The organism is Salinivibrio siamensis, assembly GCF_001996005.1.
Classification (GTDB): Bacteria; Pseudomonadota; Gammaproteobacteria; order Enterobacterales; family Vibrionaceae; genus Salinivibrio; species Salinivibrio siamensis.
The window spans coordinates 1-56,917 of record NZ_MUFB01000035.1 but is presented as its reverse complement, the minus strand read 5'-3'; the positions used below and the strand labels follow the sequence as shown (position 1 = coordinate 56,917).

General features: G+C 49.3%; 51 protein-coding genes, 13 tRNA genes and 1 pseudogene. 19 read left to right on the top strand and 46 right to left on the bottom strand.

Going from position 1 to position 56,917, the window contains the following annotated elements; all coding sequences use genetic code 11:
- Positions 1-307: 307 nt before the first annotated feature.
- Positions 308-1,186: a DUF2726 domain-containing protein gene (locus BZG73_RS14465; protein ID WP_077668666.1), complete on the bottom strand. Its 879-nt coding sequence runs from the start codon at positions 1,184-1,186 to the stop codon at positions 308-310.
- Between the two features lie 323 nt (positions 1,187-1,509).
- Here BZG73_RS14465 and BZG73_RS16295 point away from each other — a divergent pair.
- The 3 genes and pseudogenes from BZG73_RS16295 to BZG73_RS16285 form a co-directional block, all read left to right on the top strand.
- Positions 1,510-1,715, top strand: a pseudogene (locus BZG73_RS16295) (site-specific integrase); the annotation flags it as partial.
- Between the two features lie 105 nt (positions 1,716-1,820).
- Positions 1,821-2,102 (top strand): tyrosine-type recombinase/integrase, encoded by a 282-nt coding sequence (locus BZG73_RS16290; RefSeq protein WP_407690289.1) that lies wholly within the window; start codon positions 1,821-1,823, stop codon positions 2,100-2,102.
- Positions 2,087-2,314: a tyrosine-type recombinase/integrase gene (locus BZG73_RS16285; RefSeq protein WP_046073465.1), complete on the top strand. Its 228-nt coding sequence runs from the start codon at positions 2,087-2,089 to the stop codon at positions 2,312-2,314. The genes BZG73_RS16290 and BZG73_RS16285 overlap by 16 nt, the downstream gene beginning before the upstream one ends.
- A gap of 195 nt (positions 2,315-2,509) precedes the next feature.
- Here the strand turns inward: BZG73_RS16285 and BZG73_RS14455 are convergent.
- The 5 genes from BZG73_RS14455 to BZG73_RS14435 form a co-directional block, all read right to left on the bottom strand.
- Positions 2,510-2,600: transfer RNA gene (locus BZG73_RS14455), tRNA-Ser, on the bottom strand.
- A 133-nt stretch (positions 2,601-2,733) separates the two neighbouring features.
- Positions 2,734-3,486: a phosphate ABC transporter ATP-binding protein PstB gene (gene pstB / locus BZG73_RS14450; RefSeq protein WP_235606085.1), complete on the bottom strand. Its 753-nt coding sequence runs from the start codon at positions 3,484-3,486 to the stop codon at positions 2,734-2,736.
- Positions 3,487-3,619: 133 nt separating this feature from the next.
- Positions 3,620-4,924, bottom strand: coding sequence for a phosphate ABC transporter permease PstA (gene pstA, locus BZG73_RS14445; RefSeq protein WP_077600397.1), 1,305 nt, complete (start codon positions 4,922-4,924; stop codon positions 3,620-3,622).
- Complete coding sequence (gene pstC, locus BZG73_RS14440) at positions 4,917-6,299, bottom strand: phosphate ABC transporter permease subunit PstC (protein ID WP_046075216.1); 1,383 nt, start codon at positions 6,297-6,299, stop codon at positions 4,917-4,919. Before pstC ends, pstA begins: the two co-directional genes overlap by 8 nt.
- A 66-nt stretch (positions 6,300-6,365) precedes the next feature.
- Positions 6,366-7,406, bottom strand: a complete 1,041-nt coding sequence (locus tag BZG73_RS14435; protein ID WP_046075217.1) for a substrate-binding domain-containing protein — start codon at positions 7,404-7,406, stop codon at positions 6,366-6,368.
- A 293-nt stretch (positions 7,407-7,699) separates the two neighbouring features.
- On the opposite strand from BZG73_RS14435, the gene BZG73_RS14430 reads away from it, so the two are divergent.
- Entirely contained in the window at positions 7,700-8,170 is a 471-nt protein-coding gene (locus BZG73_RS14430) for a hypothetical protein (RefSeq protein WP_077668664.1), read from the top strand.
- Between the two features lie 83 nt (positions 8,171-8,253).
- Here the strand turns inward: BZG73_RS14430 and BZG73_RS14425 are convergent, their stop codons facing one another.
- On the bottom strand, positions 8,254-9,873 hold the full coding sequence (locus BZG73_RS14425) for a methyl-accepting chemotaxis protein (protein ID WP_077668663.1): 1,620 nt from the start codon (positions 9,871-9,873) through the stop codon (positions 8,254-8,256).
- Positions 9,874-10,001: 128 nt separating this feature from the next.
- Positions 10,002-10,463: a DUF3429 domain-containing protein gene (locus tag BZG73_RS14420; RefSeq protein WP_235606083.1), complete on the bottom strand. Its 462-nt coding sequence runs from the start codon at positions 10,461-10,463 to the stop codon at positions 10,002-10,004.
- A 203-nt stretch (positions 10,464-10,666) separates the two neighbouring features.
- Here BZG73_RS14420 and BZG73_RS14415 point away from each other — a divergent pair, with 203 nt between their 5' ends.
- Positions 10,667-12,340, top strand: coding sequence for a BCCT family transporter (locus BZG73_RS14415; RefSeq protein WP_077668662.1), 1,674 nt, complete (start codon positions 10,667-10,669; stop codon positions 12,338-12,340).
- A 63-nt stretch (positions 12,341-12,403) separates the two neighbouring features.
- Here the strand turns inward: BZG73_RS14415 and glpC are convergent, their stop codons facing one another.
- The 9 genes from glpC to BZG73_RS16205 all read right to left on the bottom strand — a co-directional run bounded on the left by glpC (position 12,404) and on the right by BZG73_RS16205 (position 20,891).
- Entirely contained in the window at positions 12,404-13,660 is a 1,257-nt protein-coding gene (gene glpC, locus BZG73_RS14410; protein ID WP_077668661.1) for an anaerobic glycerol-3-phosphate dehydrogenase subunit GlpC, read from the bottom strand.
- Positions 13,650-14,963, bottom strand: coding sequence for a glycerol-3-phosphate dehydrogenase subunit GlpB (glpB, locus tag BZG73_RS14405; protein WP_077668660.1), 1,314 nt, complete (start codon positions 14,961-14,963; stop codon positions 13,650-13,652). Before glpB ends, glpC begins: the two co-directional genes overlap by 11 nt.
- Positions 14,960-16,654 carry an anaerobic glycerol-3-phosphate dehydrogenase subunit A gene (gene glpA / locus BZG73_RS14400; RefSeq protein WP_077668659.1) on the bottom strand — a complete coding sequence of 565 codons (1,695 nt, stop codon included), beginning with the start codon at positions 16,652-16,654 and terminating at the stop codon, positions 14,960-14,962. The genes glpB and glpA overlap by 4 nt, the downstream gene beginning before the upstream one ends.
- Positions 16,655-16,945: 291 nt before the next feature.
- The gene (locus tag BZG73_RS14395) at positions 16,946-17,629 is read right to left on the bottom strand and encodes a YoaK family protein (RefSeq protein WP_077639001.1); all 684 of its coding nucleotides are present in this window, start codon (positions 17,627-17,629) and stop codon (positions 16,946-16,948) included.
- Positions 17,630-17,637: 8 nt separating this feature from the next.
- Entirely contained in the window at positions 17,638-18,405 is a 768-nt protein-coding gene (locus BZG73_RS14390) for a glucosaminidase domain-containing protein (protein WP_101494521.1), read from the bottom strand.
- Positions 18,406-18,514: 109 nt separating this feature from the next.
- The gene (locus tag BZG73_RS14385) at positions 18,515-19,369 is read right to left on the bottom strand and encodes a sterol desaturase family protein (RefSeq protein WP_235606082.1); all 855 of its coding nucleotides are present in this window, start codon (positions 19,367-19,369) and stop codon (positions 18,515-18,517) included.
- Positions 19,370-19,515: 146 nt separating this feature from the next.
- Positions 19,516-19,899: a hypothetical protein gene (locus BZG73_RS14380; protein WP_131826207.1), complete on the bottom strand. Its 384-nt coding sequence runs from the start codon at positions 19,897-19,899 to the stop codon at positions 19,516-19,518.
- 96 nt (positions 19,900-19,995) lie between these two features.
- Positions 19,996-20,583, bottom strand: a complete 588-nt coding sequence (locus BZG73_RS14375; RefSeq protein WP_235606081.1) for a substrate binding domain-containing protein — start codon at positions 20,581-20,583, stop codon at positions 19,996-19,998.
- Positions 20,580-20,891 (bottom strand): LysR family transcriptional regulator, encoded by a 312-nt coding sequence (locus tag BZG73_RS16205; protein WP_235606080.1) that lies wholly within the window; start codon positions 20,889-20,891, stop codon positions 20,580-20,582. The genes BZG73_RS14375 and BZG73_RS16205 overlap by 4 nt, the downstream gene beginning before the upstream one ends.
- A 119-nt stretch (positions 20,892-21,010) precedes the next feature.
- On the opposite strand from BZG73_RS16205, the gene BZG73_RS14370 reads away from it, so the two are divergent.
- The 3 genes from BZG73_RS14370 to BZG73_RS14360 are packed head-to-tail and all read left to right on the top strand — an operon-like array spanning position 21,011 to position 22,200.
- Complete coding sequence (locus BZG73_RS14370; protein ID WP_077668657.1) at positions 21,011-21,613, top strand: glutathione S-transferase family protein; 603 nt, start codon at positions 21,011-21,013, stop codon at positions 21,611-21,613.
- Between the two features lie 12 nt (positions 21,614-21,625).
- Positions 21,626-21,991, top strand: a complete 366-nt coding sequence (locus BZG73_RS14365; RefSeq protein WP_077668656.1) for a nuclear transport factor 2 family protein — start codon at positions 21,626-21,628, stop codon at positions 21,989-21,991.
- Positions 21,992-22,005: 14 nt separating this feature from the next.
- Positions 22,006-22,200 (top strand): 2-hydroxymuconate tautomerase family protein, encoded by a 195-nt coding sequence (locus BZG73_RS14360; protein ID WP_077668655.1) that lies wholly within the window; start codon positions 22,006-22,008, stop codon positions 22,198-22,200.
- A 62-nt stretch (positions 22,201-22,262) separates the two neighbouring features.
- On the opposite strand, the gene BZG73_RS14355 is transcribed toward BZG73_RS14360, so the two are convergent.
- Both BZG73_RS14355 and BZG73_RS14350 read right to left on the bottom strand, forming a co-directional pair.
- Complete coding sequence (locus tag BZG73_RS14355; RefSeq protein WP_077668654.1) at positions 22,263-22,886, bottom strand: SagB/ThcOx family dehydrogenase; 624 nt, start codon at positions 22,884-22,886, stop codon at positions 22,263-22,265.
- 189 nt (positions 22,887-23,075) lie between these two features.
- Positions 23,076-23,166: transfer RNA gene (locus BZG73_RS14350), tRNA-Ser, on the bottom strand.
- 182 nt (positions 23,167-23,348) lie between these two features.
- Here BZG73_RS14350 and BZG73_RS14345 point away from each other — a divergent pair.
- A complete protein-coding gene (locus BZG73_RS14345; RefSeq protein WP_046075234.1) occupies positions 23,349-23,708 on the top strand; it encodes a HopJ type III effector protein in 360 nt (119 codons plus the stop codon).
- A 73-nt stretch (positions 23,709-23,781) separates the two neighbouring features.
- Here the strand turns inward: BZG73_RS14345 and BZG73_RS14340 are convergent, their stop codons facing one another.
- Positions 23,782-24,768: an arginine deiminase-related protein gene (locus tag BZG73_RS14340; protein WP_077607426.1), complete on the bottom strand. Its 987-nt coding sequence runs from the start codon at positions 24,766-24,768 to the stop codon at positions 23,782-23,784.
- A 331-nt stretch (positions 24,769-25,099) separates the two neighbouring features.
- On the opposite strand from BZG73_RS14340, the gene BZG73_RS14335 reads away from it, so the two are divergent.
- Positions 25,100-26,071: a sensor domain-containing diguanylate cyclase gene (locus tag BZG73_RS14335; protein ID WP_046075236.1), complete on the top strand. Its 972-nt coding sequence runs from the start codon at positions 25,100-25,102 to the stop codon at positions 26,069-26,071.
- A 25-nt stretch (positions 26,072-26,096) separates the two neighbouring features.
- Here the strand turns inward: BZG73_RS14335 and BZG73_RS14330 are convergent.
- The 10 genes from BZG73_RS14330 to BZG73_RS14285 form a co-directional block, all read right to left on the bottom strand.
- Positions 26,097-26,172, bottom strand: a tRNA-Gly gene (locus BZG73_RS14330).
- Between the two features lie 135 nt (positions 26,173-26,307).
- Positions 26,308-26,384 (bottom strand) — tRNA-Met (locus BZG73_RS14325).
- Positions 26,385-26,421: 37 nt separating this feature from the next.
- A tRNA-Gly gene (locus BZG73_RS14320) sits at positions 26,422-26,497 on the bottom strand.
- 113 nt (positions 26,498-26,610) lie between these two features.
- Positions 26,611-26,686: transfer RNA gene (locus BZG73_RS14315), tRNA-Gly, on the bottom strand.
- 37 nt (positions 26,687-26,723) lie between these two features.
- Positions 26,724-26,800 (bottom strand) — tRNA-Met (locus BZG73_RS14310).
- Between the two features lie 37 nt (positions 26,801-26,837).
- Positions 26,838-26,913 (bottom strand) — tRNA-Gly (locus tag BZG73_RS14305).
- Positions 26,914-27,157: 244 nt separating this feature from the next.
- Positions 27,158-27,234, bottom strand: a tRNA-Met gene (locus BZG73_RS14300).
- Positions 27,235-27,271: 37 nt separating this feature from the next.
- Positions 27,272-27,347: transfer RNA gene (locus BZG73_RS14295), tRNA-Gly, on the bottom strand.
- A gap of 137 nt (positions 27,348-27,484) precedes the next feature.
- A tRNA-Met gene (locus tag BZG73_RS14290) sits at positions 27,485-27,561 on the bottom strand.
- A gap of 28 nt (positions 27,562-27,589) precedes the next feature.
- Positions 27,590-27,663: transfer RNA gene (locus BZG73_RS14285), tRNA-Cys, on the bottom strand.
- A 324-nt stretch (positions 27,664-27,987) separates the two neighbouring features.
- Between BZG73_RS14285 and BZG73_RS14280 the strand changes: the two genes are divergently transcribed.
- A complete protein-coding gene (locus BZG73_RS14280) occupies positions 27,988-29,496 on the top strand; it encodes a M20/M25/M40 family metallo-hydrolase (protein ID WP_077668653.1) in 1,509 nt (502 codons plus the stop codon).
- A 97-nt stretch (positions 29,497-29,593) separates the two neighbouring features.
- Here BZG73_RS14280 and BZG73_RS14275 read toward each other — a convergent pair whose 3' ends face one another.
- From BZG73_RS14275 to BZG73_RS14265, 3 genes are all read right to left on the bottom strand, one after another.
- Positions 29,594-30,229 carry an alpha-ketoglutarate-dependent dioxygenase AlkB family protein gene (locus BZG73_RS14275; RefSeq protein WP_407690288.1) on the bottom strand — a complete coding sequence of 212 codons (636 nt, stop codon included), beginning with the start codon at positions 30,227-30,229 and terminating at the stop codon, positions 29,594-29,596.
- A 47-nt stretch (positions 30,230-30,276) separates the two neighbouring features.
- Positions 30,277-30,885 carry a 2OG-Fe(II) oxygenase gene (locus tag BZG73_RS14270; RefSeq protein WP_046075459.1) on the bottom strand — a complete coding sequence of 203 codons (609 nt, stop codon included), beginning with the start codon at positions 30,883-30,885 and terminating at the stop codon, positions 30,277-30,279.
- A gap of 121 nt (positions 30,886-31,006) precedes the next feature.
- Positions 31,007-32,302 carry an NAD(P)/FAD-dependent oxidoreductase gene (locus BZG73_RS14265; RefSeq protein ID WP_077668652.1) on the bottom strand — a complete coding sequence of 432 codons (1,296 nt, stop codon included), beginning with the start codon at positions 32,300-32,302 and terminating at the stop codon, positions 31,007-31,009.
- Between the two features lie 298 nt (positions 32,303-32,600).
- On the opposite strand from BZG73_RS14265, the gene BZG73_RS14260 reads away from it, so the two are divergent.
- The 7 genes from BZG73_RS14260 to BZG73_RS14230 all read left to right on the top strand — a co-directional run bounded on the left by BZG73_RS14260 (position 32,601) and on the right by BZG73_RS14230 (position 41,135).
- Positions 32,601-33,644, top strand: a complete 1,044-nt coding sequence (locus BZG73_RS14260; protein WP_046075456.1) for an ABC transporter substrate-binding protein — start codon at positions 32,601-32,603, stop codon at positions 33,642-33,644.
- Between the two features lie 169 nt (positions 33,645-33,813).
- Positions 33,814-34,824 carry a low-specificity L-threonine aldolase gene (gene ltaE, locus BZG73_RS14255; RefSeq protein ID WP_046075455.1) on the top strand — a complete coding sequence of 337 codons (1,011 nt, stop codon included), beginning with the start codon at positions 33,814-33,816 and terminating at the stop codon, positions 34,822-34,824.
- Positions 34,825-34,998: 174 nt separating this feature from the next.
- Entirely contained in the window at positions 34,999-37,371 is a 2,373-nt protein-coding gene (locus BZG73_RS14250; protein ID WP_046075454.1) for a Lon protease family protein, read from the top strand.
- Positions 37,372-37,594: 223 nt separating this feature from the next.
- A complete protein-coding gene (locus BZG73_RS14245) occupies positions 37,595-37,822 on the top strand; it encodes a FeoA family protein (protein WP_077600411.1) in 228 nt (75 codons plus the stop codon).
- Entirely contained in the window at positions 37,822-40,149 is a 2,328-nt protein-coding gene (feoB, locus tag BZG73_RS14240) for a ferrous iron transport protein B (protein ID WP_077668651.1), read from the top strand. The genes BZG73_RS14245 and feoB overlap by 1 nt, the downstream gene beginning before the upstream one ends.
- On the top strand, positions 40,100-40,321 hold the full coding sequence (locus tag BZG73_RS14235; protein ID WP_046075451.1) for a FeoC-like transcriptional regulator: 222 nt from the start codon (positions 40,100-40,102) through the stop codon (positions 40,319-40,321). Before feoB ends, BZG73_RS14235 begins: the two co-directional genes overlap by 50 nt.
- A gap of 169 nt (positions 40,322-40,490) precedes the next feature.
- Positions 40,491-41,135, top strand: coding sequence for a Fic/DOC family protein (locus tag BZG73_RS14230; RefSeq protein WP_077578974.1), 645 nt, complete (start codon positions 40,491-40,493; stop codon positions 41,133-41,135).
- A gap of 313 nt (positions 41,136-41,448) precedes the next feature.
- Here the strand turns inward: BZG73_RS14230 and BZG73_RS14225 are convergent.
- From BZG73_RS14225 to BZG73_RS14180, 11 genes are all read right to left on the bottom strand, one after another.
- Positions 41,449-41,535 (bottom strand) — tRNA-Leu (locus tag BZG73_RS14225).
- A gap of 160 nt (positions 41,536-41,695) precedes the next feature.
- Positions 41,696-42,334, bottom strand: coding sequence for an HD domain-containing protein (locus BZG73_RS14220; protein ID WP_197075723.1), 639 nt, complete (start codon positions 42,332-42,334; stop codon positions 41,696-41,698).
- 153 nt (positions 42,335-42,487) lie between these two features.
- Entirely contained in the window at positions 42,488-43,417 is a 930-nt protein-coding gene (locus BZG73_RS14215) for a sensor domain-containing diguanylate cyclase (protein WP_077668650.1), read from the bottom strand.
- A 16-nt stretch (positions 43,418-43,433) separates the two neighbouring features.
- Positions 43,434-45,686, bottom strand: a complete 2,253-nt coding sequence (locus BZG73_RS16200) for an ATP-binding protein (RefSeq protein ID WP_235606079.1) — start codon at positions 45,684-45,686, stop codon at positions 43,434-43,436.
- Positions 45,677-48,217, bottom strand: coding sequence for a PAS domain S-box protein (locus tag BZG73_RS16195; protein ID WP_235606078.1), 2,541 nt, complete (start codon positions 48,215-48,217; stop codon positions 45,677-45,679). Before BZG73_RS16195 ends, BZG73_RS16200 begins: the two co-directional genes overlap by 10 nt.
- On the bottom strand, positions 48,214-49,419 hold the full coding sequence (locus BZG73_RS14205) for an EAL domain-containing response regulator (protein WP_268794218.1): 1,206 nt from the start codon (positions 49,417-49,419) through the stop codon (positions 48,214-48,216). The genes BZG73_RS16195 and BZG73_RS14205 overlap by 4 nt, the downstream gene beginning before the upstream one ends.
- 172 nt (positions 49,420-49,591) lie before the next feature.
- Positions 49,592-50,116 carry a GrpB family protein gene (locus tag BZG73_RS14200; protein ID WP_046073415.1) on the bottom strand — a complete coding sequence of 175 codons (525 nt, stop codon included), beginning with the start codon at positions 50,114-50,116 and terminating at the stop codon, positions 49,592-49,594.
- Positions 50,117-50,238: 122 nt separating this feature from the next.
- Entirely contained in the window at positions 50,239-50,592 is a 354-nt protein-coding gene (locus tag BZG73_RS14195; protein ID WP_046073416.1) for a DUF805 domain-containing protein, read from the bottom strand.
- A 154-nt stretch (positions 50,593-50,746) separates the two neighbouring features.
- Positions 50,747-50,872 carry a DUF2474 domain-containing protein gene (locus tag BZG73_RS14190; RefSeq protein ID WP_077668667.1) on the bottom strand — a complete coding sequence of 42 codons (126 nt, stop codon included), beginning with the start codon at positions 50,870-50,872 and terminating at the stop codon, positions 50,747-50,749.
- Positions 50,873-50,880: 8 nt separating this feature from the next.
- Complete coding sequence (cydB, locus tag BZG73_RS14185) at positions 50,881-51,882, bottom strand: cytochrome d ubiquinol oxidase subunit II (protein ID WP_069590157.1); 1,002 nt, start codon at positions 51,880-51,882, stop codon at positions 50,881-50,883.
- Between the two features lie 9 nt (positions 51,883-51,891).
- A complete protein-coding gene (locus BZG73_RS14180) occupies positions 51,892-53,256 on the bottom strand; it encodes a cytochrome ubiquinol oxidase subunit I (RefSeq protein WP_077668649.1) in 1,365 nt (454 codons plus the stop codon).
- A 150-nt stretch (positions 53,257-53,406) separates the two neighbouring features.
- Here BZG73_RS14180 and BZG73_RS14175 point away from each other — a divergent pair, with 150 nt between their 5' ends.
- The gene (locus tag BZG73_RS14175) at positions 53,407-54,831 is read left to right on the top strand and encodes an aminotransferase-like domain-containing protein (RefSeq protein WP_077668648.1); all 1,425 of its coding nucleotides are present in this window, start codon (positions 53,407-53,409) and stop codon (positions 54,829-54,831) included.
- On the opposite strand, the gene BZG73_RS14170 is transcribed toward BZG73_RS14175, so the two are convergent.
- Complete coding sequence (locus BZG73_RS14170; protein WP_077667203.1) at positions 54,828-55,646, bottom strand: DUF2057 family protein; 819 nt, start codon at positions 55,644-55,646, stop codon at positions 54,828-54,830. The genes BZG73_RS14175 and BZG73_RS14170 overlap by 4 nt on opposite strands.
- A gap of 76 nt (positions 55,647-55,722) precedes the next feature.
- Positions 55,723-56,736: a porin gene (locus BZG73_RS14165; protein WP_046073421.1), complete on the bottom strand. Its 1,014-nt coding sequence runs from the start codon at positions 56,734-56,736 to the stop codon at positions 55,723-55,725.
- Positions 56,737-56,917: the final 181 nt, after the last annotated feature.

Genomic DNA, 56,917 nt, shown 5'->3' with positions numbered 1-56,917 from the left:
TATCGGTGAAGACCATTTGCAGAGAGCCTGTTAATGCGGCGGGCACCTTGATGCCTTCTAACGAATTAGGCACTGCAACCGCGCAATGTCATCAGGGCCATGACGTGAGTCAGTAAAAGGCCGAATGTAGAGCGGCAGTCCAAACCAAACTCAATACGCTTCGCGGATGCTTGACGAACGGGGGAATCCATGTAGCCCAATTAAGATGTGAGCCACGCTACCACGACACTCAACTTGGACGCCGTAAACACTAAATTTGACCCAAACCAAAAATGCCAAGCGTGGGGAATCACTCTTAAATTGCTTGTTATAAAACTTTTGCCACAATACTTCCTGCTATAGTAGAACCTCTCGGCTCATAACGAGATGTAAATTGTTCAAGCAATATTTTAAACTGCTCCGTTGATACTGCTTTTATTTTTTTGTCTAGAAAATCGTTAAGCGCTTGATGTAATTCAACAATATTTATCATTTCTATCGTTTCTGAAATACTTACACAGTTAAATTGTTGATCATGCATACCTGTCGTCAAGTGGAGAACTTCGTGATCAGACACCTCAAGCCACGTAATACACCTATAGTTTCCTTTGTTATCTAGACCAACCCAATCTGATGGAACTCGTTGTTTTATATGACCTTGCTTATAAAGCTTTTCTATTGCTAGTTGTGCCTCCAACGATATCCAATACGGAAATTTAGAATTCGTATCTGAGGAGGTAGATATAAGAAAACAAGGGTCAAAATCTTCCTCATAAGGAATGTTACCCATAAGCTGAGCTTGTTGAAAATCTTCGCACAGAAACCAACATTCAATAAAATAAGTCAGTAAATCAAGACCTTTAAACTCTTTCGATACATAATTAAAGTTTGCTCGTAGAATCGGGAGTTCAAACCTCTTACAAAGACTATTTTTAAGGAGATCATTTTTTATTTGACGTGATTCAGTCCTATGTTGACGACCATCATACTCAACTGCAAATATTGGGTGATAGTCATCGTTTACAATAACAAAATCAAAATGAGACTTTAAACAATAGCTAAACTCATCTTTTGATATCCCGCTGTTGTTTATAGGGAATACATCAGCCAACCTTACTTTAGTAAAAACTTTGGCTCGTTCCTTACAAACATGAGCTAACTTATCGTAAGTTACCTCTTCATATTTATTTAGTAATCGTAAATTCATATAGTTTTATAACATTGTATTAATGCGCGCGCTCGATTTTCCAAAACCGTCATACGCGCCTTTTTTCATCTAAATACTTATAATGAAACACATTTTTAACGCTTGAAGCAATCACCTTGTCTGCGAAAGTGTGCACGCCGCCTATCTCGGACAAGGCGTTCACACTATCCTCAAAGACGAGTTTATAACTCATTGGTTATATTTAACTAATATTTTGTCTTTCGGCGATAATGTGAATGTGTCTCGAAAAAGTGTGCACACTATTTGGCTTTCTCTACCAATAAGCTGTACGAGTAAACAGTCTTAGATTGAGGGAAAGGATCATGACCAAAAGCCCGTTTATGGCAAGCCCTCAGCACGAGATCAGGCGGCGAGGCTATGCGATCAAAACCGAGAAGAGTTACTTATACTGGGTTCGTCGATTTATCTTTTTCCATCATAAGCAGCATCCTACAGAGCTCAGTGATGAGGATGTAAAACGTTTCTGTCTTATTTGGCGAATGCGCAGCAAGTTTCACCGAATACGCAAAAGGTTGCCCTTAATGCACTGGCCTTTCTATACAACCAGTTTTTAGACCAGCCGCTAGGTAAGATTGCGTTTAGTCCGTCCAAAAAATCGCCGCGAATTCCAATTGTGCTCAGTAAAGAAGAAGTTGCCAGAATTTTTGCCTACCTTGGCGCAAGAGATAAGCTGATTTGTGGGCTGATGTACGGCAGTGGCCTACGCATCAATGAGTGCTTGAGGTTACGCATCAAGGATTTGGATTTTAATCATAACGCGATCACTGTTCATAATGGCAAAGGTGGAAAATCACGCACCACCTTGCTGCCTAATCAATTGGCCGGTGAGTTACATACATTATGTGAAAGAGCTGCCGACATCATCTGCATGATTCCAATGTGCGTAAAGCCTTAAACCGTGCGGTGCAAAAGGCCGGCATCACCCATAAGCACGTTACCTGTCATACGTTTCGCCATAGCTTTGCCACACAGATGCTTTTGGCGGGTTACGATATTCGCACCATTCAAACCTTATTGGGCCATACCGACCTCTCTACCACGCAGATCTATACCCATGTGATCGGGCAACAATTTGCGGGCACGACAAGCCCAATGGATTTGCTTTAACGCCCACGCTACCGCCGTTGGTTAGCGGCGTCCAAAAATGCCATGTAAGAGGCAGAAATATAAAGGGTTAGAATACCAAAGTGCAGAATAGCTGTTTAGGCACAAACGCCTAAAATGTTGGTGAGGTCAGGGTTTGGGAGTTTGCGGGACAATAAATGCAAAAAAGCCGCTGACTGAGCAGCGGCTTTCGGTATGTGGCGGAGAGATAGGGATTTGAACCCTAGAAGGGCTATTAACCCTTGCCGGTTTTCAAGACCGGTGCTTTCAACCACTCAGCCATCTCTCCGGAACGGGTCGTATAGTATGAGCAGAGGTAGCTGATGTAAAGTGACTTTTTGCACTTTTATCGCTAAACGCTGAAATAATCAGCAAACGCCCCTGCTATATACCCAATGGCGCTGGGTCAGCGCCATATCGGCTTAACCAAAGCGACCGTTAATGTAGTCAGAGGTCAGTTTGTGCTCAGGGTCATTAAAGACTTTTTGTGTGCTGTTGACTTCAACCAAGTCGCCAAGGTGGAAGTAAGCGGTGCGATCAGACACACGTGCCGCTTGCTGCATCGAGTGCGTGACGATCACAATGCTGAAGTTTTTCTTCAGATCGGCAATCAGCTCTTCAATGATACCGGTGGCAATGGGGTCTAACGCCGAGCAAGGCTCATCCATCAAGATCACTTCGGGCGCGACAGCAATGGTACGTGCGATACACAGACGTTGCTGCTGGCCGCCTGATAGGCCTGTTGCGGGCTGATCCAGGCGATCTTTCACTTCGTTCCAAAGCCCTGCCCGCGTCAGTGATTGCTCGACCAGGCCATCTAACTCATCTTTGCCGTCAACCAGACCATGAATACGTGGGCCATATGCCACGTTATCGTAAACCGATTTCGGAAACGGGTTAGGACGCTGGAATACCATGCCCACTTGCGAGCGAAGCTCCACAATTTCGGTGTCGCGATGATAAATATCCTCGCCATCCAAAATAATATCACCCGATACTTGGCACCCAGGAATGGTATCGTTCATGCGGTTTAGGCAGCGCAAGAAGGTGGATTTACCACAGCCTGACGGGCCAATCATCGCCAAGACTTCTTTTTCACCAATATCCAGACTGACATCGGTAATCGCTGATTTTGAGCCGTTCTCGTAATTCACATATACATTACGGGCAGTCATGCGTGGGTTTTCTACGAAAGGTACACCACACGTCTCAGTCGGTGCCGCGGTATTTTGCGGCGTGGCATCTACTACTTCTTCGGTCATGGCTACATTGTTCATTGTTGTCGTCGTCATGGTTGTTTCTCCCGACTTACCAGCGTCGCTCAAGACGCTTACGCAGAATCACGGCACAGGCATTCATAAGCGCGAGGAATGCCAGCAATACCATGATTGCGCCAGAGGTGTTTTCGACAAAGCCCTTTTCAGGGTTCTCTGCCCATAAGTAAATTTGAACGGGTAACGCAGTGGCTGCATCCAGTGGCCCTGAAGGGATATCCACAATAAAGGCCACCATACCAATCATCAGTAGCGGCGCGGTTTCACCCAGCGCTTGTGCCATACCGATAATGGTGCCAGTCAGCATGCCAGGCATAGCTAATGGCAACACATGATGAATCACCATTTGCATTTTCGATGCGCCGACACCCAAGGCGGCGTCACGTACCGAGGGTGGCACCGCTTTGATAGATGCGCGGCTCGAAATAATGATAGTTGGCAACGTCATCAGCGTCAGTACCAAGCCGCCAACAACCGGCGCTGAACGCGGTAGGTCGGCAAAGTTGAGGAACACGGCTAAGCCCAGCAAACCAAACACGATCGACGGTACCGCTGCCAGGTTATTGATGTTGATTTCAATAATCTCAGTGATGCGATTACGTGGCGCGAATTCTTCCAAGTAAATCGCGGCTGCCACCCCGATAGGGAAGCTTAATGCCAGTGTCACCAGCAACGTATAGAAAGAGCCTACGGTCGCGCCCCAGATCCCAGCAAGTTCAGCATCACGGCTGTCACCATTGGTGAAAAAGCGCGAGTTGAACACGGTGCGAACACGATCGTCTTCTTTAAGCTGATTGAACCAGCCAATGTGTTTGTCCTTAAACTGGCGATAAGACTCCGGCAAGCTGCCATCGATATTGCCTTTATTAAATTGGTTGACGTTATCGCCAGCGAGTGCCCAAATTTCTACTTCTTGCCCCACCAAGTCAGGGTTGGCCGCCACACGGTCACGCAAGTCATACTCGGCGCCGTTAGACAGAAAACGGAACAGCTCACGTTTGTCGCCACGCGACGTCACGTCTGGCATGGCATCAAAAATGGCATCCGCCAGCACTGAGCGATAACCCAAGTATTTAAGGGTTTCGTCATTTAATGGCTTGCCTTCAATCCCTAGGTTTTCTTCACTTAAATCAACGGTCAAGCGGATTTCCGTGGTGTAGAAAGCGGTATAACCTTGCGAGACGATCGAGCCGAGCAATAAAACCAAGAAGGTAAACGCAAGGAAAATAGAGCCCATTCCGTAAAAACGAAAACGTCCTTCTTTCCCGCGGCGCTTTGCTAAGCTTGCCCTTACCCTTGCGCGCTTTTCTTGCGCCATTTTTTCGATTTTATCAGTCATATTGTTCCCGGTATTTCTTCACGATGTTCAGCGCAATCACGTTAAGTGCGAGTGTCACAACAAATAATGTCAGACCCAAAGCAAACGCCGCCAAGGTCTTTGGACTATCAAATTCTTGGTCACCCACGAGTAAAGTTACAATTTGCACCGTCACTGTGGTCACTGAGTCAAGTGGATTGGCCGTTAGATTCGCAGACAGACCCGCCGCCATCACCACAATCATGGTTTCGCCGATTGCACGTGAGACAGCCAGCAATAAGCCGCCCACAATGCCGGGTAACGCAGCCGGTAGAACCACTTTACGAACCGTTTCTGACGGCGTGGCACCCAGTCCGAACGAACCATCACGCAGCGATTGGGGGACAGCGGTGATCACGTCGTCTGACAATGACGAAACGAAAGGAATAATCATGATCCCCATTACCGCGCCCGCAGCCAGAGCACTCTCTGACGAGGCACTGCTAAAGCCGATCGCCTGTGCCACATCACGAATAAACGGCGCGGCGACCAAGGCGGCAAAGAAGCCATAAACCACCGTCGGAATACCGGCGAGGATTTCCAGAATCGGTTTGACGATACCCCGTACACGCGGCGATGCGTATTCGGCTAAATAGATGGCACTCATCAACCCGACTGGCGCCGCAATACACATGGCGATAAACGAGATCATCAAGGTGCCAGTGAACAAGGGAATTGCACCAAATGAGCCACTCGCCGCCTGCTGATCGGCGCGCAATGCAATTTGCGGCGACCACTCAGTACCAAAGATGAACTCAGTGACCGGAATCATTTGGAAAAAGCGCAACGCCTCAAACAGCACCGAGAGCACAATGCCCAGTGTGGTTAAAATCGCGAGTGTTGAGCAAAGCAGCAAAAACGCCTGCATCACATTTTCAACGCGATTTCGAGCGCGAAGACGTAATCGCAGAGAGCGCCAGCCAAAAGCCAAACCCGCTAACGCGAGCGATGTCATTGCGGTGAAACGCAATGTCGTTCCCAGTTGGTTCAGCATTTGATAGTGGTCAGCCGCTGCCAACAAGACAGCATCGTCAGTTTGGGTGATGCCACGAGCGACGTTTCCAATCTGACTGTACAGCAAGTCGGCGTTGCCGAACTGCGTAACATACGCATCAGATATCTGTGCCATCACCAAACTGTGGATCAAGTTGGGTTCTACCGCTTGCCACAACAATAAGAGAACCAGTGCCGGAATAGCCGCGAGAATCGCAACATAAGAGCCGTAATAATTAGGACGAGAATGAAGCTTACTCAATCCGCCAGCCGTATCGGCGAGCTTGATTGAACGTGCTCGAGCAATAAAAAAGCCTGAAATTGCAATTACAGCAATTACGGTCATCAGCATGGGTGTTGTCATTGTTCCTCCTGAACACGCACAAAGGTGGCACCTCATGTGTGCCACCTTTTCGTGTTCACACTGCGCTTACAGGTTTGGTTTTAGGTCAACTGCGGCGCTGCGTACTTGTTTCCATTCACTGTTGTCTAGTGGGATAAGGCCACGGTCAGCCAGGTAACCCATGTTGCCGATAGCATCTTCAGCAGTGAATGCGGTCACGTAGTCTTTTAGACCTGGGATCACGTCTTCGTGTGCTTTTTTCACGTAGAAGTACAGTGAACGTGATACGGGGTAGTCACCGCTACCAATCGCGTCAAACGTTGGTTCAACACCCGCGATTTTTGAGCCTTGTACCTTGTCAGCGTTTTGCTCTAGGAAGCTGTAACCGAAGATGCCAAGTGCGTCTGGGTTTGCTTCAAGCTTTTGCACGATAAGGTTGTCGTTCTCACCCGCTTCGATGAAAGCGCCATCTTCACGCATGCCGTGACAAATCGCTTTGAATTTGTCTTCGTTGCTGTCTTCAAGCGCCGCCACTTCTGGGTACTCGGCACAGCCCGCTTCCATGGCTAGCTCAACAAAAGCGTCACGCGTCCCTGATGTTGGTGGTGGACCTAGCACCTCAATTTTGGTGTTAGGCAGTGATGGGTTCACGTCTTTCCACGTTTCATTTGGGTTGTCGATAAAGTTGCCGTTGCCGTCTGGCACGGTTTTAGCGAGCGCGGTGTAGATCTCTTTCAAGCTCAGGTCATATTGCTGAGACATTTTCGAGTTTGCCAGCGCGATACCGTCATAACCGATTTTGATTTCAACAATGTCGTCAACACCGTTTGACTTACAACGGTCGATTTCCGAGCTTTTGATTTTACGTGATGCGTTAGTGATATCTGGCGTGTTTTCACCCACACCTGCACAGAACAGCTTAAGACCGCCGCCTGAACCGGTAGATTCGATTTTTGGTACTGAGTATTGCGACGTGCGACCGAAGCGCTCAGCAACTACAGTAGCAAAAGGGTAAACAGTAGAAGAGCCAACGATGCTAATGTAATCACGGTTTGCGGCCGTTGCGCTACCTGAGGCCAGCACGGCCATTGATACTGTAGTAGCTGCAAAGAGAGCTTTAAGTTTCACATCAACCTCCAAGTCGATTATTTAAGTTAGTGCTGTGCAAATCAATTTATCTACACATAACGAAGAACTCGGTTAACGGGGAGACACATTAAGAGCACAAAGTGACAGTTCCTTTATGCAATCATGAAGGTTTGATGACAGTGCGGCGCATTGGTAACAGATTCAAAAGTTGTTTTTACCACGCTGGCGCTGTGCGTATGGCGGGCTAGGATAGACTCACCAAGGACTGACGCGCGTAGACTCGATGCACCATCGAACGCCCCGTCCTCCACCTTTTTTGATGAGTAAAGGCAATGATAGATGCCAAAGATAATGTCTCGTTAAACGCGCGTGCCGACGAGACACCGATGCATGGCGATACCGTGCCGAGTAAGCCGGTCGTTTTGTTTTTATGCGATGGTAAGCACGGTGCCTCTTTGATGGCCGCCGCGGTGATGGTAAACAAAGCCAGCAGTTTTTTTGATGTCCACTGCGCACATACATCCAGCACTATGCATACGGCGCAAGCGTCAAAAGCGTTAATTCAGTTTCAACTCTCAACGTCAGGGATCACGCCGTCCCCGCTGGCCGAGCTCAGATTGACGTATGTTGATTATCTGGTTGCGATGAACCCCGCTGCCGTGCAATCCGGATTACCATTACCTGATTATGGAAAATTTGTACCCTGGGATGTGACTGAGCATAGCGAGGCAGGCTTGACCCCCGTGCTCCGAACGATCAATCAAAACATTAACTATTTTTTGTCTTTGTACTTATTTCGCTAACGCTGACAGACATTGCCAAGGTAATAAAAAAGTGCGCCGCGTGGGCGCACTTTTTTTGTTTAGTGCCTCGTGCYTAGTGCACATCATCCGAGCCTAAAGGCTTCCGCTTGCTCTTTGATACTGGCGTTTTCTTTTTCCAACCGTTCGTACGCTTGACGGGTTTGCTCCGCCGTCTCGGCAAGTGATTCCGCCGCGCGGTGAATCGCTGACACATTTTGATTCAAATCCGCCGCTGCCGTGGTTTGCTCTTCGGTCGCGGTAGCAATCGCGCCTGTCATTTCTGATACCTGCTGCGTGGCATCATTGATGGTGTCAATCGCTTCTGCCGCCCGTTTGGCATCGTCCAGCCCTTTTTGCGTCAACGTTTGGCTATCGCTCATCACTTTGTAGGCTTGACGCGCTTTCGTTTGCAGCCCTTCAATGATTTGATTGATCTCATCGGTCGATGATTGGGTTTTGGTCGCCAATCCACGCACTTCATCGGCCACGACCGCAAAACCTCGACCGGCTTCGCCCGCGCGAGCAGCTTCAATGGCCGCGTTGAGCGCGAGCAAGTTGGTTTGCTCGGCGATGGTGCTAATCACTTCCGAGACTTTACCAATATTTTCGCTGTCTTCGGTTAACGCCTCAATCACTTGAGATGCTTCATTAACTTGGTCTTTTGCCGCCACGCTTTGCTGGTAAGATTGTTCAAAGGTCTGCCGACCTTGCTCCGCGTATTCACGCGTCTTATCAGTGTGCTCCGCGGCATTCACCGTATTGCTCGCCACTTCACCAAAGGTCGACTCCATTTGTGTCATCGCACTGGCAAGCTGTGACAGCTCCCCACGTTGTTGCTCAACACTGTTCACGGTATGACTGACCTGGGTCGACAGCTCATCACTGACTGTTTGTAATCGCTTAGTGCCTTTCACTAAAGACCCTATCAACGCGGTAATGCTTTCTTGCATTTGCGCAAAGGTATTAGCGGCTTGCCCCAGCTCGTCGCGGTTAAAAGCGTTAAGATCCAAACGTTGGGTAAGGTCACCACTTTCCACCCGTTGCATTTGGGTAACCAGCTGCGCCAGCGGCCCACGTATGCGCTGTTGTAGCAATAACGCCACACCCGCCATCAGCACAATCAGTGCAACAATCACGGCTATACCGATATAGATTAGTCGCTCGATTTTTTCCGATTCTCGCGTCTTTATCGCGTTGGCTTGATCTTCCAACGTCTCTTGCAGCGTGGCCAAGTTGGCAACTATCTGGTCAAACGGTGCCAGCATAGGGCCCAGCATTTTGCGGCGCGCATCGTCCAGTCGGCCATTATCGATAAGCGAAATGTAATCGTTTTGCATGTCGCGGTAATTGTTGAGGCGTGTCTCGATGGTGTCTACCGCCTCTGTATTGCTATCACTGACCGTTAATGCCTTCATTTTGTCGAGCGCTTCACCGACTTCTTGATCGTTGCGCTCAATTTTCACCAGAATATCGCGATGCGCTTGTTTGTCATCGGTTAAACCGTAATCGAGTGCGAAGCGGCGATAGGTGACGGTAAAATAGCGAAGATCAGATACGGTGCTAAGCAGGCGAACATTACGCTCTACCACATCATTAAACTGTACCTTGACGGTGTTTATCTCGCTAAATAGATACGACCCACTCGCCGCGACCGCAATGCCGAGTGCAAGAAACACCACGCGTAAATACTGTATGATCGTCATTGGTTACCCCGCTGCCCTAAATCTCATTGTTAAGTTAATTGTTTTTTTGCGCACGAAGTAACGGGTACGGCCTATTACTGCAATAGGTTCATTCTCAGTAAGGTTTTTCTTGGTGGTCTTTATGCCGTTCACACCACAAAAAGCAGCAATCCATGGCAGGCCACAACCGCCACCGTCAAGCGACCACGCATGGTTTGATAGGCGGAAGACGTGTCCTCACTCTCACTTTTTCGGATCCATTTTTCCGCTAACCATACCGCTAAATAACCGATGGCAAGTAACCCGGTGGCAATCAAATATTGGGTCGCCCCTTGAATCAACGCCCCCCAGGCCAGTAGTGCAAACAAGTTACTCAGCAGTAACGCATTTCGGCTCAGTTTATGAGAAAAATGATCGATACCATTCCCCCACAGTACACCAGACAAAAAGCTCAAAATCACCGCACTGTAGCTTAAAAATAACCGCTCTCCACTGAGACCAAATAAGGTCAGATCGGCCCAAGTGACGAGGACGCCGCCAATAAAAGGCAGCAAGCCAAGGTATCCAAGTTGCAGCATGGTATCGCGTGAAGCGGATTGTGGTTTCATCATCTCACTCCTAAACAATCTATTAAGGTTTTAATCAATCTTGAGTGTACGAAGACAATCTTCCACTGGCCGTCTTATCGACACATTTCGCTGCTTTTCTCAGCACTTCAATCCAACATAATGTGATTAATAGCTCTTTTTTTTTGCAAAGAATGGTCGCGTTGCGTAAATTGTTGCGCGTTTTGTTGTTAAAAGAGGAATGATTCATGTCAACACGAAGTACGTCGGATGCGAGCAATGCGAGTGCATTGCAGCATCCGTTTGCCGATTGCGTCACACAAACCGGCCTGTTTAAAGGTGTTCATAAAAATATGATGATCGCCGCCACGCTTCTGGTTTGTGTCTTCGTGTTTTTTACCGGATTTAATACTGATTTAGCTGGCCGTGTATTTGCCGCTGCTCGTGGCTGGGTGGAATCGACCTTTGGTTGGTATTACATGCTGGTACTGGTGCTGTTACTGATCGCCAGCTTGACGATTGCCGTTACGCGTTTAGGTAACATTCGTTTAGGTGATGACGACGACCGGCCCGAGTTTAGCACCTTCTCGTGGCTATCCATGTTGTTTTCCGCGGGTGTCGGCGTTGGCATACTGTTTTTTGGGGTAGCCGAACCCACGCTCTACTTTGATACAAGTGGTGCGTTCGGCTACCCCAACAACCCGTATGCAGATATGGCCGGTGCCACCACTATGGGCTTTGATCGCGCCGCCGATGCGTTGCGTGTCACCTACTTCCATTGGGGCTTTCACGGCTGGGCGGTGTATGTGATTGTGGGCCTCGCGCTCGCCTATTTCTCGTTTCGGAAAAAGCTGCCTCTCGCGCTACGTTCCACGGTGCACCCACTGATCGGTAATCGCATTTACGGGCCCATCGGCCATATTATCGATATATTGGGGGTGCTTGGCTGCGTGTTCGGTGTCGCCACCTCTCTGGGGCTCGGTGTCAGTCAGATTGCCGTGGGGCTCGATCGCCTATTTGGCATCGATCCAGGTATCGCGACTCAAGTTATCCTTATTGCACTGATTTCTGTGGCCTCTATCTTGTCGTCTCTCTCTGGCGTCGGCAAAGGGATCCGAATCATTTCTGAGTGGAATATCATCGTCTCCGCACTGGTGATTGCCTACTTTTTATTCGGCGGGCCTACGGCTTGGTTAGTGCAAATATTTGGGGCATCACTGAGCGACTATTTGGTCGAGTTTATCCCGATGGGGCTGTGGTTCCCGGAGGCGAAAGGCCCCTCTGCATGGCAAAATGCCTGGACCATTTTCTATTGGGGCTGGTGGATTGGCTGGGCGCCCTTTATTGGCCTATTTATTGCGCGTATTTCTCGCGGCCGCACCTTACGAGAATTTGTCGTGTGCGTGCTGTGTGCGCCAACCCTAATGATTTTTGCTTGGCTGGCGATTTTTGGCGGTAACGCGTTGCATCAAGAGCTTGTCGCTGATGCCGGGATTGGCACCGCTGGGATTATTGATTTGGTCAATGGTTGGGACTTACCCGCGGCGCTGTTTGCCACCGCCGATGGCATTACTGGCGGCGGGATCTGGGGATGGATACTCAACGCCATGATGATCTTCTTGCTATTTAGTTGGTTCATTACCTCGTCCGATTCGAGCACCCTTGTGCTTACCACGATTCTGTCGATGGGCAATGATAACCCGCCTAAACGCTTTCGAGTATTCTGGGGCACTATGATCGGTGCCGTCGCTGCCGTATTGTTGGTTGCAGGTGGGTTAAGAGCCCTGCAAACCGCGAACATGGTCACTGCCCTGCCCATCAGTGTGTTAGTGATCTTGATGACCATCAGCGTGATGAAGTCTTTACTGGCAGAGTCGGTGGGTAAATCCACCGCCTCGACACCATCACAAGCGAGCAGCTAAACCGCATTTAGCAAACCAAAAAAACGCCACCGCATTGGGTGGCGTTTTTCTTTGCGACGAATATTACGGTGCTACTGGCTCTCCAACCGCCATCGCCAGCACACTCACCGGATGCAAGGCCTCCAGCGATGTGTTTTCTTCAATTTGCCATTTACAGGTTTCACAGTCGGTGATCGCAAAGTCCGCCTGCGCGGCTTCAATCTGAGCAAATAAGCCACTACCGATGGCAATCGAGGTTTGATAGTTCTCGGTTTTAAACCCATAGGTACCTGCCAAACCACAACACTCGCTATCGAGCACAATCACCTCTAACCCGGGGATCATACGCAATAGCTCAATGGTAAACATCGCATTACCACTGCGTTCCAAGTGACAAGGGGTATGGTAAACCACTCGCTTATTAATCGGCTTGAGCTTGGGCATCTCGCCATTCATGGCCGCTTTGAGTAAAAAGCGGGTCACAAAGCTGATCTGCCCTGCCACGTGGGCGTTATCTACTCCCAGTACGTGGGGATACTCTTCTTTTAACGTCAGCGCACACGATGAGGAGGTAGCTATTACAGGGCGATGCTCGGCAACCGCACCGGCAATCATCGCGGTATTGGCAGTCGCGTTACGGCGCGCTTTATCGTAAAAGCCATTGGCAATTAAAGGCACGCCACAGCACTTATGTTTTTCGAGCAATTGCACGCCGTACCCCATCGCATTCATCACTTTCACCAAGTCTTTACCAAGCTGCGGGTTGTTAAAATTCACATAACAGCCATGAAAGTAACTGACTTGTTTGGGGTAATCCGCTTGTGCCGCCGCTTGGCTTTTCATCCAACGCCGAAAGGTGCCAAACGAATACTTGGGTAGAGATTTATGTTTATCCACTCCAATCGTGGCGTGCATCACCGCTTTCACCGGTTTCAGATCCGTCATCACGTTCACCAACGGTGCTACTGGATTAGCAAGCGTGCCAAACAAGTCGGTATGGCTCAGCACGTAATCACGCATCAGCTTAGGATTGATATTCTTCTTACCGTGTTTGCCGCGCGCCACCGCAATGATGTCGCCAATTTTCACCCCGGAAGGACAGGCGGTCTCACAGCGTTTGCAGTTGGTGCATAACTTGAGCAGGTCATCATAATACTCAGGGTTTTTGATCCGCAGACGCTCACCATCCGGGCCACACTCTTTGGGGCCAGGATACGCAGGGTTCGCTTTTGATACCGGGCAATACACAGTACAGACCGTGCATTTAATGCATTGGTCAAAACTGGTAGGTTGCGGCGCATGGTCGCTATAATCACGCTGTTTCAGCCATTCAGTTAGCATGGGACGCCTCCTTAGCGTTCGCCATCACAGCGAGCGCACGTTGCGCGGCGGCGTAGCCGGTTGCGATCGCAACGCCACCGCCACAGCCTTCATAGACGGGGTCGTAACCACTGAGCACCGCGCCACACACAAACAGGTTTTGGCAACGTTTGCCGCGTGCGGTGGGCCGCAGTTGGTTGTCGGTGTTAATGCCAAAAGCCATAAAGGGGTGGCTTTGCTGACTGAAAAAGTCGTCGTTGCGCCACTCGCTGCGATCAGGGCTTTGCACCATGTCTAATCCCAACGTCGGTTCGCTTACCTGAGTGCGGTCGGCATTGAGACCGCGGCTAAAATAGCTGCCCGTGGCCAAGATCACCGCGTCTGCAGTTAACGGAATATCTTCGAGCTGACGCGTATGCAAGGCGGTAAGGCGACCGTTGTCGTCAAACTCACCGCCAGTCACTTGATCGCCGCGCAGCAATACCCCACCCGCGCTAGCAAAGGCCCGCTGTAACGCACGCTCAATGCGGATCCCCAGCAGTGAAGGCGGCATGGTCGGCACTTCGTGAAAACAGCGATCGGTGCGCTGTTTAAGCGCATCCATCCCCCGCTCGCCGGCCACATCGGCAATGATGGCGGGTAAAATCACCAGCTCATCGGGGCCGGACTGCGCGATTAGTTGCTCGCACAGACTGTCAAAGGCATCAGGCTCAGCCAATAAACGAGAAAGATCCACCGAGCGCAGCTCATTGCGGTTACGGCGTAATCGCTCGGCTCCCGGAATCGACAGCGTAATGGTGCGACTTGGGCAGGATGCAAAATCACGCTGGGCGGTAATGGTGTCTTTCGCTAACGTCGGTTGCGCATCGCGATAGCCTTCAATGGCCACAAAACACAAACCAGAGAAACGACGCGGGCCGCGATGCTGATACACATGCCCTTGCGATAGCCAAGTCGGGCGCACAGTACCTAATGGCGTAATGCGGCCGTGGTTGGCGTTATCTTCTTGATGATACAGACACACCTTTTGCGCACTCAGTTGGTGTTGGAACCAAGCGAGTGACTGGGTGATCTCATCTACACTGACTTTGGCATAGGGATGCTCAGGGTGCTGGCGCACCAGTTTCGGAATCGCCTCAAAAGGCTGACTGACAGGCTCACCATTGGGAAAATGGCCCAATACATCAATTGAGCCTGACGAGAAATGTAGCGCGCTTTGTCCGGCGCTAATCATTACGGTTTTCTTGCCCGCTTCCAGTGACCGCAATGCGGCAGTAAACCCGGCAATGCCGCCACCAATCACTGCGATATCGTAGTGGATCATTGTGATACCTCCTGATCAGCCGCTGACGTCGGTGCAGCACGCTTTATCTCAGCGCTACTGCGCGGTGCCTTCGGCGGCGTTGGCACCTCACCGGCGCCAAACAATCCTTGATAAATCCAATAGCTAAATTCGGCTTCGCGTAGCGCATCGCCCCAAAAAATCGGTTTCACGCCTTTCCAACGCTCTTCGAGAAAGTCCACCAGCAGCCCTGCACTGGCTTGGCCATCTATCCCAGCCAGCTCACTGAATAAGCTAGCGGCACGATAGCTGCACAGCTCGCCCTGACAAGGCCCCATACCCAGACGAGTGCGCCGACGCAGATCGGTGAGATTTTTCACATCCAGCGATTGAATCGCATAGTTCACCTCGCCCTTGGTCACCATTTCGCATTCGCAAATCACCGCTTGGCTGTCGTCACTTTCATCTAAAAAATGGCTAACGCGCTCACCGTGGCGGTAATAGGCGGATTGGTAGACAGGTTTCACCAAACTGGCACTGGCTTTACGGATCCCTTTAGAAGGCTCAGAGCCCGGCAGCGGGCGGGTCGCAGTTTGGCAACGGTTGCGATTACCCAGCTTTTCAGCCACCAAGTCTGTGGCTTGCTCGGCCATCAAACGATAGGTCATGAGCTTGCCACCAGTGATAGTGATCAAGCCTTCCAGCCCATCGCGTGCTTGATGATCGAGTAACACAATGCCGCGACTGATATTACGGCCACTGCCGTCGTCATCTACCGAGACCAAAGGCCGCACACCCGCATAGGCGCGCAACACGCGTGTATTGGCCATGATGGGGGCGAGCTTAGCCCCTTCGCGCATCAGCACATCCACTTCTTGTGGCGTCACCGCCAGCTTATCAATCTGATCGTACTCGATGTGCTCAGAGGTGGTGCCGATTAAGGAAATGGTGTCACCGGGCACCAAGATGTCAGCGTCTGCCGGTTTCCGGCAGCGGTTAATCACACGGTTATTAATCCGATAGTCGAGGATCAGCAATGAACCCTTGGCAGGGAACATTTTGATATTCAGATCGGCATACTCACAGATTGTCTGCCCCCAAATCCCTGCGGCATTGATCACTTGCTTTGCCATAATGGCAAAACGCTCGCCGGTGAGGGTATGCAAACACTGGACGCCTTGCACCGTCGCCCCTTGACGAATTAATCCCGTCACTCGGGTATGGTTAAACACCTTGGCGCCGTGCTCTTTGCCGTCCAACACATTCGCGGCACACAAACGAAAGGGATCGATAATGCCATCCGGCACTTGCACCGCGCCAATCATTGCTGGATTCGCGTTGGGCTCGAGGGCCAGCGCTTCACGTGGCGTCAGTTTTCGGGTCGGAATACCGGCTTTATCGCAACTGGCAATAAAGATGTCTTGGTACGCTAAATCATCTTCCGGCAAGGTGATAAAAAGTCCGCTGGTGTCTTCCACGCAGTGGCGAGCAACGGATTTAAGGATGGTGTTTTCTTGAATGCATTCACGGGCCGATTCGGTATCTGTGACCGCGTAACGAGCCCCAGAGTGCAGCAAGCCATGGTTGCGCCCCGATGTCCCAGCCGCAATATCGTCACGTTCGAGCAAAATGCATGAGATGCCACGCAGTGCGCAATCTCGCATGATGCCGGTGCCGGTTGCACCCCCACCGATGATGACCACATCCGTTTCAATATACTGGCTATCTGGCATGGGGCCTCCTTGTTACTGTATCGTAACGGGAGTGTGGCATTTTCCGTGTCACAAAGACGGCGAGATCATCACACAATGCGCGAATTCGARACAAAAACTCACACTTGTTTGATTTAAGACAAACTTTTAGCCGCCAAAAGACGCGCGAATGGTGACACGGGAAGCCACCGCTACAAGGGAAAGGCCCGACGATCGCACCGAAGGCTCCGTCAAGTTGGCTAATTCGATGCGATGCACAACAAATACATTAGAAAAATGCGCGAAAACGCGCATTGTTAATAATTTGTATAGTTACTTGCTACTGGTGCCAGCCACTAAACGCTGACGTGTCATGTACCCGCGGTAACACAGTGCCACTACAAAACATAACCCTGCGGGAAACAGCAGGGCAGCAAAATGGAAGTGCGCAAAAAGCGCCGCGCCCACCACCCCTCCGACGATAAAGCCAGACGCGATCAGTAAAAAGAGCATCAGTTTGCGCTTATCCACTGAATTGCCGCGCAGCTTGCCCCCTAGCATTAATCCTAAATCGGTAAAGATGCCGGTTAAGTGGGTTGAGCGCACGATCGCGCCGCTGTAGGTGGTCGCCATCGCATTCTGCAAGCCGCATGCTGCCGACGCGGCCAACTGACCAATGGCAAAACCGCGAGAAAGAAAATAAAACGCCACCATAATCAGCCCGGCTTCGACAAACAGTGCCGAGTCATAATGGCGGCCCAATTTAAGCGTGCTGCCATGCAATAAGCACCCGGAAATCGCGGCACCGAGGAAAAAAGCCAACAATAAGCCACCCAGTTGAATAACTTGTGTCCACTGGCCGGCAAACAACCCCGAGCCAAATTGCGTCGCGGTGCCTGACACGTGTGAGACGGCTTGATGTTCAAAGCCCAACAGACCGATCGCATTGATGGTACCGGCGATCAGCGCTAACACAAACGCCCCGGCTTCAACCCACCGAGGCAAACGGGTAATCATTGGCTTTCCTAGTCGTTATTGGATGAGGATGATGGCTGGTCAAGCCTATCCAGTTGGTTGTGGCGGATCATCGCTTGTAACTCCTTCACATACGCCTGGCCACGCTCCGAATAGCGCCCTAGCCCATTAGCAAGCGCTGCACCAGACAGCGGTTTATTCTGCTCACGCAAGCTGGCGCGGATCTCGCGTAGCCCTTGGTACGCGGCATGGGTATTCAAGTTATTGATGTAGCTTTGTACCGAGGCTTGCGGGTTATCAAACGCTGCGACTTCGTGCACTTTCCCTTCCGCACGTTGCTTGGGCACCAGTCCACATCCTTTACTAAAGCACCACTGGCCGAAGTAGTTATTCCCTTCCCGTGCAAACCGCGACGTGCCCCACGCACTCTCGTTCGCCGCCTGCGCTAACACCAACGACGGAGGAATCATATCCACCCGTTGGATCAGCGCCATCCAGTCGGCTTCTTGGCCGACATCAAAACCCTCCAGCTCATACTGTTCGGCGAGCGCTCGGACACGTTTTATTTCTCGGCTACTTAGCTCACTTTTACGCGCATGCCATGCCATTAATGCGGTGCGATCCGCCAGTACTTGGCTGTTAATGGCATTAACCACAGGGGTGAAGTAATCAAAAAACGCCTGCTTACGCTCAGCCCCCGCGGCAAAGGATTGGAAATCAGGCACAAGAGGAGCTTGGGGGCGCTGACACGAAATCAAAATGGTGATGGTCACAGCAAGAATCGCCATGCCGATAAAGACGAAGGTACGATGTTTCATAGTGCCCCTAATGTTGTCGATGTGGGCGGTATTATAACGCATTCAGGCGCAATAGAGGTGTCTTGTTCAGTATCTCACGGAGAAGACACGCTAGGCTAACTAGCGATTATCAGCTCCTGGTGTCTCGTTCTGGCGGTGCAAACAAGCACTGCCATCGTTGCCGAACGCTCAGATCGGGCTGCGTGGCGTCTCGCCACATTTGTTGCCATTCTGCAAAAGTTACCACCAGAGGGTTGAAACTATTCACTGGCTTGGGGATCCCATAGCGAACCGGTTCAGATTCCGGCTCGAAGGTGCCAAATAACTTGTCCCAAATGATTAAAATGCCCGCGTAGTTTTTGTCGATGTACTGAGGATTCACGCCATGATGAACGCGATGATGAGACGGGGTATTAAAAATCCACTCCACAGGCCCGAGTGTCTTTATCCATTGAGTGTGAACAAAAAACTGTAACCCTAAATTCAGCAGTACAACAAACACCACCCATTGCGGCGGAAACCCAATCACCACCAGGGGCAACCAAAACAGCCACATCCCTGCCAGCGGGTACATTAAGCTTTGGCGAAACGCGGTGCTAAAGTTCATCCGCTCAGAGCTATGATGCACCACATGCGCCGCCCACATCCAGCGAATACGATGGCTGGCGCGATGAAACCAGTAATAACAAAAATCCTGCGCGATCATCAGTAATAAGAACAAGCCTACCGACATTTCAATATCGAACAGCCGCCAGCCAAACCACCACAAATACACCTTGGCAATCAGCAGCCCGGTCAGTAAATCTGCAGCTTGATGCAGCCCCGCCAAGGTAAAATTGCAAAGCACTTCCGGCACGTAATAACGGGCATTATCGCCCAATTTTCCGCGGCGCAGCGCTACCCAGTACTCCCCCAACATGCATAAGAAAAACACGGGGGCCAGCACAAGCAGTAGCCATTCGGGATGAGAGATCAGTTCAGTCACGAGCCTTTATCGCACGGTACAATTTCTTAACATATTAGGTGTTTTTGCCCAACCTGTAAGGAAAAGCATCACCAAGCTGTTAGTTTGCGCACATAAGGGGGATATGTAAGCAGCTTCTCGCCCGCTATGAACACACATTGCACGGCTCAGTCTTCCAAGTCACGAGCATTCTCTGATGGCTGAAATCTGTTTTTTTCAATCGCTGTGGTTGTTCTAATCAAATTAAAGATGAACACTGCGGTAACCAACGCAAACAGACTAAAAATCGCCGGAACATCATTACTTGTCCGGTAAGCCATCAATATCAGTAAGTAGAGACTGGCGAAAATAATATAAATGATGATATTTACGACTCTAGAAATCTGAGGAGAGCGTGCGAACTCTGTCATCACCATCATGAAGCCATAAAGCATCATCAACAAGATGGCAGCATAATCTAAATCGTTCCTCATGATTTCTCTGTAAATTTCAGGGAGTACGAAACTTCCAACCAAAGCAAAACCACACAGCAGTACAAGTGCCTTTTTCACTTTCTCACCCCTCAGTCTGTTAAAGGGCGGTAATAGTATAACCGTTCGTTTAAAAACCCAGTCATTGAAGGCAAAAATGCCAGCCGGGTTCAAAACTTACAGCCTAGATGTTACTTTTTTCTGGAACCATTGTTCCATAAATTCAATACAATGTATCACGCGTGGAGGAACAAATTGTCGGTTAGGGTATAACGCATATAGCGTTAATTCTGGACGCGGAAAGTCGTCGAGCACTTCGACAATTTCGCCATCTTGTAACGCGTTATCGCAAACAAAATCGGGTAAAAAGCCTACGCCAAGACCTTTTTTAACCGCCTCAAGAATCCATAGCGTACTATTCGCTTTGAGCGTCCCATCAATATCTACCCCGCCATCAGTGCCAATAGGCCAAGTATTTCGGCCCCGAAAGTAGCTATATTCAAAGCAGTTATGTTTGGTAAGCTGCTCAGGATGCTCAATGCCACCGTTGGCCTGAAGATATGCGGGTGATGCGCAAATTCGATAGCGGAATGTCGTCAACGGTTTTCCTACGTAACTCGAGTCAAACGACCGGCTTGCGGCTCGAAACCCGATATCAAAGCCGTTGGTAATAAGATCAAGCGTGTCGTCACTCAAGACAGTTTCCAACTCAACTGCCGGGTAACGCTGCATAAACTCAGCAAAGGCTTCTCCTAATATGGTCACCCCATCGTCATCGAGGCGGTCACTTTTAACTTTCCGCTGGGCTGGGTATGGCTTTGCTGGACCAACGACTCAGCTTGATCCAATTTATCTAGGATCTCTCGACACTGTTGCAAATACGCTTCGCCAACATGCGTAAGGTTTAATCGGCGCGTTGAGCGTTGTAACAGCCTCGCACCTAGCGACGATTCAAGACGGCTTATTTCTTTACTCACGAGTGATTTAGCTAGGCTGTACTCATCGGCTACCTGTGTAAAACTGCCCATTTCCACTACGCGAACAAACAGCCTCATCGCTCGTAGTTTATCCATGATTATTCTCAAATTAAGCACAATGCATTCTCATTGTGCGCATATATTCACACAACCTCAAGCTCTATAGTCGCTATGTCAACAACGACAACCTCTTCCACAATCAATGGAGCTTTTCAATGTATACACTCTATTACCTTCCTGGCGCTTGCTCTTTGGCGACACAAATCATCTTGCGCGAACTAGATCAACCTTTTGAACTGATCAATAAAATGACTGTTGGCTCGATAAGCGAGGTTAATCCGGTCAACTCCGTCCCGACGTTATTGCACAACGAGAGCGTGTTAACCGAAGGCGCCGCGATTATGTGGCACTTACTTAATACCTATCCTTCCCCTTTCATGCCAACGGATACCGATAATCAGCAAAAAGCGTTAACCGATATCATGTTTGCTAATGCGACTATGCATCCCGCCTATGGTCGACTGTTTTTTCTTAACCAGCACGCGACAGAATCCGAGCCTCTCTTCCCCTTGTTTTCTGCAGCCGCGCAAGAGATATCTCGACTATGGCACATTGTAGAGTTACGCCTGCAATCTCAGCCGTATTTGGGCGGCGATGAGGTCTCTGCCGCGGATATTATGCTGACCGTTTATGCGCAATGGGGCGCACTGTTCCCAGTGGATATTCAACTAGGCCCTAACACCCAAGCAATGTTGGCTCGCGTCCAGTCCAGACCAAGCTTTATCGCTTCAGTTAACGCTGAACAGCAAAACAACTAATAAGGAGTCCTTATGACACAAGAGTCGGGCGCTTTTCTTACCGTGTTAGATGTTGTGCAACAGTACTTTGAGGGGTTACATCACGCGGATACGCAGAAGTTGGCACGCATTTTTGACCCTCAAATAGTGTTGATCTCACCCGGTATTCGTCGCACACGCGATCAATGGTTGCAGCTGGTGCGCACTCGCCCAACTCCTCGGGACGCAGGCTATCCATTCGCGTACCAAGTGTTAGCCATTGAAGTCATGGGCAATCAAGCCATGGTTAAGGTCTCATGCCCGTTGCTCGACCAACACTATCTGGACTACCTCGGGCTGGTTCGAGAAAACAATCAATGGACGGTTGTCAGCAAGATGTATGCAGATTACCCCTCATGACATAGGAGCATGATATGCCTTACGTAAACATCAAAATCACCGATGAAGGTGTAACAGACGCACAAAAGCAGCAGCTAATCCGAGGCACGACAAAGTTACTTGTCGATACACTCAATAAAAACCCAGAGACAACGTTCGTGATCATTGAGGAGGTCAATCTGAACAATTGGGGAATTGGCTACCATTCCGTGAAAGAGCGACGGAAATAGCATGATAGGCTCCGCTCGGGAAAGCGAACCGACTCACCTTCCCGAGCGTCACAGCTTATCGATTAAAAAGACGCATCCCAATGGCCGATACACAGTAACGCAGTGGGCGCCAAGTTATCGGCTAATTTCAGCGCGTGTTTGGTCAAGGTATCATCAAACCCAGCAACCAGCACACAGCCGACGTTCAGTGCTGTGCTTTGTAAGTGAACATTTTGCGCCAATGCGCCACTTTCCATATACACATAGCGTGCACCACGTTCGCCTAAAGGATGCTGTGAGTAAAAATGCTGCGTGGCCTCTTCAAGCTTTGCCGCCACCCCCATAACGACCGACGCCTCACTTAGCCAAGGCTGGTTTCCGATACCGATGTTATGCATATCGTGCGGTACACCGCTCTCAACACGTTCCAGCGAATGGCTGTCGCTATGATAGTCATACAATCCAGCAGCCAGCCCGGCAACACGATTGACAACAAGTCTAATATGGAGGGGATAAAGACCTCCAGCAGAGGGGGTCGCTTTTTTGTGATTGGCGCCCGTGACACCTTGCGCAGACCAAAGTAACTGAGAGAGCACGCTAAGCGATAACGCATCGTCTGCATACTCCCGAATACTGCGACGCGACAAAATACAGTGAACTAACGAATCGGAGTCCTGTAGTTCTGGTGCCGGTAGCATTACCCTCATCAATGCCTCCTTGTAGCTTGTAATCAGGTTTCCTTATCTAAATCAAAAACGCGGTCAAGCAGTGCAATACCCGTCTTACGGTATCAAATAGGAAGATGTAGGGTCAGAGCAAGGTGCTGAATATGCTGATGGGATCTGTCTTTACACGATCAAAAAAGCCGCTGATTTCTCAGCGGCTTTTTTGATATGTGGCGGAGGGACAGGGATTCGAACCCTGGAAGGGCTATTAACCCTTGCCGGTTTTCAAGACCGGTGCTTTCAACCGCTCAGCCATCCCTCCGAACAGGGTGGTATACTAATGTTGGCCCGAGTTAATGTAAAGCACTGCAACAAAAATTTTGGTTTAAGTGATGGATATTTATCCATTACTCGCGTCGCTTGGCTTCACATTGGTTAAACAAGTTGGTACAACGTGCATATACTCTCGACGAGAGCTCGCATGTTATTAACTCAGGAACCGACATGACCTTAGACAGCTTTCTCGCCAAAGTCACGCAAACCCCAGATATGGTAATGTTTGACGAGACAATGGCGGTGATAGATGCACATTACGACTACGCCCCTACTCGATTCACTAACGGTGATCTCGCCAATAAGGCAGGCCAGAACACAGGCTCTTGCAAAGTACTCGCATTCTGCCAACTTCATGAGCTCACGGAAGCGCAGACGCTCGCCTGCTTTGGGGGGTATTATCGCGAAGACGTGCTGAGCAATCCTTCGGGGACGGATCACAAAAACATTCGTAACTTTATGGTCACCGGATGGAAGGGGGTCTCGTTTGACAAAATGCCACTCAAGGCCAAAACACGCGCGCACTCATAGCCTCAATAGCAACGTAAAACGGCGACTATTCGTCGCCGTTTTGCCTATCAAACCGACATTTTAACCAAGGCCTTTAACCCGACATCGCGGCTTGGTGACGAGGTAGAAAGACTTCTCCCATCATACAACGCACGCTTCCCCCACCCACGGTTTCAATTGTGTTGACATCGATAGGTACCAGTTTACCAAATTGGCGCAGCGTGCGTTTTTGCTCTTCGGTAAAAGCACTGTAAGCAGACAGTGACATGACGATGAGCGATTCACCGTGGCGATTGCGCAATTGTAGAATATTGCCACAAAGCTGGTTCATTTGTGACTCACTAATGGATACCAAGGTTTTATCTTGGCTCAGTGTGTTACACACGAGGTCGCGCTGCCCAGCTTCGATCACCTCATCGCACACAACGGCAAACTCTTCACCCACTGCCATCATCACATTGGTATGATAAACGGGATTGCCATCGCTCATCTCCGTGTTGAAACTCACGACTTGTCGCATGCCCACCTTTGCCGCCCACTCAGTTAGCAAAATACTGTCGCAACGGTGTGAAAGCGCCGCGTAAACACGCTGGTTGAGATGGTCGATAACCATCGCGCCGGTACTTTCAAGAAACGCATCGTCTTTGTCATGACACTTCACTTTGTGTACGTGATTGACGGCATAGCCTGCACGGTCCAATGCAGCCATTAAGCGCTCGGGTTTCACCTCCAGCTGGCGGTTTGGGCATGCCATGGGATAAAGGTAAAGCTCGCCACTGGGGAGCGTACTAAACCAGTTATTGGGAAATACCGCATCAGGCGTCGCAGGATCAGATTCTGGGTACTCCATGACCACCACATCGATACCGTGGCGGCGGAGGATCATCACCATGTTATTGAATTCGGCCATCGCGCGCGTTTTCACTTCTTCATCCGGCAGTGACGGCGCATGCTGAAAACCATTATCCTCACTCGTTTGTGCATTAAACTTAAAATGAAGCGGGGGCACCATCACCACAGCAGACGCCGCATGCGGATGAGTCAGCGGATATTGGGTATCACAGCTCGCTAAAAACGCCATAAGCAAACCTTCTAAAAACAACAAGTACTAAGAGTATAGAGTCGCTGTCACGCACGCGATCAATCCGGGTGCGTCACCGCCTCTTCCAACAGTGTGAATACTGAATAAGCGATGGAAAATATCATTGAAACAAGTTTTTTACAAACTGAGTTTTTCGGCCTCTCGCACCCTTAAAAATATCGACAACAAAAAATCATATACCCTTATGACTTAATTGAATTTTTCACCAAAGGCATTCGCATTTCTAACGATATTTACCGCCACTAACAATTATTGCCCCTACCTTGTGTGTGGTTGGCTACAATAGGAGTAGCGACAAGGAGGAAAAGGCATGGAACCGGCACGCCCCACTCATAATGAGCAGCAAAGACTACACGCATTACACGATCTGGGTATATTAGACACTGGACACGAAGACAGATTTGAGCGGATTGTCAGAGTCGCTGCATATGTCTCGGATTGCCCCGTTGTCGCCATTAGCTTGGTCGATGAACAGAGGCAGTGGTTTAAAGCCAAGCGTGGTTTAGCCGTCAACCAAACAAGTCGAAGCGAATCGATTTGTGGTCACGCTATTCAGCAGTTAGAGCCATTAATTGTTGAGGATACTCACAACGATCGTCGCTTTGCTGACAACCCTTTGGTAACCGGTCCTCCCTATATCCGTTTTTATGCAGGCTTTCCTTTTAGCCTAGATAGCGAGCACCTGCTCGGAACGCTCTGTGTCATCGATCATCATCCTCGCGAGCTTACGGATGCCTGTCAGCGCGCGCTGTCAGACCTCGCGCGTATCGTCGAGCATGAATTGATAATGACGCAACAAAATGTCATTGATCCGCTAACAGGCGTATTCAATCGACGCGGCTTTTACCGAGAAGTAAACAGTTATCTAACAGACGATGTTGTCATTGAAGATCAACATACGTTATTACACTTTGATGTTCGCCAGTTACAAGGCGTGAATCAGCGCTATGGCAAGCATGCTGGCGATAAAGTGCTGAAAGAATTTGCTGGCTGTCTAACGGATGTGTTCGGTGACTTAGGCTGGATTGGGCGCCTAGAGGGCTGTGAGTTTGCGGTATTATTGATTCAACAGGATGTCGATGCAGTCGAAGCACAATTGGATCGCTTCTATCTCAGGCTTTGCCGCCGATTATCTTTAGAACGCTATCCGTTTATTTACTCAGTCGGCCTTGCCCACTTTTCGCAGATTGACGAAACCGTCACGCTAGAAACAATGCTTCTAGACGCGACAAGTGATACAAGGCGCTACGCTGTGCCTGAAGAGACACGTCATATTGGATAAAGTTGATGAGGGAAATCATGGAGATTGGAGCGACATACGAGGTTCGAACTCGTGACCTCGACCTTGGCAAGGTCGCGCTCTACCAGCTGAGCTAATGTCGCTTATTTCTTCAAACGTTAAGTAACGCTTGGAAAATTGGTTGCGGGAGGCGGGTTTAACGCGCCGTGCAACGGCACCGACCGAAGGTCATATTGACTTATGATCAATCGTTAAGTGCGTCTTCAGCAACCTAAAATTGGTTGCGGGAGGCGGATTTGAACCACCGACCTTCGGGTTATGAGCCCGACGAGCTACCAAACTGCTCCATCCCGCGTCCGTAACATCAATTGTTGCTTGATGTGGGCAAAACTTGGAGCGACATACGAGGTTCGAACTCGTGACCTCGACCTTGGCAAGGTCGCGCTCTACCAGCTGAGCTAATGTCGCCTTATGCAATTAAGCGTTGCATGACGCTGTGTAAAATTGGTTGCGGGNACGAGCTACCAAACTGCTCCATCCCGCGTCCGTAACATCAATTATTGCTTGATGTGGGCAAAACTTGGAGCGACATACGAGGTTCGAACTCGTGACCTCGACCTTGGCAAGGTCGCGCTCTACCAGCTGAGCTAATGTCGCCTTATGCAATTAAGCGTTGCATGACGCTGTGTAAAATTGGTTGCGGGAGACGGATTTGAACCGCCGACCTTCGGGTTATGAGCCCGACGAGCTACCAAACTGCTCCATCCCGCGTCCGTAACATCAATTATTGCTTGATGTGGGCAAAACTTGGAGCGACATACGAGGTTCGAACTCGTGACCTCGACCTTGGCAAGGTCGCGCTCTACCAGCTGAGCTAATGTCGCCTTATGCAATTAAGCGTTGCATGACGCTGTGTAAAATTGGTTGCGGGAGACGGATTTNGTAGAGCGCGACCTTGGCAAGGTCGCGCTCTACCAGCTGAGCTAATGTCGCTTATTTCTTCAAACGTTAAGTAACGCTTGGAAAATTGGTTGCGGGAGGCGGGTTTAACGCGCCGTGCAACGGCACCGACCGAAGGTCATATTGACTTATGATCAATCGTTAAGTGCGTCTTCAGCAACCTAAAATTGGTTGCGGGAGGCGGATTTGAACCACCGACCTTCGGGTTATGTGCCCGACGAGCTACCAAACTGCTCCATCCCGCGTCCGTAACATCAATTATTGCTTGATGTGGGCAAAACTTGGAGCGACATACGAGGTTCGAACTCGTGACCTCGACCTTGGCAAGGTCGCGCTCTACCAGCTGAGCTAATGTCGCCTTATGCAATTAAGCGTTGCATGACGCTGTGTAAAATTGGTTGCGGGAGACGGATTTAACGCGCCGTGCAACGGCACCGACCGAAGGTCGTATTGACTTATGATCAATCGTTAAGTGCTTCTTCAGCAACCTAAAATTGGTTGCGGGAGGCGGATTTGAACCGCCGACCTTCGGGTTATGAGCCCGACGAGCTACCAAACTGCTCCATCCCGCGTCCGAATTTTACTGCACTAAGAGAAACATGGAGGCGCGTCCCGGAGTCGAACCGAGGTCCACGGATTTGCAATCCGCTGCATAGCCACTCTGCCAACGCGCCTTAACGCTGCTGCCTCTTGAGTACGGGGAGGCATTCTACGGATTAACGTGATCGAGTCAACACTTATTATTTAAAAAAAGTGTCAGCTGCCTGTTTTGCAAACGAAAACATCAAAATCCACCCAGTTTGCGGATCTTTTCAGCATGGTTTGCCTTTTTATTCTTCACTCCCTGTTTTATCTTCACTTTATCTCTTATTAACATTTTTGTGACAAGTTTTATGTCCGCAATGTGTCTGTCTTAATTTTTAAACAACGTGTATTTTTCCTCTACAGTGAATGGGTTGCAAGGAGTAATGCGACAATATTCAAATCAAGGAGGAAACATGAAATACAAAATGACAATGCTCGCGCTCGTGCTGGCAACCAACTTTGCCCACGCGGGTCAAGGCGACGATAAAGTCTGGATTTCCATTGGCGCTGATGCGCAACAAACGGCGCGTCACGCTGGCGCCAGACCGATGTTGTCACACGCTGTTGCAAGCAATGGCAAAGCATGGGTAGGTGAAGTCAGTGAATCGCAACTGGCCGCGCTGTCTCATGAGATGCATGAAAATCACCACCGCTGTGGTGGCTACATCGTGCACACCTCAGCACAAAGTGCCATGGCAGCCAGCAATATGCCGGTGTCCCGCGCAAGCTTTACACCACCAGCTATCAAGCAGCAGGCGCTCGTAACACCTTGGCTGGACCAAATTCAATCAAGTTTAATCGTGAATACCATCGATCGCCTGACCGACTTTCCCAACCGCTTCTACACCACGACATCGGGCGCACAAGCATCCGATTGGATAAAGGCACGCTGGCAATCACTCGCTCAGGGATTAAACGGTGTGACAATCTCTCAAGTGTCGCACAGTGGTTATAACCAAGCGTCGATGATGATGACTATCGAAGGCGCAGAAAGCCCTGATGAGTGGGTTGTGATTGGTGGGCATCTCGATTCCACCATTGGTGCACGCACAGACGAGCAAAGTATCGCTCCTGGCGCCGATGACGATGCCTCCGGGATTGCGGCAGTGACAGAGATCATCCGTATTTTATCGCAGAATGACTTTCAACCCAAACGCAGTATCGCCTTTGTCGCTTATGCCGCCGAAGAAGTTGGACTCCGTGGCTCGCAAGCTATTGCTAACCAATTTAAACAACAAGGCAAAGATGTACGTGGCGTGTTGCAGCTTGATATGACCAACTACCAAGGCTCAGCAGAAGATATTGTCTTTATTACCGATTATACCGATAGCGGGCTCACCCAGTATCTCACTCAATTACTCGATACCTATTTGCCTACACTTAGCTATGGCTTTGATACATGCGGATATGCGTGCTCCGACCACGCGTCTTGGCATCAAGCAGGCTATCCTGCAGCCATGCCGTTCGAAGCAAAATTCAATGACTACAATCCCAATATTCATACCCCTCGCGACACACTCGCCAACAGTGATAGCGAGGGACGTCATGCAACCAAATTCACTAAGCTAGGCCTTGCTTATACGGTAGAGCTAGCCAACGCAGACTCGCAGCCTAATCCGGGTAATAACCTCAAACTTGGGCAGCCTATCAACAACATATCAGGGGATCGTGGCAGCGAGCGCACCTATCGCTACCAGTTAGAGACCACCAGTGATGTTGTCATCCGCACCTACGGCGGTACAGGCGATGTGGACCTTTATGTCAAACAAGGTGGTCAAGTTAGCGCTGATAACTGGGATTGTCGCCCCTATCAAGGCGGAAATAACGAAATCTGCCGGTTTGATGGCGCATCGCCAGGTGAGTTTTCAGTCTTGCTTCGGGGCTATAGGGATTACCAAGACGTCAGCTTGATTGTTGAATAACCACAATCGCTCAAATAGGTAACGGCGAGCGACCCATCGGCTCGCCTTCTTATCAACTTTTTGAGCCACCGTGATTGAAAGGCGTCCGCGTGGCGCCCTATTTGTCAGAGGGGGTAAGGAAGCGAAATGTTAAGTTGATTCGCTCGCTCGTCGGCTTTTGTGTTTTCGGCAAACTGTGCTGCCAATGAGTTTGGGTTGTACCTCTCATCACCAACAAGGATCCGTGATTCAATAAAACCTCTCGCTTTTCTTGCCGCTTAGGATGACGAAAGAGAAAACGGCGGCTCGCGCCCAAGCTGACAGAGGCAATCGTAGGTTGCTCTCCCAGCTCGGACTCATCATCTCGGTGCCATCCCATGTAATCGCTGCCGCTGCGATAACGATTTAACAGGACAGTGTTAAAGGGGGTCTGGCACTGCGCCTCTACCCAGCATTTAAGTTGGCGCAAAGGGTGAGTCCAAGGCAGCGGCTGAAGCGTTAGCCCACTGTAGGTATAAGGATGATCACCATACCATGCCAATAGACGTGGCTGCATCACGGTGCGGCCAAACGACGAAATCGGCAATTGTTGCCAAGGCGTTTGTGCAAGTAAGGTTGAAAACAATGTGTCAGCACAGCCCACTGATAACCACTTCGGCCACCAGTCTACCTGAGCATCAGGCATATCAGTGATCGGGTGGCTATCAAATGCCGCATCAGAAAAGAAACTTTGCTGCTCGGGAGGGCGAGCCATATAACACTGCCTTGTTCAATACTGTTAGACAGTGAGTATGGCTGCCGTTAGCGGATTGGATCAACTCGCTGACCGCTCATACCATTCAGTCGATACCAACCTGCAATACTAAAACGCTGTCTTTTGGCTGGAAGCACTTCATGAGGGAAAGCTTCGGATAAAAACGTCACCAATCGCCCCGCTTTCGGCCATAGGGTTTGCCGATGGCTACCGTCAGGGTTGTAAATGACGATTTCGCCCCCGTCTTGTTCAGACCAGTCTTCATTGAGATACAACACGGTGGTCACCTTACGGTTTGACCGTCCTTCGAAGGCATCATAATGCTTGGCATAAAAGTCGCCGGGGTTGTACTTGGCAAAATGCGCTTCATATTCAAACAGCCCCAAAAAAAGATGACGATTAAATGCCTGCTGAAGATCAGCCATTTTTGCTAATAATGCATCCACAGCAGGCTGGCGCCCGCGCTCTAACCAGTGAATTTTATCCCGGCGAATTTGCGTATTGGTGTGCTGTTTTTGTTCGCGGCCAATGGTGGCTTGCGACCATTGGGCCGGTAGGCATGTGTGCAAGTCATGCACCTCTTGCGCTGACAAAAATCCGTCACACACACTGAGTCCATGCGTCGCAATATCATCGATGATAGCCAGGTTGCTCAAACACTTGTCTCCGCCTAGGAATAAAGACGCTACCTTACTGCGTTTAACGGGCAGGACAACATGTGTTATTTATCGTAACCATAAGCAAACCTAATCGATAACGTTATTTCCTTTCGAGATATCAACGGAGTAAATCCTCGAGTTTTGCTTTCCAAATCGCAAGCGCGAGCACTGGGCTACGTAGCATTTTTGGTGTGGGGATCCAGCCATGCTTTAAACGAGCAAACACATCAAAGCGACTGGCTTGGCCATCGATGGCCTCTGCAACCACTCGCCCCGCAATATTGGTTAATCCAACGCCATGCCCCGTATAACCATGTGCGGTATATATATCATTGCCAAGATGCGCAATGTGCGGCATGTGACTGCGGGTCACGGCAAACATCCCGCCCCAATGATAGTCCATTTTTACCTGGGCCAGTTGAGGGAAAACCTTAGTCATCCGCCGGTGGAGCCGCTGGGTCGAATCCTTATATTCTCGATTAAAGGGATGATTGACACCCCCAAACAACAAGCGCCCCTCTGCCGTCGGGCGGAAATAATCTAAACAGTTGTTGAGATCCGACATCGCCATGCGATTGGTAATTGGCATGCGCTCCCCGAGCGGTTCGGTAACAGCAATAAACGAGGCAACGGGCAGAACCTTGGCTTGCGCTTGGCGGTGTAACCCCTCTAGATAGGCGTTACAAGCAAGTAAAACTCGAGGTGTATTCACTCGACCTTGAGGCGTGATCACCGCATGAGGTTGCCCCTTAACCAAACGTGTAGCAGGGGTGTGCTCATAGATTTTCACACCCATTTTCGCCGCGGCACGAGCGAGGCCTAGCGTGTAGTTTAACGTGTGAATGTGCGCACTATTGGGATCGTATAATCCGCCTAGATAGCGGTCAGTATTTGCAACATCTGCCACTTGCGCTTTATCCCACCACTGGGCATCAGGATACTGATAACGTCCTTGCTTTAATGCATGCCAGCTTTGCAGCTCTTTTTGCTGCGCGGAATTTAAGGCAAGCTCGATATAGCCGGGTTGAAAGTCACAGTCAATCTGGTGATGCTGGATACGCTCACGCACAATATCAACGGCTTCAACCGACAAGTCCCATAACTGTTTGCCCCAAGCTTGCCCATAGGTTTCGTCAACTTCTCTCAGCCCAAGGCAATATCCCACGAGGCATTGGCCACCATTCCGGCCAGACCCTCCCCACGCCACCGTTCGCGCATCTATAACGGTGACACTGTAGCCACGCTGTCGCAATTCAATGGCGGCATTCAGGCCCGTTAAACCCGCTCCAATGATACACACATCTGCCTCTTGTGTGCCTGCCAAAGCAGGAAATGACAGCGTTTGGTTTTGGCTGGCGACATAGTAATTTGTCACCGCGTTGAAGTTTTTATCAGGTCGAACCGTTTTGACCATGCTCTCAATGGTTACTCTTAGTATTAAAAAGAAAAGGTAGTAAAAAAAGACAAGCACTATGGCTTAGCGCCAACACACTCTCAAAGGCCGCAAATACTGGCACCGTCCTCCCTTTCTGGCAAGCCCTTATTCTCATCACTTTACCCGACCATTTGGGGGAGATGGCGACGGTTATGCTAACGTTAGCAAGGTATTACACTTTATCCAGGTTGGTAAAAAACTCGTTGACACTAAGGTCAAGTACAATATGATGCGCTCGACGTGTACTCGGCCAGTAAGCCATTGAAGGATCATGACAATGAAAAAAATTTCTCACGGAATCACCGCCACGACACTTGCGCTTTCAGCCATCTTTGCAAGCGGCGTTCATGCAGACGATAAGGTACTCAACCTCTACAACTGGGCAGAATACATGCCAATGGACGTGATTGAAGCGTTCGAAGAGGAGTATCAAGTCGACGTGAATTACTCGACCTTTGAGAGTAATGAAGCCATGTATGCCAAGCTTAAACTCCTAAATAGCGAAGGCTACGATCTGGCGTTTGCCTCAACCTATTTCATTGAGCGAATGGTCAATGAAGAGATGCTCGCCAAAATTGATAAGAGCCAAATTAGCCATTTTAATCAATTGCGCCCAGGCCTACTGGGTCAACCTTTTGACAAAAACAATGACTATTCGCTGCCGTATGTGTTTGGTGTGACTGGCATTAGCTACAACAGTGATTACGTCGATGGCAGTAAAGTGGCCAAGTGGGCTGACTTATGGCGTGACGACTTCAACGGCCAAGTCATGCTATTGAATGATGTGCGTGATGTGTTTGGCATGGCGTTGAAAGCACAAGGTCATAGCATTAACAGCACCGAAGAGGCTGAAATTAAACAAGCCTATGAATACCTGCGTGAGTTACGCGATAACGTGGTCGTGTACAACTCTGATGCGCCGCATGTGCCGTTTGTTACCGGTGAAGTGAGCATTGGCCAACAATGGAACGGCAATGCTTACATGGCGCAACAAGAAATCGAAGGCATTGAGTTCGTCTACCCACAGGAAGGGGCGATCTTATGGATGGATAATTTTATCATCCCAAAAAACGCAGAACACAAGACCTTGGCACACCAGTTTATCGATTTTATGTATCGTCCTGAGAATCAGGCGAAATTGGTGGAAGAATTTGGCTATCCAGCCCCGAACACCAACGCGGCTGAGTACTTAGAGGCCGAGCTAAAAGAGAACAGCACCATCTTCCCATCCGATGAAGCAGTTAATAAAGGTGAATTCACCAATGATGTCGGTGAAGCGGTGAAAATCTATCAAAAGTACTGGCAGATGTTGAAAAGCTAATCGCGCGCGTCTGTGATAACAATCTGTACCAAGGCCTCATCGGAGGCCTTTTTTATTTTCCAAGTCAATAACCCACATTTGTCACTATTTTTAGTCAATGGGTTTTTGCTATGCTCAGACGTAAACGCGCATCACCCACTTAAATAACTGACGACAAGGACGTTACCCCATGATTGACTTTCGCTCTGACACCGTGACCCAGCCCGATGCTGCCATGCGAGACGCCATGGCTAACGCCCCTGTGGGCGATGATGTGTATGGCGACGACCCGAGCATTAACGCGCTGGAAACATGGGCGGCTGAACGACATGGTTTTGAAGCCGCACTCTTTACCGCCTCGGGTACCCAAGCCAATTTATTGGCCCTGATGGCGCATTGCGAGCGCGGTGATGAGTATTTGTGTGGTCAGCAAGCGCACAATTACAAATACGAAGCAGGCGGTGCTGCTGTGTTGGGCTCGATTCAGCCACAACCCATTGAGAACGAGTCAGATGGGACCTTGTCTTTCGATAAAATCGCCGCAGCTATCAAGCCCGATGACTTTCATTTTGCCCGTACTAAGCTGCTCAGCTTGGAAAACACCATAGGTGGCAAAGTGTTACCTTTGTCTTATTTAGCCAAGGCGCGAACATTTTGCGACCAACATCAACTGCAGCTACATCTTGATGGCGCCAGGGTTTACAACGCGGCTGTCGCACTGGAGGTGGACATCAAGGCGATCAGTTGTCACTTTGACTCGATGACGATTTGTCTATCCAAAGGGTTAGGCGCTCCTGTCGGCTCACTGCTACTCGGCTCGAAAGCCCTGATTCACAAAGCCCGTCGTCTTCGTAAAATGTTAGGTGGCGGCATGCGTCAAGCGGGCATATTGGCCGTTGCCGGCTATAAAGCACTCACCGAAAACGTGGAACGCTTGGCAGAGGATCACGCTAATGCGCATTACCTCGCCAGTGAGTTGGAAAAACTGAACGGCTTTTCCACCAGCGGCTATCCTGTGCAAACCAACATTGTTTATGTCGATGTGGCCGAAACAATCAATCGTACACGCCTGCAAATGCGACTGATGGAAAAGGAGATCCGCGTCTCTCTGTCCGGCAATCCAGCCCGTTTGGTGACACATAAAGACATCTGCCGCGCAGATATCGATACCCTGATCGCCGCGATAAAGGCATCTCACTAAGCCGTTCCAACGCACAATCGTACCGGGCCCAACGGCCCGTTTTGTACATAAAACCACCAGGCAAAGCAAAATTGTGACCCCATCCCAGCTTTCTCCACCAAGGTCACTAAAACAATCACTTACAGCCGCTACACTGAAAGTCATCACCGACAAAATGCCAATATGGGAAGCTCTATGGCTATCACTCCGCTAACAAGCGATCGTTTATACCGTGAGTCCAGTTTAAAGCACAGTGACATCACTTCAACCAAACACCTTGCGCCACTCGACGAGATTGTGGGTCAAGATCGTGCCCGTCACGCGGTTGAGTTCGCCATGTCCATCAAAGAGAAAGGCTATAACATCTATGCCATTGGCCAAAATGGACTTGGAAAACGCACCATGATGATGCGCTACCTCAACCAACACTGGCAAAGTGAGTCACCGGTTTATGACTGGTGTTACGTCGCTAATTTTCATGAAGCGCGCTCCCCAGAAGTACTGAAGCTGCCTGCGGGTAAAGGCAGTGAACTCAAAAAGCATATTGAGCAACTGATGGGCAAACTGGCCAACGCCCTGCCTATGGCATTTGACAACGAAATGTATTACCAGCGTGCTGAAACACTGAAAAACCAGCTTACTGAGCGCCAACAAAGCGTCCTTCAGGGGTTAAGTGAAACAGCAGAAAAAAACAATGTGAGTTTGACCATCACCCCTCAAGGTGATTACCAATTTGTGGCACTAAATGGCGAGGAGCCTCATACCGAGGAGACCTTTGACGCCCTCTCACACGACGAGCAGATGGCCTTTGGCAAAGTCATCGATAAGCTAGAGACGGAACTGCGCGGTATTGTTCGCCAACTTGGCGAATGGGAATCTGAGTACGCGGAAAAACAAAAAGCCTTGGATGAGGATATCGCCCAAGAAGTCATCGCCACGCAAATGGCACCGCTTAAGAAAAACTTTGCTGACTTGCCTGACATTTTAACCTTTTTAGACGCCATGCAAGCTGACATGCTTGAGCACCTCGATATTTTCCTTGAAGACAGTGAGGAGCAAGCCGCACTCGCGTATGCGGCGCTGGATAAAAAACTCCCTCGCCGTTACCAAGTCAATGTGTTAGTCAGTCAGAATGACGCACAAGCGCCGATCGTGGTTGAGGATAGCCCTAGTTATCACAACCTGTTCGGTTATGTTGAGAATGCCACGTTTAAAGGCACGGTGTTTACCGACTTTTCATTGATTCGTTCAGGGAGCCTTCACCGCGCCAATGGCGGCGTGTTGCTGATGGATGCGATTAAAGTCCTTGAGAAGCCTTATGTGTGGGATGGCATCAAGCGGGCCCTCAGTAGCCGCCAGTTAAGTGTTAGCGCCCTAGAGCGAGAAGTGACCCTAAGCGGGACTGTGTCTCTCGATCCGGCGCCGATTCCTCTGGATGTTAAGATCATTTTGTTTGGCGACTATCAAACCTATCAGCTACTCCAACGTTACGATGCGGAGTTTATTGAGCTGTTTCGGGTCACCGCCGACTTTGAAGATGACATGCCGCGCACTGAGAGCACCGAGCAACAATACGCCAAGTTCATTTCAAGCATTATTCATGACAGTCATCTTCTTCACTGCAGTCGCAGTGCCATTGCGCGTATTATTGAGCACAGTGCTCGCCAAGCTGACGATCAAAATCGCTTATCACTACACTCCGCTGATATTGCCAACCTATTGCGTGAATCTAATTATTGGGCCCACCACGCCAAAGCAAACAGTATTGGTGCCCTGCATGTAGAAAAAGCCCTCGCCAGCCGCAATATGCGCGTCAGTCGATTGCGTGACAGCATGATGCAGAATGTGGAAAACGGCGTCACACTTATCAACACGCATGGCACGGCACTTGGTCAAATCAATGGCCTTTCGGTACTGAGCACATCGGATTACAGCTTTGGCTTACCCAACCGTATCACCGCGACCACGGCGTTTGGGGAAGGAGAAGTGCTGGATATCGAGCGAAGTGTGAAACTCGGCGGCCGTATTCACTCCAAAGGTGTGATGATCTTGTCAGCATACCTGGCAAGTTTATTGGGTAAAACGGACACCATTCCACTCAAAACCCATCTTACTTTTGAGCAATCATACGGCGGTGTGGATGGAGATAGTGCTTCCATAGCGGAGTTCTGCGCGATTTTTTCTGCGATCACGGATGTCCCACTTCGACAAGATATTGCCATTACTGGCTCGATGAATCAGTTCGGTGAAGCGCAACCCATTGGTGGTGTAAATGAAAAAATCGAAGGCTTTTTTGATGTGTGTACGCTTAAAGGGCCGAGCAGCACTCAAGGGGTGATCATCCCAGAAGCCAATATCCAAAACCTGATGCTCCGCAAAGATGTAGTACTCGCAGTAGAAAAAGGCGAGTTTCACGTGTACGCCGTTTCACATGTCAGTGACGCCCTTGCTTTATTAGCGGGACAGGCCGCAGGCTTTGGCCCTGACAGTGATAATGGGTCTGGACTATTAGCCATCGCGATCGACAAACTGAATCACCAGCGAGCGGCACATCAGTCCCAAAAATAATCGACAACCATCAGCCTATCTCAGTACTGAATGCGGCCAATCGGCCGCTTTTTTATTCCGGCTTTTTCGTGGCACTTACAAATCATTCGCCATATCAACCCTTTACCTTGTTGTGACACTTCTCACACTTTCCACTCGCCGCTTAACTTGATCCGACGCAAAAAACAACGTGAAATTTAAGCGTAATATCCAATGAAAACCATTCTTATTTGGATCTCGCACTATGAAACTGTCCACGCTTGGTCGCGGCCAATCCGCGCGTATCACCAGTGTCCATCATGTGCCTGCCTCTATCCGCCACCGCCTCGCGGTCATGGGCGTGATTCCAGGCACAGGCGTTGAGCTTGTCAGACGCGCCCCACTGGGTGATCCACTTCAAATTCGTCTCGATAGCGAACAACTGATCGTACGTCGTGACGTCGCGAAACTGATTGACGTGGAGGTACTCTGATGAGCTCACGCCGCATTGTACTCGCAGGCAACCCAAACTGCGGGAAAACCACCTTATTTAATGCGCTCACCGGCTCACAACAGAAAGTCGGGAATTGGGCTGGCGTCACTGTCGACAAAAAAGTCGGTACGCTCTCTCTGGCGCATAACGACTGTCAAATCACAGATTTACCCGGTYTTTATGCGCTAAACGCAGGCTTTGACGCCAGTATTGATGAGCAAATTGCCACTTACGCCATCGATAGCGGTGAGAATGATTTTATTATTAATGTCTTAGATGCCAATTGCCTAGAGCGCGGTCTATACCTCACCCTTCAACTGCGTGAACGCGGTGTCCCTATGGTGGTGGTGATCAATAAAATGGATTTGCTTGATCGTAATGGTCAACAACTCGACACCGCCAAATTACAAACGATGCTGGGCTGTCCCGTATTGACCGTCACCGCATGTCAACCGGCGACCGTCGACACCCTGTGCCATCAGCTCGCCCACTTGACCACCCATTTACCCGTATGTGAGGCAATGTACCTGAACTACGGTGCGCCATTAGAAAACTGGATTCAAAACCAGCTTGGCGCCGGTTTTCTTCATTCCGCCGCGGCACAAGTGAATCAACGTGCGCACTTGCTCGAATGCTTAGAGCGGGGACGCTTGCCTGATGGTAGTACCGATGCTGACCAGCAGCAGTTTACGATGGCAAACCAAGCCCTTTCAGACTTAGACACTGACATCGTCATTGCTGATACACGCTACAGTGCGATTCGTGACATGGTTCACCAGGCTCGCCGCGAGCTTCGTCATCTCAGTCGCAATAATACCGAGAAGCTAGACAAAGTCATTCTCAACCCCTTCTTATCACTGCCCATTTTGCTCGCCGTCCTCTATGCGATGTTTGTGTTTGCCATCAACATTGGCGGCGCCTTTATCGACTTTTTCGATATTGCCGCCGGCGCGATACTGGTAGACGGCACCCACCAGCTTCTTGACGGTGTACTGCCGACGGCGATTGTCACTATTCTCGCCGATGGCCTCGGAGGAGGCATTCAAACCGTTGCGACCTTTATTCCTGTTATTGCAGGCTTGTACCTGTTTTTAACGGTATTAGAAAGCACAGGCTACATGGCACGTGCCGCCTTTTTATTAGACGGTTTAATGCAAAAAATGGGGTTGCCGGGCAAAGCCTTTGTTCCCTTAATCCTCGGCTTTGGGTGCACCGTCCCCGCCGTGATGGCAACGCGCACATTAGAACAGATTCACGAGCGCAAAACCGCGGCCGCGATGGCAACGTTTATGTCCTGTGGCGCTCGCCTGCCTGTATACGCCCTCTTCGCCGCGGCGTTTTTCCCACAAAACGGACAAAACCTTGTTTTCGGCCTCTACTTACTTGGCATTGTCGCTGCGATAATCACCGGCCTGATACTGCGTCACACCCTTTATCCAGGGCATAGTGAAAGCCTGCTGATGACACTCCCTGACTACGAGCTGCCGCGCGTACGCCATGTGATGAACAACACGTGGCAAAAACTGCGTCGGTTTGTCCTTGGTGCAGGTAAAACCATTGTTATCGTGGTGACGATTCTGACCTTCTTCAACTCGTTAGGCACGGATGGATCGTTCGGACACGAAGACAGCGAGTCCTCCGTCCTTTCGAAAACCGCACAAGTAATCACGCCGGCCCTATCACCTATCGGGATTGAAGAGGATAATTGGCCTGCTACCGTCGGGTTGGTGACCGGGCTATTTGCCAAAGAGGCCGTCGTCGGCACCTTGAATAACCTTTATGCGCCCAGCGAAGAAGCCGAAGAAGAGACCACACTCGGAGAAGCGCTGGTCGAAGCGGTCCAGAGCATTCCTGAAAACTTATTTGGCATTGATTATACCGATCCATTGGCTATCGATGTCGGTGAAATTGAAAACACCGAGGCCGCCGCACAAGCGCAAGAAGTCAGTATGACAACGTTTGATAATCTGCATCGTCAATTCACTAGCACCGCCAGCGTGATGGCCTATCTCATTGTTATCCTACTATACACTCCATGTGTTGCCGCTCTGGGCGCCTACACACGCGAGTTTGGTCGCCGATTTGCCCTGTTTGTGGCGAGCTGGTCAATGCTGCTCGCGGTAAGCGGAGCCACGTTATGCTACCAATTCAGTCAGTTGAGTGTCGCCACCACGCCAGCCACACTCTACATCACTGGCCTTTGTGCCTTACTGATTATCGTGGTGGCACTCATGCGCTATGTCGGCAAACATCCCTATTGGTTTAAGGAGACCTATTATGATCCTGCAAAAGCTCAAAGCCAGTGTCAGTCAGGCGGGTGTCATTAGTCGCACAGACCTCGCCAACCAGTATGGGATAAGCCCAGACGGTATTGAAGCGATGATGGCGACCTGGGTCAAACGCGGGGTGGTTATTCGACAATCGGGGCGTAAGGATCCGCAAGATATCCACTACCGTTTGGCACACCAGAATGAAATACAATGCTTTAGCATGATTTAGCCCTCCTAACCGCGTGATGATCACAAGGCAGCCTTAGCGTTGCCTTGTTGATCAACAGACTCAGTGACTCACCTTATCCATTTGACGATCACGCATTGCATTTATCGCCTTGCGCCCTTGCACACGTCTCTGAACTAAAATCAAAGGAGTCGATGTAGAGGGAGAAGCCATGAGCCGCTATCAAACACAATCCAGTGAGGCACAATACCAACCGGGCTCTAACGAACGCGTCCTCAAAAACCACATGGGGGTGACTGATCCCACCAAAATGGAAGACATTGAAGCTGTCTTACTTGCGAAGCTTTACGAACGTGTATTCACCGGCGGCCATTTCCCACGCCAATTAAGGGTTAGCACCCTCGCCAGCTGGCATCGACAATGGCTGGGCAATGTTTACCCATGGGCCGGTCAGGTGAGGAATGTTGAGCTGAGTAAAGGTGGGTTTCGTTTTACTTCCCCCAAGCAGATAGGGGCCTGTTTGCAGCATTTTGAAAGCGTCTTTCTCAACCAGTACGCGGGGGTATCGGTAATGCCGCGCGCGACGCTCATTCGTTACCTTGCACAAAGTCACGTTGAGTTCATTCTTATTCACCCATTTCGAGAAGGAAACGGACGAATATCGCGTTTACTCATTGATGTGCTGTGCCAACAGGCGGGATTAGGATTGTTGGACTATCGACTTTGGGAAGAAAACAAAGATTTTTACATTGCGGCAATTCAAGCTGGTGTCGGGCATGACTACCAGCACATGGAGCGGCTGATTAACGACATTTTACCCCTCACATTTTCATCTTTCTCAATCAGCGAGCGCTAAGTTTTGATATTTCTGCCTGCTCGCTTTAAGCCTTGCCTCCACTTCTTCGGTTGATGCTTGCGTCTCAATCGCGGTCGAGCTTGCTACCGCACGCGTTATCATCGCCGTCGTCACCTTTTTTGTTTTTTTCTGCATTAATCGCCTTTTCACAGTCACTCTTGTCATCACTGATTAAATTTTAGTCAAAAAATAGCGTTAATTCAACGCAGATACCTGTCTGTTTTCTTCAAAATTGTGAAGCACAACGTACGCACTGAACAAGGAAAAGACATACAAAAACGGCGACCCTTAAGGTCGCCGTCTTGCTTATTAATGGTGCCCCGGGCCGGACTTGAACCGGCACAGCGCGAACGCCGAGGGATTTTAAATCCCTTGTGTCTACCAATTCCACCACCAGGGCAACGCAGTTATGCGTGGTAGCACCATAGTCCGCAGACTGCGCTGCGAACGTGGGTGTACTTTAATGAAATTTAACCCGAGGTCAATAGCCCTTTTATTCTTTTTGATTCAGATGGTTGAAAAGCAGACAGACTCAACAACCTGACGTCGCATATAACAGCTTATGTCGGGTTATGGGCAAATTGGTGTTTCGCCACCTTTTTGAGGAACCCTAAGTCCACCATGGTCGACATGTAGCTATGCGGCTTGCGCGTGACCTGATCTTGGATAAGCTGAATCATTCCGGCCTGACACCCTTGATCGTGATAGGTCTCAAGCACCTCATGCAGCGTCTTTTTATGGATGTCTTCGATCCAAAGCCCCGCCACATCGGCTCCCGCACCAAAGTGCAGCAATGCGATTTCTGGATCGCATTGATGCGCTACACCTACCGAATTATGCAATGCGACCATTTCATGAATCAGATCGGCCTGCTCCGCCGACAATCCTTGTTCCAATGCAAACGCTTGTGCAGCAATGGCGCCTTCGACTTCGAAGGTGTCTTGTTGGGCAACATAGTCGGTCAAGCCAATATCATGTAAGATTGCGCCAACAAAAAAGACTTCTTTATCAACACCTTGTTTTATTTTATGGTTCATCGCCAGACCAAACGCGTAGCTACGTAAGGAGTGGTTGACTAAAAATTCAGGGCTAAATTGTTTAACCAGTGCTAACGCCTGCTGACAGGCTTGGCTATCGGGGACAGTATAATGTGCCGGTGAAACATATGGCACGGCAGTACGCGTAATGGTCCGCTTCACTCTCTGCACTGCTCGGCTCATATCACTTTTGACAAATTGGCACACCATACAAGGCTTGGAGGGTCGAGGCTTAGTGCGTGTTATCTTACGTGACATGACGTTTCCTGTGCTAGTGGGTGTTCCTGCTCGACCAACGGCACTGGCATGAACACACTATGTTAATGATTGCCTGACACTTTTGATGGCAGCAATCACAGTTGCATCCAAGTTATCACCATAGTCGTGTTTTTTGAAGCCAATGGCGACAGGGATCTGAGCCTCACTCAATTCTTTCGCAAGACGTTCAACCATCACCGCCATTTGCTCTTCGGTTTTATTGGCACAGAGCATGGTGTAGATATCTTCCCCTAATCGAGCGATATAGCCATCGTCATGTAAAACACCATTGAGAATGGACACAAACAGAGTGGTCATTGCGGTATCTTTCAAATGCGTTGACTGGTTGCTCTGAGAAACATCAATAGCCACCACATGCACGGGCGTACCCACCGAACGGATATTGCTTTCTTCTTTTTCTAAATATAAAGACCAACCTAATCGATTAAGAAAACCGGTTTCATGATCTTTTAATTGTGAGGGTAAAAAACTCATTTGTTTTCGCGACAAGTCGATGTTTTGCAGCTCAAGCTGTAATAGCGTTGAGAGTAATTTAGAGACAAGCTCGATGGTTTCCAACCCGTCAGGCGGAATGCGATCGACCGGTTCGGTGTCTATCGCGCACAAGGTGCCAAATAAGTTACCATCCGAATAGCAAACAGGGATCCCAATATACGACTTAATATTCTCCGCTTGATAAATTGGCGCGTTCACATACGCGGGGACACTGTCAACGTCAGGCGCCCAGCGCGGTCCTTCACCCTGCACCATACGACTGCACATTGAATCGCTCCACGTGAGTGTGGTCAATTCATCAATACCGTATTTGCTCCCTTCTACCTGTAAGATGACCCATTGATCTTCATGCTTACGGGTCATCATCCACGTACCGTAGCCAAACTTTTTATTCAAATACTTGAGTGTATCGCGACTCGCTTTTTCAAAGTGCTCAAAAGGAATTTGGTCTTGCGTGTTGATATGTATCACATCGCGCCTCTTACATTCATTGAATGATTTTTTCTTCCCGCAGATCGGTTTCGATTGCGGTCATCATTGCACTTATTTCGGTAAACACGGCTTTTACTTGTTCGAGATCGTGACTGCTTTTTTCGATAACTCGGAATAACTCGCTCAAACGCATCGCCCCACTTGATGCAGATGCACCTTTTGCCCCATGTGCAATGGCTCTTATTCTTTCATCGTCGGCCCCGACAATGGCCTGCTCAAGCGCATTGACATCCGCCGACACGCCGTCCCAAAACATAGACAATATAGCGCGCTTCATTTCCTGATCTGAGCTGCCAATGACTTTCTCGAGCTGACGGTCATCGATGAGTGCTTCGGTATGAGAGGCTTCTTCGCGGGTCTGAGTCAGCGTGGGCTCGCCCTCTCTTAACGCTCTTCCTCTAAGACGTAATGCCAACACGCGCTTGAGTGTCTCAAGCTCAACAGGTTTGGAAATATAATCATCCATCCCCGCTTGCAGGCAGTGATCCGCTTCTCCCACAAGTGCATTCGCGGTGATGGCAATAACTAAGGTACGCTCGCGATTTTCTTCTGCCTCTAGCCGCCTTATCTCAGCCGCTAATTCAAAACCATCCATTTCAGGCATATGACAGTCTGTTAAGAGCATCGCGTACTCCCCTTGATGCCATTTCTCAAGTGCTTCTTTGCCGTCTGATGTCATTTCAAATGAATAACCAAGCTGTTTTAGCTGCTTAGCGAGGACAAGCTGGTTAGTTGGCTGATCTTCTGCACATAAAATGGTGCCACACACTTGTGCATCTAACTGACTGCTATAGGCAAAGGCATTGCTATATACCGCTTCATTCCAATCAACATCCGGGCTTTCAAGCCCGCACATCACTGCAGCGCCGAGCACAAACTCACTGGGTTTAAGGGGGTACCGGTTTAACCGATACGGCCCTGGATGCCGATAAGCATCGTTTCCACCAAAATCATTCCCCAACAACAGGCACCGCATACCTTGATGTCTTTCCAAAATACTTGCATCTGTTGTCACCGCAATCATAGTATCCGGATTCCAGTTGGCCGGCACCGTCGCCTTAGCATCCAGAATCTCGCCAGGACATAAGCTTTCAAGTAATGCTAAACAGGTATTTTTGAGCGGCTCATGGTCGATAAATACGACGAAAGAAAACGCGGAAAACGGATAACGCCGGCTGGTTTCATGAGTTTTGACGCTGCTAGGCGCAGGTACTCGCACTATAAACTCACTGCCTTTACCAAACTCACTCTCAACCGCAATATCGCCACCCATCATATCGACAAATGACTTGGAAATACTCAATCCTAGGCCCGTTCCGCCGTATCGCCGAGTGGTGGAACTATCCGCTTGTGTAAAGGGTTTGAACAGTTTATCCATCTGCTCGTGCGTCATGCCGACGCCAGTATCTTGGATGCTCAATGTAAGCATCTGACTGTCATGACAATATGCTGTTTTGACAAAGACATGGCCTCCCTCTTTTTCTTTGCTGGTGAACTTAATGGCGTTCCCCAGTAAGTTAAGAAGAATTTGGCGTACTCGCACCGGGTCAACCAAGATAAAGTCAGGGGTAGCGTAGTCATGTGAGAAAAAGAGTTCGACGCCCTTTTGGTCAGCACTAATCCATAGTGCGTCTAAGGTTTTCTCAATTAAGTCGAGCACGTTAACATCGGTCGGATCGAGCTCCATCTGTCCTGATTCGATTTTGGAAAAGTCGAGAATATCGTTGATTATTTCAAGTAAAGAGAACGAAGAATCTCGAATCGTCGACACCATTTTGGATTGCTCTGGCTCCAGAGGCGTTTCTTTTAATAAGTCCACCATTCCAATCACACCATTCATGGGCGTTCTAATTTCATGGCTCATAGTGGCTAAAAAGCGAGATTTTGCCTCGTTGGCTTTTCTCGCCATGACCGATTCTTTCTCTAGCTTGGCTTGTGTCTGTCGCTCATGTGTAATGTCTAAATTAATGCCAAAGAGCATTTCTCGTCCCGACTGCTCATCTTTCACCACATTGCCCGCGGCTTTAATCCAACTGACCCTCTGATTCTGAGGGTGGATCACGCGAAACTCGGCATTAAACACATTGCTATCGTTTAGTGCTGTTTCGACTTCTTTGATCGCATGTCGACGATCATCGGGATGAAGGCATGCCTGCCAGACCTCGTAATCCACTGGCGCTTCAGGTGCAATCCCATATAGGCGATACATGTTAGCGTCCCACTTAAGCTCCCCCGTGGTTACATCCATTGACCAATTGCAAATCCCCCCGCATCAGATGCTAGCTGCATGCCGCGAAGCAACTCATCTCGCGCCCTTTTTGCTGAGAGCAGCTCGCCTTCTATCGCTTTGCGCTGACTAATATCTTCCAGCGCAGCAATGAAGTACTTGGTCGCACCATTTTCATCGAGCACTGTCGCGACCGATACCGYGGCCCACAGCACCTCCCCGTCTTGCTTAATATATTGTTTATCCATCGAAAACGATCGGTTCTCACCCGAGGCAAGTTGAGTGACGTGTTTGATACTTGCTGATAAGTGGTCTGGATGAGTGATGTCTTGATAGCTTAATTGCAACAGCGCTTCTTGGTTATATCCGAGCAATTCACTCATTCTGTCATTGACCTCAATAAAGTTTCCCTCTAGGTCAACACGACATATACCTACTGCCGCCTGATCAAAAGCAGTTCTATAGATGACTTCTCTTTCTTTTAGCGCATCCTGAAGACGTTGTTCTCGCTGCTTAACGTCCTCCTCTACGGTGATATCTTTAATCACACCGACAAACCCCTGGGTATCGCCAAACCAAGTTTCGCCAACGGATACCTCAATGGGGAATTCACGCCCGGATTTATGCAAACCCTGTAGTTTTCGTGGTGTGCCAATCAGCTTTTTACTCCCTGTCAACTGATACTGACTTATAAATCCATCATGGTCAGCTTTATACTTATCTGGCATCAAAATAGAGACATTTTCTCCCACCAGCTCTTCACGGATTCGTCCAAATATAAGCTCCAATGAGCGGTTAACTTCAAGGATATTACCCCGCGTATCGATCACCACCATGCCATCAAGTGCAGTGTCAAACACCGTCCTCAAACGCCCTTCGGATTCTTGTAAGTCTTGAGTTCGGCGCTGTATTTCTTGTTCGAGTTTAAGTTTCGCCTCATCTTCTGCCTGTTTGAGGTCGGTAATGTCCGACTGCATCCCAATATAATGGGTTAACGAGCCCACTTCATCAAAGATGGGATCGAGGCGTAGATTATTATAAAAAAGCGTGCCGTCTTTTTTATAATTGCGCACGACGACGGAGCAAGATAAGGCATTTTTAAGGGCATAGCGGAGGCGATCAAACTCTGGCTGATCACGATCATCGGCCTGCAAAAAACGACAGTTTTTGCCCACCACTTCTTTCGAGCTATACCCTGTTAAGGTCTCAAACGCTTTATTGGCATAAATAATGGGGTAATCTGCAAGCCTAACATCAGAGACAATGATGCCTGTTGCCGTCGCTTCGATAGCGCGACTTTGAATATCCAACTGGAAGCGCTGCTCTTCGGTTTCTCTGATTAAGCTTTCTCGCTCGCTCACCATATCACGCAGTTTGAGCAGTTCACTGGCCATGACCCCAACTTCATCGCCTCGGTCTCGCTGCGGTAGGGAAAAGTTATGCTCGCCCCGCGCCAATTTTCGCACCGCGGTACTCAGCTGCCCTAAAGGTTTGAAAACTTGTCGTGATACATAAAAGGCCAGCAGTACAATCAACGACAGCAGCGTGGCAGTCATGATAAACGAATTTTTATACAGATTATTGGGCGCAAGCAGCGCTTCTCCAACTTCGACGCGGATCATCGCTGACCAACCCAGTCCTGGATAATCATACGCACCTTCGGTATGAGCAAACCCCGTGACCTGATCCACTTGTTTTCGATAGTGTGTTGAGATGTTTGACCCCGTTAATCCAGCGACGGCTAATCTCGCCCCTTCGACACCATTCGTCGCCAAGTTTAATTTACCCAGAACTTGAAAGTCCCTTTGATACGTTGATTCATTTTGTCCTACAGGATCATAATCAACGATAATACGGCCCTGGCGGTCTAAGAGGGTTAATTCCGCACTGACGAGCCCGCGTTTGGCGAGTAAGTCGTAGCTTTCGGCCACAATGGACTCGACCGTAGAAAAATCGACCACATTGACCCATATACCGACAGGCCGATTCGCGGTATTACGGATCACAGACGCAAAAATCATGTCGTAAGAGGAAGCATTGGATCCGAAAATAAAGCGCTCTGGCCCGGTTACATACGTACTRTTCGGTTGTTCGGGGGCAAGGGTTTGGCCGTTAAGGATCTCATTAAACCAAACACTGTTCATAATTTGTGATTTGGAAAGGTCAAGAGGCGCGAGCGATTTGCCATGCTTATTTTGATTATTTATCGCCAGTAATTCGCCCTCCATACTTACTATCGCAATGCGACGGTAGACTTTGTAATTAGCGATTAACTCGTTAAGGTTTCTTACCGTATTGTCATTTACTTGGCGGTTACTCAGACTATCTGATTCAATACTCCCTAGAGACAAAGGAAACGCGCGTGCATCGTGATACCTTTCAAAAAGATTCCTTTCAATCAATCGAATCAGTAGTGCTGCTTCTCGCTCTATGTTAGTTAATGTGCTTTCTTGAAGCAGTTCGCGGCCTTTCCAAGAGACCACAGTAACAGATGCTAACATTAAACCGCCCAGCATCAGCAAAATAATAGGTAGCTTCACAGAAAACTTCATTCACGATTCCCACCCTGAATACTGGCTGCACGCCAATCAAATACACTCAGTGGCTCTGGCTTGGCGTAAAAGTAGCCTTGCCCAATGTCACATCCCAGTGCTTTAACAAAGTCACACACCTCTTGATTCTCGATCCCCTCCGCCACCACGTTTACCCCGATTGCTTTTGCGAGTTGAATACTTTGTTCAACCACAGCCGCAGATTTTGTATTCGATAAACAATCAAGCACAAAGCGCTTGTCAACTTTGAGCTCATCAAAAGGAACCGAATGCAGTTGGGCAATGGACGAGTAACCCGTGCCAAAATCATCAATAGACAATTTAAACTTCATCATTTTTAAGCGCAGCATTTGGGTATCAATGGTCGCCTGATCAGTGGTAAAAGCCGTCTCTGTTAGCTCGCAGATCACTTGTTCTGGACGCAATTGATATTGGGCGGTTGTTGCTTGTAACCACTGTGGAAAATTTGCCGCCTCCAACACTTTGGCGGATATATTGAAGGCAAATGATAAATTGCCGATATCTTTTCCATACTGATTGATATCGCTGTAAGCACATTCAATGACGCGTTTGGTGAGGTCAGTGATGCTCTCAAGATGTTTTTCTGCGGTGGGGATAAACTGGTCGGGAAAAACCATGCTATCATCAGGTTTAAATAGGCGAGCCAAGACCTCAAACCCCTTGAGGCGACCAGAGGACAAGGAAATTTGCGGCTGGAAAAACGCGCTTAGCCCTCCTTTATCTATGTATCCTTTGAGTAACTTGGCAGTGAGCGGCGGTAGTGAGTGCGGCGCGTGGTTAGCCTCTATGTCTAGTTCACGCTCACTGGCGCTCAGCAGTCGTTTCACTGTTGCAAATGAAAGCGGTTTGGCCACACATTCGATGATATTCAGTTGATAAAGGCGCGCCAAATTGGCGGTTGAGGCCAGCACTTCCTCCTCCTCGCCACTCATTAATATTATGGCGCCTGGGTAGGCTTGCGCATCCAAAAACTTGAGTACCTCAAACCCATCTTCGACCGGCATATTGAGATCGCAGAACACGCACCGGATCGAATGTGAGCTCAGGATCTTTCTCGCTTCCCGACCATTTTCGGCCTGATAAATTCTAGTGAAACCAAGGTTTTGAAGACATAGAGCCAGTGTGTGCCGAACCACTTGCTGATCATCAACAACTAATATTCCCTGTTGGAAGTCACTCACTCACGGCCCCTCTTCGCCCTTTAGAAAAGCAAACGCCTCAAGGTTTACCACCTCGTGCCTACTTTAGTACTATAGACCAACCATAACGGGTGCACTTGAGTGACAATCGACCTATACGACTAAAGTCTAGTGACGTGTGAAAAAGGGTAAGAGAAGGACGTTGAGCGTATATTCACTCGCCGATGTCGTTGAGAACCGCTTTCACGAACGGTGCTTTATGTTTTACGTAGCTGTCTTGTTCGTGAACGCCTGCTTTTAAAATGTTGCGCTTTTTTTCTTCGTACTCGGCGCGCACATCAGGGTTATCGAGCAAATACTGTTTGTATGCAATTTGACGATGATGTTCATCACTGTCTTTTTCAATCACGTGAGCATGAATCAAAAACCGCTCACCTTGATAGGTTACGGAGGCGTCTTTACGAGGGCGGTGTTCGGGAAACGGCTGCTTACTATGTTGATCTTGAAAGCCTAGCGCGTAAAGATGGGTAATTGCGTTTTCTCGCTCTCCTGAGAAATAAAGAATAGATAAATCAATGATCCCTTTGCCACCGACTTTGGCTGATGTTGAACCAAAATGCAGTACCTCAATACGAGGTGTCGAGATATGGTCAGACAAGGCTTGGGCAACGTCTAAGTAAATAGGACGCCAAGGAGAGAAACTGGCGTCAACTAATTGGTAGGGCTCGAGTGTGATCATGTGGCACCTAAGGTAAAAAAGAATGCTGGTAAACACGAGTGAGTCGGCATGAGCGACACATTGACTCAAGTTAGTTGGCTATCGTACCAGCAGTTCCCATGCAAACAAATCACACCACCTTACTAGACGCCTTCCGCAAGCTTAGGGTTAGAACCGTATTGATTGTTATTTTGATCCCCTTCCAATGCACAAAGCACCAGCAGCGCAATCATCCCGATAATAGGAATGAATGAAATCAGCAGCCACCATGCAGAACGTCCCGTGTCATGCAAGCGCCTTGATGTAACGGCTAAGGTTGGCAGTAGTACCGCCAATGAGTACACAATGCTCAGCAACACCAGCCCCGTCGCTTCAGCGACAATATTTAGCGCCAAGGAGATGCAAAAGTTAACCAGAAAGAACATCCAATACTCTCGACGATGGGCGCGCCCTGAAAAAGTGACATAATTGCGCAGCACTTTTAAATACCATTCCATACGTAACCCTATTTTTAGTTGAAAGAAGTGTTCGCACGTATCATAGAACGGACTATCGAGTCAGTACTATTTCAGTGATAAGACATCCGACCGCTTTATCATCAGCTTGAGAAGCTTATCACTGATTCGCCACGTAATAGAAAGTTAACGGCAGCTAGCTTTGCAAACCCGCGGCATGCATCAAAAGCTTAAATAGCCAAGAGACAGCCCCCAATGCTGCTACACTGGCTCCCCAGATAGCGATTAACCAAAGCCAACGCTGCCAAGTCGGTTTTGTCATACCAGCCATCAGTGATAGGCCTCGTCCGGATTCACTTTGCCACTAAAGACACGGTAACTCCAATAGGTGTACATCAAAATAACMGGGATGATAAACACCGCGCCAATCAGCATAAATTGCAAGCTTTGTTGTGGTGARGCWGCCTGCCAKATYGTRATGCTGGGCGGAATGATATGCGGCCAAATGCTAATGCCGAGGCCAATAAACCCGAGCAGGGTAACACACAACGCCATAATAAATGGACGATGGTGAGCCTGATCAGGACGGGTACGCCAAAGACGGAGCAAACAAAGAGCGGTCAATAAAGGAACCGGGGAGAGAATGAGCAAATTTGGCAGACTAAACCAACGGTCTGCAACCCCCGGGTACGCAAATGGCGTCCAGACACTGACTATCGCAATACTTATCGCCATCAACACAACCAGTCGACGACTCAAGTGGTACATACGCATTTGCAACGCATGCTCCGTTTTCATGATCAGCCAAGTGGCCCCCAGTAAACCGTACGCAATGATCAATCCTATACCGCAAAAGAGAGGAAACGGTGCCAACCAATCGAGTCCGCCACCAGCAAAAGCGCGGCCCTCGACAGGAAAGCCTTCAATCACCGCACCCACAGTCACCCCTTGGAAAAAGGTGGCAAAAATAGACCCGGCCATAAAAGCGGTATCCCAAAAGCCATGATGCCCGGGCAACGCTTTGAAACGGAACTCAAACGCCACACCACGAAAAATAAGCGCCACCAACATCAAGGTGAGCGGGATTGTTAATGCATCAACAATCACAGCATACGCCAAGGGAAAAGCACCAAATAATGCCGCCCCACCAAGGACCAACCAAGTTTCATTGCCATCCCATACCGGCGCGACACTGTTAACCATCAAGTCGCGCTCTTCGCGCTCAGTGATAAACGGCATCAGAATCCCGATCCCCAAGTCAAATCCGTCCATCACGATGTACATTAGAGTGGCAAACACGATGATGCCAAACCAAATCATTGCTAAATCCATGTTTCCCCCTTACACACGGCCAGAGACAGTTAACGGTTCATGCGGTGTATCATCATGCTGATCCGGGCCTAATTTAATTTGATGGATCATATAGATGTACCCCAACCCAAAGACCAAGCCGTACACCACAAAGAAACTGATCAAGCTAATACTCATGTGCAAGTCACCGTGGGCAGACACCGCATCTTGGGTGCGTAAAAGGCCATGCACTACCCAAGGCTGGCGCCCTACCTCAGTGGTTACCCAGCCAGCTAGAATCGCGACCAACCCCGCCGGCCCCATATAGAAAGCAAAACGGAGCAGCCCTTGATGTTCAAACAGACGTCCTTTATAGCGCTGCCAGGCCGCCACTAGTCCAAGTGTGATCATCAATAGCCCTAAGCCCACCATCAGACGAAACGCCCAGAAAACCACGGGCGAATTAGGTCGATCCTCAGCAGGAAATTCGTTTAGCGCAGGGATTTGCTCGGTCAAACTGTGTTTTAAGATCAGGCTACCCAAATAGGGAATTTCTACTTTATAGTGAGTGGTTTCCGCCTCCATATCTGGTAAGCCAAACAAAATGAGCGGTGTGGGCTCGCCATGACTGTTATCCCAATGCCCTTCCATCGCTGCTATTTTGGCAGGTTGATACTCCAAGGTGTTCAAGCCATGCAAATCACCAATAAAAGCCTGAATAGGCGCGGTGAATAACAGCATCCACATCGACATCGAAAACATCCGCTTCACCGCTGGACTACGCTGCCCTTTGAGCAGGTGCCACGCCGCCGATGCACCGACAAATAAGGCACTGGATAAAAACGCCGCGACCACCATGTGCGCCAAGCGATAAGGGAAAGAGGGATTAAAGACCACCGCGAACCAATCCACAGGCACCACTTGACCATTAACCACTTCATGCCCTTGTGGGGTGTGCATCCAACTGTTGGAGGCTAAAATCCAGAAGGCAGAGATCACTGTCCCCAGCGCCACCATGGACGTAGCGAAAAAGTGCAAGCGATCACCGACACGTTGCCAACCAAACAGCATGACGCCGAGAAAGCCGGCTTCTAAAAAGAAAGCGGTGAGTACCTCATACGTCAGCAGTGGGCCAGTAATACTGCCCGCAAACTCGGAAAAGCCACTCCAGTTGGTCCCGAATTGGTATGCCATCACCAACCCAGACACCACGCCCATCCCGAAGTTGACCGCGAAAATTTTCGACCAGAAAAGATAAAGGGTTTTGTACTCCTGCTCGCGAGTTTTAAGCCATAGCCCCTCAAGCACCGCAAGGTAGCAGGCAAGGCCGATCGTAATCGCAGGAAAGATAATGTGAAAAGAAACCGTAAACGCGAATTGAATACGGGCCAACATAAAGGCATCAAGACCAAACATACGTGAAGTCCACTTTAGTAATTATACCAACGCGCATGGTAGAAGCCCATTATTAATGTGCCCATATACAGACGGTTCAGATTAACCTATAACAGCCTGCTGACTACCGTGTTATAGTCTGAACGGCCCAATAGACTGAAGGGGGTAAAGGTGTCTAAATATCAGAAGCTTAGTGAACAGATTAAACAGCAGATTCAAGCTGGCATTTGGCACGTGGGAGAAAAGCTTCCCTCGCTGAGAAAACAGGCCGCCTATTCAGGTCTGAGCATGATGACAGTGCTCCAAGCCTATCAACAGCTAGAAAGCCAAGGGTGGATAGTTTCACAGCCCCGTTCAGGCTATCGTGTCGCTCCTCATGCCGCACTTAGCCAAAACCGAACGGATACAGCCCTCCATCCTGCTGAATCGGTCGATATTAATGACTATATTTTCGATGTCTTGCAAGCCAGTCGCTCTCCCGGCATGGCAAGCTATGGGCATGCCTATGTCGATCCCTTGCTCGCCCCTCGCCATCAAGTAAATCGTTCGCTCACCACTGCCGTGCGCTTTATGTCGATTCATAGCGTGGTCGATAATCTCCCGCCGGGTAATGCGCAACTGAGACACCTGATTGCCCAACGCTATGCAGCGCAGGGCATGCAAATCTCACCCGATGAGATAGTAATCACAGCAGGCGGATTGGATGCGTTAAATCTTAGCTTGCGTGCGGTCACGCAACCTGGCGATTGGGTCGCAGTCGAAAGCCCCGCGTTTTACGGCGCGTTGCAAGCCCTTGAAAATCGCGGACTCAAAGCGATGGCAATCCGAACACATCCTACAGAGGGGATTGACATCGATGCACTTGAACGCGCCTTGCAAACACACCCAATTCGCGCTTGCTGGTTGATGAGCAATCATCAAAATCCGTTGGGGTACTCACTGTCAGATGAAAAGAAGGCGCGTCTTGCCGAACTCGTCAAGCGCTATCAGGTGTACTTAATCGAGGACGATGTCTATGGCGAACTCTATGATGGGGAACACAAACCGAAGCCCATTAAAGCGTTTGATAACAGCGGCCATGTTTTGCACTGCTCGTCTTTTTCAAAAACCTTGGCCGATGCGTTTCGCCTCGGTTGGGTAGCCGCTGGCGATCAAGCCCAGAAACTACAAAAGCTGCAGCTAATGAGCACGGTGACCACCAGCGTCCCCATTCAACTTGCTGTAGCCCACTACCTGCATAACCGAAACTATGAACATCACTTAAAGCAGCTTCGCCACACGCTTGCCGAGCGAAAGCGAGCGACGTGTCAGTTCCTTGTCGATCACTTGCCCCAAGCTGTGGAAGTCGTTAACAGCCCAGGCGGATACTTTTTATGGATAATCTTGCCCAAAGGCAGTGATACTACTGCCCTATACCACCTTGCGCTCAAACATCATATCAGTATCGCACCAGGGAACATGTTTGCGACACACGCACAGTTTGCCCATTGCTTTCGACTCAATGCCTCTTACCCACTCGATCATGCTCACCAAAATGCGCTGGCCACCTTATGTGATTTGATTGCACAGCACATTCAAGCCTTGGTAAGGCACTAAGATTGGTTGAGTAACCAAGTAAGGATGGCTTTCCGCGAGGTAGGGGTCGCCTGCTGATACCAATAACCCATCATCTGCAAAGCCTGACTTTGAGTGGTCGGCAGTACACCGCTTCCGTCACGATGCGCAAACGCCCAATCCGCAAAAGCGCTGCGTTCAGAGTCAGTCGCTTGCTGATACCAGTAGTTCACCATTTCTTCTGGTTTCTCTTTTGTGTCTTTCACTGAGATTGGCTGACTCGCGGATACAGCGGACTGGCTTTGTTGCCCTAAAACACGCGACGCCTCATCATTGGCCGCCATAAAGTAAGCGTTGGGAATCGACAATTGCACCCGATTTCCGCCCCCAGCACTATTGAAGGTATAGGTAACCTGTGGTTCAGACCAATTGTTGGCAATGTCTGGGGAGAACGGAAATGATACATATTGCGTCGTCACACAGTGCTCCGTGCACGTTTCTGACGTTACTTGAGTATTTTCAAGCGGCAGCGTCTCACCATTGATGGTGACGGTTTCATACTCTTGATAATTCTTAAAATACGAGATTTCAGTCATCAATTTGGAAGGAGCCACGTCGGGGCCTGCTGACTTATCAACGGGATAATTCGCCACATAATTCGCACTTGCTTTAACGACATTCGCCCCAGACAAGACCTGAATGTCTGGCGTGATCGATTTCGTCACCACCTGCACATAGTGGCGACGCTCTTTTACTGAACTCGCAACATCATCAAACTGACTCGACGAATCAAAGCTAGTACAACCGACAATAAGTAGACAACTCGATGCGGTCACAAGACGGAAAGTTGCTTTCATACAGCCCCCTTACAGGAAGTTAAAAAAACCGGCCATCCTGGCCGGCAAAAAAGAATAGAAAGGCAAAGTGTTACTGTTAAAAGTTATATTCGATACCTAGACGGGCAAACGCTTTTTTGTCCTCTAGATTGCCCGCATCGTGCTGGCCAATACGAAGATAAGGCAAGAAACCATTCTTCGAGTACATTAGCTGACCGGCAATCACTGAATCACTATCATCGACATCGGCATTGTTGTCTAAATCAGAATCGCCATTTGCAGCATAACCTAAGCGGTAACCCCACGGACCATTCCAGTACTCACCAACCACTGAGATTTGATCTTGCTCTGCCTCAGTCCCCTTGTTAGCTCCCGCGGTGTTGTACACGCCATCATTATATTTGTAAGCGGCAGACACCTTAAAGCCACCTGGAAGTGGAATTTCAACCCCAGCTAAATACGCCTTGGTATCAATGTCACCCTCATAATTAGAGTTATATTCGTACCCACCATGGAGGGTAAATGCATCCGCTAACGTATAGTGTGCCGCGGCCCCAAAGTGATTTGAGCCTTTGACATCTTTATCGCCACGTCCCACTGACACGTCAAAACTAAATCCACTGAAATCTGGTGAGTCATAACGCGCAATATCGCCTTTACGATCATAATGCGACTTCGTGTCCGCCCCCCAGTCAAAAACGCGGCCTAACCCTGGGTTAGAATAGGGCCAATCGACCACTTCATACATTGGTGTCAACATACGACCAAAACGCACTTGGCCCCAGTCTCCTTTCATACCAATGAAAGTATCACGATTACCCAATGTCGCGCCCGTTCCATCTTCACCGACATACCCTGACTCAATTTGCATGAAGATATAAACGTCGTCATTAAACGCCTTACCGGCTCGAACCCCGACGCGAGACTCATTTTCATAGTCGTAACCGTTACCATCTTCTTGGTTGAAGGCTGAAATAGCCGCAACACCATAAAGGTCAACATTGTAGTCAGTTAAAACACCAACCACACCTTCGTGGTCGGCGGCCATTGCGCCAGTTGATCCTAATGCAACCACTGCACTAATAAGCGAACGCTTAAAAATCTTATTCATGAAAGACTCCTGCTATCTGCAAGATACGGGCTTTGCCTCGTTGATTTATTAAGTTTTATCGAGTGCAAAACCGATTTGAAAGCTGAGAAACGTATTTCAGCTTTCCCCCGCTGCTTACACATTTCGTGTAACCACACCTTCAGACTAATTACGCAAAGAAAAATATCAATCACGACTTAAT

Coding starts and splice junctions, on each gene's coding strand:
- BZG73_RS14420 (WP_235606083.1), bottom strand. CDS start 10,463: ATGATGAAACCACAATCCGCTTCACGCGATACCATGCTGCAACTTGGA.
- BZG73_RS14390 (WP_101494521.1), bottom strand. CDS start 18,405: ATGAAACATCGTACCTTCGTCTTTATCGGCATGGCGATTCTTGCTGTG.
- BZG73_RS14180 (WP_077668649.1), bottom strand. CDS start 53,256: ATGTTTGGTCTTGATGCCTTTATGTTGGCCCGTATTCAATTCGCGTTT.
- BZG73_RS14465 (WP_077668666.1), bottom strand. CDS start 1,186: ATGAATTTACGATTACTAAATAAATATGAAGAGGTAACTTACGATAAG.
- BZG73_RS14355 (WP_077668654.1), bottom strand. CDS start 22,886: ATGAGGGTAATGCTACCGGCACCAGAACTACAGGACTCCGATTCGTTA.
- BZG73_RS14200 (WP_046073415.1), bottom strand. CDS start 50,116: ATGATCACACTCGAGCCCTACCAATTAGTTGACGCCAGTTTCTCTCCT.
- pstB (WP_235606085.1), bottom strand. CDS start 3,486: ATGACTGCCCGTAATGTATATGTGAATTACGAGAACGGCTCAAAATCA.
- glpC (WP_077668661.1), bottom strand. CDS start 13,660: ATGCTAACTGAATGGCTGAAACAGCGTGATTATAGCGACCATGCGCCG.
- BZG73_RS14245 (WP_077600411.1), top strand. CDS start 37,595: ATGAAACTGTCCACGCTTGGTCGCGGCCAATCCGCGCGTATCACCAGT.
- BZG73_RS14190 (WP_077668667.1), bottom strand. CDS start 50,872: ATGACAAAACCGACTTGGCAGCGTTGGCTTTGGTTAATCGCTATCTGG.
- glpB (WP_077668660.1), bottom strand. CDS start 14,963: ATGATCCACTACGATATCGCAGTGATTGGTGGCGGCATTGCCGGGTTT.
- BZG73_RS14335 (WP_046075236.1), top strand. CDS start 25,100: ATGGAACCGGCACGCCCCACTCATAATGAGCAGCAAAGACTACACGCA.
- ltaE (WP_046075455.1), top strand. CDS start 33,814: ATGATTGACTTTCGCTCTGACACCGTGACCCAGCCCGATGCTGCCATG.
- BZG73_RS14235 (WP_046075451.1), top strand. CDS start 40,100: ATGATCCTGCAAAAGCTCAAAGCCAGTGTCAGTCAGGCGGGTGTCATT.
- BZG73_RS14195 (WP_046073416.1), bottom strand. CDS start 50,592: ATGGAATGGTATTTAAAAGTGCTGCGCAATTATGTCACTTTTTCAGGG.
- glpA (WP_077668659.1), bottom strand. CDS start 16,654: ATGCCAGATAGCCAGTATATTGAAACGGATGTGGTCATCATCGGTGGG.
- BZG73_RS14360 (WP_077668655.1), top strand. CDS start 22,006: ATGCCTTACGTAAACATCAAAATCACCGATGAAGGTGTAACAGACGCA.
- BZG73_RS14230 (WP_077578974.1), top strand. CDS start 40,491: ATGAGCCGCTATCAAACACAATCCAGTGAGGCACAATACCAACCGGGC.
- BZG73_RS14365 (WP_077668656.1), top strand. CDS start 21,626: ATGACACAAGAGTCGGGCGCTTTTCTTACCGTGTTAGATGTTGTGCAA.
- BZG73_RS14170 (WP_077667203.1), bottom strand. CDS start 55,646: ATGAAAGCAACTTTCCGTCTTGTGACCGCATCGAGTTGTCTACTTATT.
- BZG73_RS14165 (WP_046073421.1), bottom strand. CDS start 56,736: ATGAATAAGATTTTTAAGCGTTCGCTTATTAGTGCAGTGGTTGCATTA.
- BZG73_RS14370 (WP_077668657.1), top strand. CDS start 21,011: ATGTATACACTCTATTACCTTCCTGGCGCTTGCTCTTTGGCGACACAA.
- BZG73_RS14280 (WP_077668653.1), top strand. CDS start 27,988: ATGAAATACAAAATGACAATGCTCGCGCTCGTGCTGGCAACCAACTTT.
- BZG73_RS14340 (WP_077607426.1), bottom strand. CDS start 24,768: ATGGCGTTTTTAGCGAGCTGTGATACCCAATATCCGCTGACTCATCCG.
- BZG73_RS16200 (WP_235606079.1), bottom strand. CDS start 45,686: ATGGATGTAACCACGGGGGAGCTTAAGTGGGACGCTAACATGTATCGC.
- BZG73_RS14275 (WP_407690288.1), bottom strand. CDS start 30,229: ATGGCTCGCCCTCCCGAGCAGCAAAGTTTCTTTTCTGATGCGGCATTT.
- BZG73_RS14345 (WP_046075234.1), top strand. CDS start 23,349: ATGACCTTAGACAGCTTTCTCGCCAAAGTCACGCAAACCCCAGATATG.
- BZG73_RS14415 (WP_077668662.1), top strand. CDS start 10,667: ATGTCAACACGAAGTACGTCGGATGCGAGCAATGCGAGTGCATTGCAG.
- BZG73_RS14425 (WP_077668663.1), bottom strand. CDS start 9,873: ATGACGATCATACAGTATTTACGCGTGGTGTTTCTTGCACTCGGCATT.
- BZG73_RS14265 (WP_077668652.1), bottom strand. CDS start 32,302: ATGGTCAAAACGGTTCGACCTGATAAAAACTTCAACGCGGTGACAAAT.
- pstA (WP_077600397.1), bottom strand. CDS start 4,924: ATGACTGATAAAATCGAAAAAATGGCGCAAGAAAAGCGCGCAAGGGTA.
- BZG73_RS14430 (WP_077668664.1), top strand. CDS start 7,700: ATGATAGATGCCAAAGATAATGTCTCGTTAAACGCGCGTGCCGACGAG.
- BZG73_RS14395 (WP_077639001.1), bottom strand. CDS start 17,629: ATGATTACCCGTTTGCCTCGGTGGGTTGAAGCCGGGGCGTTTGTGTTA.
- BZG73_RS14250 (WP_046075454.1), top strand. CDS start 34,999: ATGGCTATCACTCCGCTAACAAGCGATCGTTTATACCGTGAGTCCAGT.
- BZG73_RS16205 (WP_235606080.1), bottom strand. CDS start 20,891: ATGGATAAACTACGAGCGATGAGGCTGTTTGTTCGCGTAGTGGAAATG.
- BZG73_RS14260 (WP_046075456.1), top strand. CDS start 32,601: ATGAAAAAAATTTCTCACGGAATCACCGCCACGACACTTGCGCTTTCA.
- pstC (WP_046075216.1), bottom strand. CDS start 6,299: ATGACAACACCCATGCTGATGACCGTAATTGCTGTAATTGCAATTTCA.